This window comes from Pseudomonas lutea, from assembly GCF_000759445.1.
Classification (GTDB): domain Bacteria; phylum Pseudomonadota; class Gammaproteobacteria; order Pseudomonadales; family Pseudomonadaceae; genus Aquipseudomonas; species Aquipseudomonas lutea.
Genome location: NZ_JRMB01000001.1, coordinates 1208760 through 1266430, shown reverse-complemented (window position 1 = coordinate 1266430; position 57671 = coordinate 1208760). Strand labels below are relative to the sequence as shown.

44 protein-coding genes (2 of these 44 cut by a window edge) are annotated in these 57671 nt (G+C 61.4%); 19 read left to right on the top strand and 25 right to left on the bottom strand.

Annotated features, from left to right (window positions below; all coding sequences use genetic code 11):
• The 6 genes from LT42_RS05200 to LT42_RS05175 form a co-directional block, all read left to right on the top strand.
• Positions 1-622: the 3' portion of an ATP-binding protein gene (locus LT42_RS05200; protein WP_208855886.1), read on the top strand. Its footprint begins 392 nt before the window's first position; only the last 622 of its 1014 coding nucleotides appear in the window; the start codon falls outside the window, past its left edge; it ends in the stop codon at positions 620-622.
• Positions 615-1490, top strand: a complete 876-nt coding sequence (locus tag LT42_RS05195) for a sensor histidine kinase (RefSeq protein WP_052075094.1) — start codon at positions 615-617, stop codon at positions 1488-1490. The genes LT42_RS05200 and LT42_RS05195 overlap by 8 nt, the downstream gene beginning before the upstream one ends.
• Positions 1480-3420: a response regulator gene (locus LT42_RS05190; RefSeq protein ID WP_037010482.1), complete on the top strand. Its 1941-nt coding sequence runs from the start codon at positions 1480-1482 to the stop codon at positions 3418-3420. The genes LT42_RS05195 and LT42_RS05190 overlap by 11 nt, the downstream gene beginning before the upstream one ends.
• Before the next feature lie 154 nt (positions 3421-3574).
• Positions 3575-5830, top strand: a complete 2256-nt coding sequence (locus tag LT42_RS05185) for an ATP-binding protein (RefSeq protein ID WP_037010480.1) — start codon at positions 3575-3577, stop codon at positions 5828-5830.
• Between the two features lie 19 nt (positions 5831-5849).
• A complete protein-coding gene (locus LT42_RS05180) occupies positions 5850-6311 on the top strand; it encodes a response regulator (RefSeq protein WP_037010478.1) in 462 nt (153 codons plus the stop codon).
• A gap of 68 nt (positions 6312-6379) precedes the next feature.
• On the top strand, positions 6380-8776 hold the full coding sequence (locus LT42_RS05175; protein ID WP_037010476.1) for a hybrid sensor histidine kinase/response regulator: 2397 nt from the start codon (positions 6380-6382) through the stop codon (positions 8774-8776).
• A 1323-nt stretch (positions 8777-10099) separates the two neighbouring features.
• On the opposite strand, the gene LT42_RS05170 is transcribed toward LT42_RS05175, so the two are convergent.
• The 4 genes from LT42_RS05170 to pdxR all read right to left on the bottom strand — a co-directional run bounded on the left by LT42_RS05170 (position 10100) and on the right by pdxR (position 15656).
• Positions 10100-10441, bottom strand: coding sequence for an FKBP-type peptidyl-prolyl cis-trans isomerase (locus LT42_RS05170; protein ID WP_037010474.1), 342 nt, complete (start codon positions 10439-10441; stop codon positions 10100-10102).
• 146 nt (positions 10442-10587) lie between these two features.
• Positions 10588-12171 carry an aldehyde dehydrogenase (NADP(+)) gene (locus LT42_RS05165; RefSeq protein WP_037010473.1) on the bottom strand — a complete coding sequence of 528 codons (1584 nt, stop codon included), beginning with the start codon at positions 12169-12171 and terminating at the stop codon, positions 10588-10590.
• A gap of 282 nt (positions 12172-12453) precedes the next feature.
• Positions 12454-13560: a Gfo/Idh/MocA family protein gene (locus LT42_RS05160; protein ID WP_037010472.1), complete on the bottom strand. Its 1107-nt coding sequence runs from the start codon at positions 13558-13560 to the stop codon at positions 12454-12456.
• Between the two features lie 650 nt (positions 13561-14210).
• Entirely contained in the window at positions 14211-15656 is a 1446-nt protein-coding gene (pdxR, locus tag LT42_RS05155; RefSeq protein WP_037012983.1) for a MocR-like pyridoxine biosynthesis transcription factor PdxR, read from the bottom strand.
• 203 nt (positions 15657-15859) lie between these two features.
• Between pdxR and treS the strand changes: the two genes are divergently transcribed.
• From treS to LT42_RS25915, 5 genes are all read left to right on the top strand, one after another.
• A complete protein-coding gene (treS, locus tag LT42_RS05150) occupies positions 15860-17929 on the top strand; it encodes a maltose alpha-D-glucosyltransferase (protein WP_037010471.1) in 2070 nt (689 codons plus the stop codon).
• A gap of 290 nt (positions 17930-18219) precedes the next feature.
• Positions 18220-19368: an MFS transporter gene (locus LT42_RS05145; RefSeq protein WP_276209491.1), complete on the top strand. Its 1149-nt coding sequence runs from the start codon at positions 18220-18222 to the stop codon at positions 19366-19368.
• 413 nt (positions 19369-19781) lie between these two features.
• Positions 19782-20816: a selenide, water dikinase SelD gene (gene selD, locus LT42_RS05140; RefSeq protein WP_037010470.1), complete on the top strand. Its 1035-nt coding sequence runs from the start codon at positions 19782-19784 to the stop codon at positions 20814-20816.
• Complete coding sequence (mnmH, locus tag LT42_RS05135; protein WP_037010469.1) at positions 20816-21925, top strand: tRNA 2-selenouridine(34) synthase MnmH; 1110 nt, start codon at positions 20816-20818, stop codon at positions 21923-21925. The genes selD and mnmH overlap by 1 nt, the downstream gene beginning before the upstream one ends.
• Positions 21926-22179: 254 nt before the next feature.
• Positions 22180-22551 (top strand): hypothetical protein, encoded by a 372-nt coding sequence (locus LT42_RS25915; protein ID WP_160176713.1) that lies wholly within the window; start codon positions 22180-22182, stop codon positions 22549-22551.
• A gap of 791 nt (positions 22552-23342) precedes the next feature.
• Here LT42_RS25915 and LT42_RS05125 read toward each other — a convergent pair.
• The 5 genes from LT42_RS05125 to LT42_RS05105 form a co-directional block, all read right to left on the bottom strand.
• Complete coding sequence (locus LT42_RS05125; RefSeq protein WP_037010467.1) at positions 23343-24398, bottom strand: permease; 1056 nt, start codon at positions 24396-24398, stop codon at positions 23343-23345.
• A gap of 143 nt (positions 24399-24541) precedes the next feature.
• The gene (locus LT42_RS05120; protein ID WP_037010466.1) at positions 24542-27283 is read right to left on the bottom strand and encodes a TonB-dependent receptor; all 2742 of its coding nucleotides are present in this window, start codon (positions 27281-27283) and stop codon (positions 24542-24544) included.
• 191 nt (positions 27284-27474) lie between these two features.
• Complete coding sequence (locus tag LT42_RS05115) at positions 27475-27876, bottom strand: ExbD/TolR family protein (protein WP_037010465.1); 402 nt, start codon at positions 27874-27876, stop codon at positions 27475-27477.
• Positions 27876-28583, bottom strand: a complete 708-nt coding sequence (locus tag LT42_RS05110) for a MotA/TolQ/ExbB proton channel family protein (protein WP_152597590.1) — start codon at positions 28581-28583, stop codon at positions 27876-27878. The genes LT42_RS05115 and LT42_RS05110 overlap by 1 nt, the downstream gene beginning before the upstream one ends.
• Positions 28584-28634: 51 nt before the next feature.
• Complete coding sequence (locus LT42_RS05105) at positions 28635-29489, bottom strand: energy transducer TonB (RefSeq protein WP_152597589.1); 855 nt, start codon at positions 29487-29489, stop codon at positions 28635-28637.
• Positions 29490-30666: 1177 nt separating this feature from the next.
• Here LT42_RS05105 and LT42_RS05100 point away from each other — a divergent pair.
• A complete protein-coding gene (locus LT42_RS05100; RefSeq protein WP_037010463.1) occupies positions 30667-31782 on the top strand; it encodes a DUF2817 domain-containing protein in 1116 nt (371 codons plus the stop codon).
• Between the two features lie 302 nt (positions 31783-32084).
• Here LT42_RS05100 and LT42_RS05095 read toward each other — a convergent pair whose 3' ends face one another.
• Together LT42_RS05095 and LT42_RS05090 are read right to left on the bottom strand one after the other, a co-directional pair.
• Positions 32085-32927, bottom strand: coding sequence for an NAD-dependent protein deacetylase (locus tag LT42_RS05095; RefSeq protein ID WP_037010462.1), 843 nt, complete (start codon positions 32925-32927; stop codon positions 32085-32087).
• 223 nt (positions 32928-33150) lie between these two features.
• Entirely contained in the window at positions 33151-33975 is an 825-nt protein-coding gene (locus tag LT42_RS05090) for an HDOD domain-containing protein (protein ID WP_037010461.1), read from the bottom strand.
• A 279-nt stretch (positions 33976-34254) separates the two neighbouring features.
• On the opposite strand from LT42_RS05090, the gene LT42_RS05085 reads away from it, so the two are divergent.
• Both LT42_RS05085 and LT42_RS05080 read left to right on the top strand, forming a co-directional pair.
• Positions 34255-35274: a branched-chain amino acid aminotransferase gene (locus LT42_RS05085; protein WP_037012978.1), complete on the top strand. Its 1020-nt coding sequence runs from the start codon at positions 34255-34257 to the stop codon at positions 35272-35274.
• Between the two features lie 254 nt (positions 35275-35528).
• Entirely contained in the window at positions 35529-36773 is a 1245-nt protein-coding gene (locus LT42_RS05080) for a serine hydrolase domain-containing protein (protein ID WP_037010460.1), read from the top strand.
• Positions 36774-36789: 16 nt separating this feature from the next.
• Here the strand turns inward: LT42_RS05080 and LT42_RS25625 are convergent, their stop codons facing one another.
• From LT42_RS25625 to LT42_RS05055, 6 genes are all read right to left on the bottom strand, one after another.
• Positions 36790-36954 carry a hypothetical protein gene (locus tag LT42_RS25625; protein WP_152597588.1) on the bottom strand — a complete coding sequence of 55 codons (165 nt, stop codon included), beginning with the start codon at positions 36952-36954 and terminating at the stop codon, positions 36790-36792.
• 88 nt (positions 36955-37042) lie between these two features.
• Positions 37043-37999, bottom strand: a complete 957-nt coding sequence (locus tag LT42_RS05075; RefSeq protein WP_037010459.1) for an alpha/beta hydrolase — start codon at positions 37997-37999, stop codon at positions 37043-37045.
• 126 nt (positions 38000-38125) lie between these two features.
• Entirely contained in the window at positions 38126-39148 is a 1023-nt protein-coding gene (locus tag LT42_RS05070; RefSeq protein ID WP_037010458.1) for a transketolase family protein, read from the bottom strand.
• Positions 39145-39993: a transketolase gene (locus LT42_RS05065; RefSeq protein WP_037010457.1), complete on the bottom strand. Its 849-nt coding sequence runs from the start codon at positions 39991-39993 to the stop codon at positions 39145-39147. The genes LT42_RS05070 and LT42_RS05065 overlap by 4 nt, the downstream gene beginning before the upstream one ends.
• 18 nt (positions 39994-40011) lie before the next feature.
• Positions 40012-41313, bottom strand: coding sequence for an MFS transporter (locus tag LT42_RS05060; protein WP_037010455.1), 1302 nt, complete (start codon positions 41311-41313; stop codon positions 40012-40014).
• Positions 41314-41410: 97 nt separating this feature from the next.
• On the bottom strand, positions 41411-42160 hold the full coding sequence (locus LT42_RS05055; RefSeq protein ID WP_037010453.1) for an SDR family NAD(P)-dependent oxidoreductase: 750 nt from the start codon (positions 42158-42160) through the stop codon (positions 41411-41413).
• A gap of 186 nt (positions 42161-42346) precedes the next feature.
• Between LT42_RS05055 and LT42_RS05050 the strand changes: the two genes are divergently transcribed.
• Positions 42347-43264, top strand: coding sequence for a LysR substrate-binding domain-containing protein (locus LT42_RS05050; protein ID WP_037010451.1), 918 nt, complete (start codon positions 42347-42349; stop codon positions 43262-43264).
• Between the two features lie 175 nt (positions 43265-43439).
• Here the strand turns inward: LT42_RS05050 and LT42_RS05045 are convergent, their stop codons facing one another.
• From LT42_RS05045 to LT42_RS05030, 4 genes are all read right to left on the bottom strand, one after another.
• Positions 43440-44369, bottom strand: a complete 930-nt coding sequence (locus LT42_RS05045) for an AEC family transporter (protein WP_037010449.1) — start codon at positions 44367-44369, stop codon at positions 43440-43442.
• 151 nt (positions 44370-44520) lie between these two features.
• Positions 44521-44841: an RcnB family protein gene (locus LT42_RS05040; RefSeq protein WP_037010448.1), complete on the bottom strand. Its 321-nt coding sequence runs from the start codon at positions 44839-44841 to the stop codon at positions 44521-44523.
• A gap of 80 nt (positions 44842-44921) precedes the next feature.
• Positions 44922-45230: an RcnB family protein gene (locus LT42_RS05035; protein ID WP_037010446.1), complete on the bottom strand. Its 309-nt coding sequence runs from the start codon at positions 45228-45230 to the stop codon at positions 44922-44924.
• A gap of 220 nt (positions 45231-45450) precedes the next feature.
• The gene (locus LT42_RS05030; RefSeq protein WP_037010444.1) at positions 45451-46308 is read right to left on the bottom strand and encodes an SDR family oxidoreductase; all 858 of its coding nucleotides are present in this window, start codon (positions 46306-46308) and stop codon (positions 45451-45453) included.
• Between the two features lie 81 nt (positions 46309-46389).
• Between LT42_RS05030 and LT42_RS05025 the strand changes: the two genes are divergently transcribed.
• From LT42_RS05025 to LT42_RS05010, 4 genes are all read left to right on the top strand, one after another.
• Positions 46390-46803, top strand: a complete 414-nt coding sequence (locus LT42_RS05025) for a winged helix-turn-helix transcriptional regulator (protein ID WP_052075093.1) — start codon at positions 46390-46392, stop codon at positions 46801-46803.
• Positions 46804-47146: 343 nt separating this feature from the next.
• Positions 47147-51853, top strand: a complete 4707-nt coding sequence (locus LT42_RS05020) for an RHS repeat-associated core domain-containing protein (RefSeq protein ID WP_037010442.1) — start codon at positions 47147-47149, stop codon at positions 51851-51853.
• Positions 51850-52299, top strand: a complete 450-nt coding sequence (locus LT42_RS05015) for a hypothetical protein (protein ID WP_037010441.1) — start codon at positions 51850-51852, stop codon at positions 52297-52299. The genes LT42_RS05020 and LT42_RS05015 overlap by 4 nt, the downstream gene beginning before the upstream one ends.
• Positions 52300-52510: 211 nt before the next feature.
• Positions 52511-52867: a hypothetical protein gene (locus LT42_RS05010; protein WP_037010439.1), complete on the top strand. Its 357-nt coding sequence runs from the start codon at positions 52511-52513 to the stop codon at positions 52865-52867.
• A gap of 147 nt (positions 52868-53014) precedes the next feature.
• On the opposite strand, the gene LT42_RS05005 is transcribed toward LT42_RS05010, so the two are convergent.
• From LT42_RS05005 to LT42_RS04990, 4 genes are all read right to left on the bottom strand, one after another.
• Entirely contained in the window at positions 53015-54136 is a 1122-nt protein-coding gene (locus LT42_RS05005; RefSeq protein WP_037010436.1) for an SMP-30/gluconolactonase/LRE family protein, read from the bottom strand.
• Positions 54137-54499: 363 nt separating this feature from the next.
• The gene (locus LT42_RS05000; RefSeq protein ID WP_037010434.1) at positions 54500-55726 is read right to left on the bottom strand and encodes a c-type cytochrome; all 1227 of its coding nucleotides are present in this window, start codon (positions 55724-55726) and stop codon (positions 54500-54502) included.
• Positions 55723-57486: a GMC family oxidoreductase gene (locus LT42_RS04995; RefSeq protein WP_037010431.1), complete on the bottom strand. Its 1764-nt coding sequence runs from the start codon at positions 57484-57486 to the stop codon at positions 55723-55725. The genes LT42_RS05000 and LT42_RS04995 overlap by 4 nt, the downstream gene beginning before the upstream one ends.
• A gap of 6 nt (positions 57487-57492) precedes the next feature.
• Positions 57493-57671, bottom strand: the final stretch of a protein-coding gene (locus LT42_RS04990; RefSeq protein WP_037010429.1) for a gluconate 2-dehydrogenase subunit 3 family protein. The gene runs 568 nt beyond the window's last position; 179 of the gene's 747 nt are visible here — the last part of the coding sequence; its start codon lies beyond the right edge, outside the window — the gene reads right to left on this strand; its stop codon occupies positions 57493-57495.

Here is a 57671-nt window from a genome sequence, read left to right as displayed (position 1 = left end):
GCGGTTTTTTCCGCGCAACAGCCGCGTGAAAGACCTGCGCATGGGCATCACCCAGCATTCGTTGCACAACGACCCCGCCTGCGGGGACGTGTGGGAGGTGGCGGTCAAGGGTCGGCAGATGTCAATTTTAATGATCGACGGCCTGGGTCACGGTCCTGAAGCGCAGGAGGCGGGCATGGCGGGCGCTCGGGCGTTCATTCGTAACCCGTTCGCCGACCCTGGCGCATTGCTCGAGGACCTGCATTTCGACATGCGCGGCAGCCGTGGCGGCGCTGCTGCCCTGGCGCGCTTTGACGGTAATACCGGGACCTTGCGCTTCACCGGCATCGGCAACATCGGCGCCACGCTGATTGGTGACGACAAGCCACGGGGTATCCCGTCCCATCCGGGCATTGTCGGCCTTCAGTATCGCAAGATCGCGCCGATTGACTACGGCGACTGCACCGGGCAGCTGTTGATCATGTTCAGTGATGGCCTGCAATCGCGTTGGAATCTTCGCGATTACCCGGGTCTGATGTACCGACACCCGGCGATCATTGCAGCGGTCCTGCATCGCGATTTCTGCCGGGGCAGGGATGACGTAACGGTATTGGTGATGGCTCTGGAGACGCTTGATGACTGACAACAACGCCCATGCTGCGCAGGTGGACAGCGCCGAGCTGGAACGCTTGCGCGCTGAATCGGCCTCCTTGCGTGCCGAGCTCGACGAAACCAATCAGGGCGTGCTGGCCCTGTATGCCGAGCTTGACACCCAGGCGGACCAGTTGCGTCAGGCCTCCGACCTGAAAAGCCGCTTCCTGTCCTACATGAGCCACGAATTCCGCACGCCGCTGGGCTCCATTCTCAGCATCGCCAGCTTGTTGTCCGATGAACTGGACGGGCCGCTAAGCCCCGAGCAACACAAGCAGGTTGCGTTTGTCAGCACGGCTGCGCGCGAATTGAGCGACATGGTCGATGATCTGCTGGATCTGGCCAAGATCGAAGCCGGGCGGATCAACATCTCGCCGGCCTGGTTCGACATGTTCGACCTGTTCTCGGCGCTGCGCGGGATGTTCCGGCCTATCGTCGACGCGTCCGCCGTGGACTTGATATTCGAACAGCCGGCGGGCCTGCCCAGGCTGTACACCGACGATCAGAAACTCGGCCAGATCCTGCGCAATTTCATTTCCAATTCCTTGAAGTTCACCCAGCGCGGCGAAGTGCGGGTTTCTGCCCGGCTCGAAAACGAGCAGTCGGTGCGCTTTGCGGTGACCGACACCGGCATTGGTATCCCGCAGGAACTCCACGGGGCCTTGTTCGAAGACTTCATTCAGGTCGACTCGCCGCTGCAGAAGCGCCTGCGCGGGACCGGTCTGGGCCTGTCGCTGTGCAAGCGCTTCGCCGAGTTGCTGGGCGGTCATGTGGGTGTGGAAAGCGAGCCCGGAGTGGGCTCGACCTTCTACGTGGTGATTCCGCTGGCGCTTGCCCAGGAGCTTGCCGATGAAGCCTGAAACCCGGTTACTGATCGTCGATGACAACACCGCTACGCGCTACGCGTTGCGTCGGCGCATGGAGCGTCAGGGTTTCAGGGTGTCGGAAGCCGGGACGGGGACTGACGGGCTGGCCATGATCGAAGCGCAAATACCCGATGCGCTGATTCTGGACGTCAACCTGCCGGACATGAGCGGCTTCGACATCGTCCGTCAGTTACGCGCGGCTCCACGCACGGCGCTGTTGCCGGTGGTGCATGTATCGGCGGCGTCGATCCAGACCGGCGACATCGTCACCGGCCTGGAAGCGGGCGCGGACGCCTACCTGGTGCATCCGGTTGACCCGGACGTGCTGCTCGCCACCCTGCGCACCCTGCTCAGGGTGCGTGACACCGAATACGCGCTGCGCGAAAGCGAGGAGCGTTTTCGCGAGATTTTCGCCAACGTGTCGGCGCCGATTGCGGTGGTGGACGGCAGCCTGAAGGTGCACGAAGCCAATCATGCGTTCGCCCAGTTACTGGGAGAAGACGCCGACGAAGGCGCGGTGCTGCGCAGCTTCAGCGCCGATCAGGGTTTGGCGGTAGACGGCCTGCGAGAGGCGCTGGAAGCCGGTGAGCGCTGGATGGGCACGCTGAGCATGCGCGTCCATGGCGAACTGCGCGAGACCGAGTGGCAGGTGTCGCCCTATCGGGTGCCCGGCATGAGCCTGGTGTTCATCGAGGACGTCACCGAGCATCGACGCCGCGAACAGTCGCACCTGCAGCAGCTGGACTCCGTCACTAGCCGGCTGGCCCATGAAGTCGCCGAACGTGCGCGCACTGAAGAGCAGCTGCTGCAAGCGCAGAAGATGGACGCCATCGGCAAACTCACCGGCGGCATCGCCCATGACTTCAATAACCTGCTGACGGGCATTGTCACTGGCCTTGAGCTGGTCAAAAAACGCACCGAAGACGGCCGTACCGACAAGGTCATGGCCTACGCCGATGCAGCCCTGGCCTCGGCCCGCAGCGCGTCGGCGCTGACCCATCGTCTGTTGGCGTTCGCCCGCCAGCAACCGCTGGACAACCGCGCCACCGACGTGAACCAGCACGTGCGCTCACTGGAGGACCTGCTGGGGCGCACGATCGGCAAAGGCATAGGGCTCACTCTGGACCTTACCTCGCTGGGCGCCGTTGCGATGGTTGACGCCGGGCAGCTGGAAAGCGCGGTGCTGAATCTGGTCATCAATGCCCGCGATGCCTTGCCCAAAGGCGGGAACGTCTGGATCAGCACCTTTGAAACGTATTCCAAGGGCCATGCACGCATGGCTGACGGCCCGTACATCGCGTTGTCGGTGCGAGATGACGGTGTAGGGATCGAGCATCAACTGATCGACAAGGTTTTCGACCCGTTCTTCACCACCAAACCCATCGGCCAGGGCACCGGCCTGGGGCTGTCGACCATCTACGGCTTCGCGCGGCAGTCCGGCGGCGACGTGCACATCCGTAGCGTGGTCGGGCACGGTACGGAGGTCACGCTGATGTTGCCGGCCGCACAGGGACGCAGCGTCGAGCCGCAGCAACCTTCTGCCGTTGCTGCACAAGGGGCAGGGGAGCACGTACTGATTGTCGAAGACACCGACTCGGTGCGCATGTTCGTCAACGAGGTGCTGACCGATGCCGGTTACCGCTGCACCCAGGCGGCAGACGTTGCCACGGCGCTGGCGTACCTCGAAAACGACCCCACGATCGACCTGCTGCTGACGGACGTAGGCATGCCGGAAATGAACGGCCGCGAGGTGGCCCAGCGCGGCCGTGGGTGGCGACCGGAGCTGCCGGTGCTGTTCATGACCGGGTACGCCGAAAATGCACTCAATCGACAGGATTTTCTCGGCGAGCGAATGGACATGATCCTCAAGCCGTTCCAGTTGGTGGAGTTTTTGTTGAAAGTCAGGGCAATGGTCGATGCCTGATGCAAACGAATGGTTATTTCGTAGAAATCAGCTACATGACGGTATTTGAGCTGCGTTGTTTTTGTTACCGTGTACGTCATTCCAACCCGGGCGTTTGTCCGGAAGCCATGGCCTGCGCCGTTTGTCCAAACGTTGAAGGTTGAAGGAGACACGTTTGACCCTCAGCCACGACCTCCAGCAAAGCGCAATCGACAATTGCGCACGCGAACCCATCCAGATTCCCGGCAGCATCCAGCCCCAGGGTTTCCTGATGGTCATTGATGAGAGCACCTCGACCGTCGTGCAGGTCAGTGCCAATGTCAGCGACTGGCTCGGGCTTGACCCGCAGTCGCTGATTGGCGCTGTCCTGAGCGACGTCTTCGTGGAGCCTGACCGGCTGCTTCGCGGCTTGCGCAACCTGCCTGAAGAAGAACACAACCCCTTCCACCTGGGCGATGTGAGCTTCCTGCAGGGCACGCGTGCCGGGCAGCCGATGACGATGATGGTCCACCGACATGACCAGGTCCTGATCGCCGAGTTCGAGCAGGCCGGCGACATGGCCACGGCCTACAGCAACGTGTACCCGCTGATGCGTGGTTTCATCAGCCAGATGAACGAAAGCGAGAGCATCGCCGAGCTCTGCCAGCGCTCTGCTGCCGAGGTCAAGCGCATCACCGGCTTTGGCCGGGTCAAGGCTTACCACTTCGACGCTGAAGGCAATGGCCTGGTCAATGCCGAGATGGCGGACGACGACTACGAAAGCCTGCTCGGCCTGAGCTTCCCGGCGTCCGACATCCCGGCCCAGGCCCGTGCGCTGTATCTGGCCAACCGCATCCGCGTGATCGAAGACGCCAACTACCAGCCCGCAGCGTTGATCCCCGAGCACAATCCGTTGACCGGTGCGCCGCTCGACCTGACCTACGCGACCCTGCGCAGCGTCTCACCGGTGCATCTGCAGTACATGCGCAACATGGGCACGCTGGCATCGATGTCCATTTGCATTGTGGTCCGAGGCAAGCTCTGGGGCCTGATCTCCTGTCATCACGCCACGCCACGGCGGGTCAGCTTCCAGACCCGTACGGCATGTGAACTGCTGGGCAGCGTGTTGTCCCTGCAGATCGAAAGCAAAGAGGCCCAGGCCGACAACCAGCGGATGCTCAGCCTGCGCCGGCAGATCGTGCAGATGCTCGCCGCCATGGCGGATCTGGACAGCGTGACGGGCGGCCTGCGCTCGATGCCCGATGTGCTGCTGAATTTTGTCGGCGCCACCGGTGCGGCGGTGATTTCAGGCGCCAGTGTCGATGTGTACGGTGACACACCCAAGCGCGACGAAATTCTCAGGCTGACGGACTGGCTGAGCGATCACCAGCCTCACGAGGTCTTTCGCTCGGACAACGTCAGCCGTGACATTCCCGAATTACCGGCACTCGCTGCCAGCGTCAGCGGCGTGCTGTCGACGGCCATTTCCGAGCTGCACTCGAACTTCATCATCTGGTTCCGCCCCGAGCAGACCCGCGTGGTCAATTGGGCCGGCAAGCCGGAAAAGAGTGTTGGTCCGACCGGCTCGCTGAACCCGCGCAACAGCTTTGCGCTGTGGCAGGAGACGGTCAGCGGGTTCTCCTTGCCCTGGGACGATATGGACGTCGAGGCGGTGATCGAGCTGCGTGCTGCGGTGTTGGGCATCGTGCTGCGAAAGGCTGAAGAGATGGCTGCGCTGGCCGATGAACTGAAGAAGTCCAACAAGGAACTCGAAGCGTTTTCCTACAGCGTGTCCCACGACTTGCGCGCGCCTTTGCGCCACATCGCCGGTTACGCCGAGCTGCTGGGCGATACCGAAGGCACCAAGCTGTCGACCCGCGGCGTGCGCTTTCTGGAAAACATCAGCGAGTCGGCGCGCTTCGCCGGCACACTGGTCGACAACCTGCTGAGTTTTTCGCAGATGGGCCGCTCGGCCATGCGCTTTTCCGACGTGGACATGAATGCCATGGTGGAGTCGATCCGCCGTGAAATGTTGCCCGATTACGAAGGCCGCGCGCTGGAATGGAAAGTCCAGGAACACCTGCCGGTGGTCATCGCCGATGCCGCGTTTTTGCACCTGGCCATGCGCAACCTGCTGTCCAACGCGATCAAGTACAGCCGCACGCGTGACCCGGCGGTGATCGAAGTCGGCAGCTACGAAGAAGACGGCAAGGTCGTGGTGTTTGTTCGCGACAACGGCGTGGGCTTCGACATGGCGTACGCCAGCAAGCTGTTCGGCGTGTTCCAGCGCTTGCACCGCATGGAGGAGTTTGAAGGGACCGGCATTGGTCTGGCCAGTGTCCGCCGGATTATCGAACGCCATGACGGGACGGTGTGGGCCCATAGCCAGCTGCATCATGGCGCCACCTTTTATTTTGCCCTGCCCAAGCGCAGCGTAAACGCAACCCTTTGAGTGTCGAAGGAGACGCCCAATGCTAAAACCCATTCTTCTGGTGGAAGATAATCCCAACGATCTGGAGCTGACACTTGTCGCCCTCGAGCGTAGCCAGTTGGCCAACGAAGTGATTGTTCTGCGCGACGGCGCCGAAGCGCTCGACTACCTGTTGCGTCGCGGCCAGCATCACGATCGTGTGGCGGGGAACCCGGCAGTCATGCTGCTGGACCTGAAACTGCCCAAAATCGATGGTCTCGAAGTGCTTAAGGTGATTCGCGAAACCGAAGAACTGCGCAGCATCCCCGTGGTCATGCTCACTTCGTCGCGTGAAGAGCCTGATTTGCAGCGTGCGTACTCGTTGGGGGTGAACGCTTACGTGGTCAAACCGGTCGAATTCAAGGAATTTGTGTCGGCGATTTCTGACCTCGGGGTGTTCTGGGCTGTGCTCAACGAGCCACCGCCGGGCTCGCTGCGTCTGAATCGCCGCGCCAGCTCCTGACATCCGGGCAAAGCGCACCGCCGCGCCTCCCTGGCCGCGCGGCCTTTTGGAAAGAATGACGATTATTCATGGCGTTAACCCATCTCAAATTGCTTTTGGTCGAAGACAGTTCGCTTGATGCCGAGCTGATCCTGCTCACCCTCGAAAACAGCGGACTGAAAATCGACGCGACGTTGGTCTTCAATCACCAGGACGTCGAGCGCGAGCTGCTGGCCGCGCGTTTTGACCTCATTCTCAGCGACTATCTTCTGCCTGGTTCGTCCGGCGCGGATGTGCTTAACAGCGCATTGCGCCTGGCGCCGCAGACGCCGTTCATTTTTCTGTCGGGTATTTTCGGCGAGCAGCACGCGGTCGAGATGATGCGCATGGGTGCCATCGACTACGTCCTCAAGCAGAACATGAAGATGCTGCCCAAGGCGGTCATGCGCGCGGTCTCCGAAGTGCAGGAACGCGAAAAGCGCCTGTACGCGGAAAAGACCCTGCAGGTCGCCGAAGTGCGCGCGCACCTGGCGATCGAAGCCGCCGAAATGGGCGTATGGACATACGATCCACGCACCGACATGTTGCTGTGGGACGAGCGCTGCAAGGCGCTGTATGGCGTTGCGGCCGACGCGGCGGTGAGCATGGCGTTCATGTTTTCCCGCTGTCACCCCGCCGATCGCGACCTGTTGCAGAGCAAAGTCACTGCGGCGCTGACCGTCGATACGTCGTTCCAGATCGAGCATCGTCTGTTGACCGACGATGGCAGCGAACGCTGGGTGTTCTCCAATGGCCGCTCGCTGTTCGAAGACGGTAAGTGCGTACGCTTCACCGGGGTCATGCAGGACATCACCGAGCGCAAGAACGCCACGCAAGCGCTGCACCAGCTCAATGAGATCCTCGGTGAGCGGGTGATGCAGCGGACTCGCGAGCGCGACCGCACCTGGGAGTTGTCCAGGGAGCTGCTGGGCGTTCTGCACTTCGATATGACCCCCATTGCGCTCAACCCTGCTTGGGAGGCGACCCTGGGCTGGAGCCGGGAAGATTTCACCCGCCAACGCTTAAGCGAGCTGATTCACCAGGACGACCTTGAGGCTACTCTTCGTGAGACCGCCAGCGTGTCCGAGGGGCACGTCACCACGCGCTTCGTCAATCGCATGCGTCACGCAGACGGTGGCTTTCGCTGGCTGTCGTGGACCATCGTGCCGGACGACGGGCTGATGTATGCCGCCGTGCGTGACATCACCGGTGAGCGTGCCGTGGTAGACGAACTGGCGGCGACCAACAAGCGCCTGCGTGATCAGATCAAGGAGCGCGAGCGGGTCGAGGCTGCATTGCAGCAGATGCAGCGCCTGGAGGTGGTCGGGCAGTTGACGGCCGGTGTTGCCCACGACTTCAACAACCTGCTGACGGTGATCCTCACCAGCGCCAACTTTCTCACGCGGGACCTGGAAAAGGGCGTATTCACCAAATCGCCCCAGCGTCTGCAGAACATTCGTGAAGCGGGCGAGCGGGGCGCGAAGCTCACCAGTCAGCTGCTGTCATTCTCCCGTCGCCAGCGCCTGGAGCCTGTCGCGCTCAACCTCAATGACACCATCGCCGGCATGCGCGAACTGCTCGGCCGAGCGCTGGGTGGGAGCGTGTGGGTAGAGACCGATCTCGCCGAAGACTTGTGGAGTGCGCTGGTCGACCCGACGCAGACCGAGATGATCATCCTCAATCTGGCGATCAATGCGCGGGACGCCATGCCCCAGGGCGGGCAACTGCGCCTGGGCACCTGGAACGAAATTGTCTATCGCCTGCCGCAGCGTCCCGAAGACCCCGAACCGGGTGCCTACGTGGTGCTGTCGGTCAGTGACTCGGGCTGTGGCATGAGCGCGGAGGTGCTGGCCAAGGCCTTCGAACCGTTCTTTACCACCAAGGCCGTGGGCAAGGGCTCGGGCCTGGGACTTGCGCAGGTCTTTGGCTTCGCCAAGCAGTCGGGTGGCGGCGTGAGCATTGATACCGCGGAGAATGCGGGTACAACCTTGCGCGTCTACCTGCCGAGCGTTGCCCGCACGGCGGTGTCGGTGGTCAGCGTCTCCGACATGCCCGGTCGCGCGGATGCCGATGACAAGCACCGCACGATCCTTCTGGTCGATGATGACCCTGACGTGCGTTCCGTGACGGCCATGATGCTGGTCTCGCTGGGCTACTCGGTGGTAGAAGCAGACAGCGGCGAAGAAGCCCTGAAGAAGCTCGACGGCGGCATCGAATTGCTGCTCACCGACTTCGCCATGCCGAACATGACCGGGGGTGAGCTTGCCGAAATCGTCCGGCGCGAACACCCACATCTTCCGATCATGTTCATCACCGGTTTCGCCGACATCGACATTCTGGACGTCGATCCGCAGCTGATCGTGCAGAAGCCGTACAAGGAAGAAGAACTGGCGAAGAAACTGGCGCACGTATTGATGAAGGCGTCGTTGCAGAAGGCTGAAGGCTAAAGGCTAAAGGCCGCGATCTCCTGTAGGAGCGCGCTTGCCCGCGAAAGGGTAGGCCTTTCGGCGAAGATGTTGGATGTGTCGAATTCATTGTAGGCCGCCGACGAAGATGTCGAATGTGCCAACGTCATCGCGGGCAAGCGCGCTCCTACACCGTCCTACATGAATGCTGCGAGATCGCGTGCGCCGCAACTTCTGTAGGAGCCGGCTTGCTGGCGAAGGCGGTGGGTCAGCAAAAAAATATGGCCGGACGAAACGCCATCGCGGGCAAGCGCGCTCCTACACCGTCCTACATGAATGCTGCGAGATCGCGTGCGCCGCAACTTCTGTAGGAGCCGGCTTGCTGGCGAAGGCGGTGGGTCAGCAAAAAAATATGGCCGGACGAAACGCCATCGCGGGCAAGCGCGCTCCTACACCGTCCTACATGCATGCTGCGAGATACCGTGCGCCGCAAATCCGTAGGCGCCGGCTTGCTGGCGAAGGCGGTGGGTTCGGAAAAAAATGTCGACGGACGAAACGCCATCGCGGGCAAGCGCGCTCCTACACCGTCCTACATGCATGCTGCGAGATACCGTGCGCCGCAAATCCGTAGGCGCCGGCTTGCTGGCGAAGGCGGTGGGTTCGGAAAAAAATGTCGACGGACGAAACGCCATCGCGGGCAAGCGCGCTCCTACACCGTCCTACATTCATGCTGCGAGATACCGTGCGCCGCAAATCCGTAGGAGCCGGCTTGCTGGCGAAGGCGGTGGGTCCGCAAAAAAATATGGACGCACGAAACGCCATCGCGGGCAAGCTTCTACACCGTCATACATCCATGTTGCGAGATCGCGTGCGCCGCAAATCCGTAGGAGCCGGCTTGCTGGCGAAGGCGTTGGGTCCGCGAAAATTATATCGACTGCCGAAACGTTATCGCGGGCAAGCGCGCTCCTACACCGTCATATATTCATGCTGCGAGATCGCGTGCGCCGCAAATCCGTAGGAGCCGGCTTGCTGGGGAAGGCGTTGGGTCCGCGAAAATTATATCGACTGACGAAACGTCATCGCGGGCAAGCGCGCTCCTACACCGTCATACATTCATGCTGCGAGATAGCATGCGCCGCAAATCCGTAGGAGCCGGCTTGCTGGCGAAGGCGTTGGGTCCGCGAAAATTATATCGACTGCCGAAACGTTATCGCGGGCAAGCGCGCTCCTACACCGTCCTGCGTTGTGGCCATGTTGTCTCCTGTGCCGCAAGCCCACTGTAGGAGCGCGCTTGCCCGCGAATCGGTCGGCCTGGCGACGGGAGATGTTGAATGAACCAACGTCATCGCTGAGCGCAGCCCCGCTTCAATCATCCCGCGTCAGCACTTCCAGCAACTCGATTTCAAACACCAGATCCGAATGCGGTTTGATGTGTGCGCCCATGGATCTGTCGCCGTAGGCCAGCGCCGCAGGCACCGACAGCTTGCGCTTGCCGCCGACTTTCATGCCCATGAGCCCGATGTCCCAGCCTTTGATGACTCGCCCGGTGCCGATGACGCACTGGAAGGGTTTGCCTCGCTCCCAGGAAGAATCGAACACCGTGCCGTCTTCAAGCGTTCCGGTGTATTGGGTAGTGATCAGCGCGCCTTTGACCACGGTTTTGCCGGTGCCTTCCTCTACATCAATGATGCTCAGTTCTTCAATCATGGCCGGGTTTCCACTGCAAATGTGTGCGAGATGCTAGTGAGCCAGCCTTGCACTGGCAACACCGTAGGGTTTTCCGAAGGCAAAAAAAAGCGCGGCCCTTTTCAGGGTCGCGCCGTCTTTATCCGCCTGACACGTCAGGCATGCCATCAAGCAATGACGTCAGTGCTCCACTCGCCATTCACCAGGCGCTTGAGGCCCAGCGGGTTGGCGTTTTGCAGCGCCGCCGGCAGCAGGCTGTCCGGGTAGTTCTGGTAGCAGACCGGGCGCAGGAAACGATCGATCGCCAGCGTGCCCACTGAAGTGCCGCGCGCGTCCGAGGTCGCTGGATAAGGGCCGCCGTGGACCATCGCGTCAGACACTTCAACGCCGGTCGGGTAGCCGTTGACCAGGATGCGGCCGACTTTCTCTTCAAGCACCGGCACCAGCCACTGGTACTTCTGCAGGTCAGCGGTTTCGCCGATCAGCGTGGCGGTCAGTTGGCCGCGCAGGGCCAGCAGTGCGGCTTTCAGCTCGGCGTCGTCAGCGACTTCGATCAGCAGCGTCGTCGGCCCGAAGACTTCTTCCTGCAGCAGTTCGTCGCCGTTGAGCAACATGCTGACGTCAGCCTTGAACAGCTGGGCCTGCGCTTGCTTGCCTTCCTGCGGCTTACCGGCCAGGTGGGTGACGCTCGGGTGCGCCAGCAGCTTTTCAACGCCTTTGCTGTAGCTGCGCAGGCCGCCTTCGTTGAGCATGGTCTGAGGTGCCTGACCGCCCATGTGCTCGGTCAGTTGCTCGGTGAAGGCGGTCAGGGCAGGGGAGCGAATGCCGATGACCACACCCGGATTGGTGCAGAACTGGCCTGCGCCCATCACCACCGACGCCGCGAGCTCGCCAGCAATGGCGGTGCCGCGGGCAGTCAGTGCGCCGGGCAACAAGACAACCGGGTTAATGCTCGACATCTCGGCGAACACCGGGATCGGTTGCGGACGCTCGGAGGCCAGTTTGCACAGGGCGTTACCGCCGTGCAGCGAACCGGTGAAACCGACCGCTTGAATCGCCGGATGCTTGACCAGGCCCTCGCCCACGCCGCTGCCGAAGATCATGTTGAACACGCCTTTGGGCATGCCGGTCTTCTCGGCGGCACGAACGATTGCGTTGCCGACCAGATCCGCGGTCGCCATGTGGCCGCTGTGCGCTTTGACCACAACCGGGCAACCGGCAGCCAGTGCCGACGCGGTGTCGCCGCCGGCGGTGGAGAAGGCCAGTGGGAAGTTGCTGGCACCGAATACGGCGACCGGGCCTACGCCGATGCGCTGTTGGCGCAGGTCAACGCGCGGCAGTGGTTTGCGATCAGGCAGTGCCTGGTCGATGCGTGCACCCAGGAAGTCACCGCGACGCAGGACTTTGGCGAACAGGCGCATTTGGCCTGAGGTACGACCGCGCTCGCCCTGGATACGACCGGCAGGCAGCGCGGTTTCCTGGCAGACGAGGGCTACAAAATCATCGCCCAGGGCGTCCAGCTCGTCAGCGATAGCGTCGAGGAATTCAGCGCGCCGCGCCGGGCTCAGCTGGCGGAACTCAAGGAAAGCGTCTTTGGCAGCCGACGCAGCAGCGTCGATTTCTGCATCAGTGGCCTGGTGGAAAGTGTAGGGCAGTGCTTCGCCAGTGGTGGCGTCGAGGCTTTTATGGCGTGCTTCGCCGAGGCCGCTGCGGGCGCCGCCGATGAAGTTCTGACCGAGAACGGTAGGCATCTGCTTCTCCTGTTATTTTTGGGGTGCGATCAGGCATAGCGCCTGATAGGGGAATTCGAAAGCGTGTGAAGCATAGCGACGATGGACGCCGGGATCGATGAAAATTGCAGCCCATCGCGGAAGTCGACAGTCATCATACAACTGCATTTTTTTAGTCGCAAGGCGCGGATCGGGTGTCCCTCCGATCGATGAGGCATGTCCGAAGGTCCGGCCCCATGGGAGCCGAACGCTTCACGGCGATCTGGAAAAGTCCGGAGTGCCGGGGAAGAACAGCCCGTTCGATCAGGCATTTGGCTCATCGGTGTTGATGTATTCCGGCACCTTGGCCAGCGGCAGGCGCCGAGCCTGTTCGATGCTGATTCCGGGCCGCTGCGGCAGTGGCTCCAGCTTCTGTGGCTGCCCGGTGGTCAACGCGCGCTCGATTGCCTCGACGATGCGCACGTCGCGCCAGCCCTCGTCGCCGTCTGGTTCGGGCTCGCGGTTCTGCAGGATGCAGTCGGAGAAGTACTGGGTTTCACCGCCGAACTGGTCCACCACCGGGTGGGTATGTTCGGTGGTTTTGCCGTCGATGATGGCCCGATAGCCGATCGCTACGCCTTCGCCGAAACCGAAGCAGGGGGAGGCTTCAAATTCGCCCTTGGTGCCGATCAGCTGGAAACGCTCGGTGGACGGCAGGCTGTAGCTGACGGTGAACGTCGCCAGGCGCTCTTCGGCGAAGCGCAGTGTCACGTTTACCGTGTCGAACGTATTGATTTCACGCCCCGGGGTCTTGATCCCAACGGCGTGGACTTCCAGCGGTTCAGCGGCGAACAGGTTGCGCACGGCGTTGATGGGATATGGGCCCATGTCGGCCACCGGGCCTGCGCCAAAACCGCTCTGCATGCGGTGGTTGGCGGGATCGGTGGTCTGCGCGAAGGTGGCGGTGAACAAGCGTGGGTCGCCTATATCGCCGGCGCGCACGCGGTGGACCATTTCGACGGTGCCTGGCTCGAAGTGCAGGCGGTAAGCAATCATGAGCTTGGCCCCGGAGCGCTTGGCGGCCTGGGTGATGGCCAGGCAGTCTTCTTCGTTGGCGGCCATGGGTTTTTCGAGCAGCACGTGGATGCCTGCTTCGAGTGCCGGTACTGCGAATTCGCGATGGCGGAAGTTGGGCGTCGCCAAGTAGATGGCGTCGATTTCACCGGATTTCAGCAGGGTGTCAAATTCGTCGTAGTGGTAGCTTTTGAGGTCGTAAAGGGCCGCCAGTTGGTCGGCTTTGATAGGGTCGCCGGTGACGAGGGCGGTCATGACGGAGTTGTCGGTCTGTTCGAGCCCGGGCATGAAAGCGCCTTGTGAGATCCAGCCTCCAGCGACCACTGCGTAGCGGATTTTGCCGTTTGCGTCTGGCATGTAAGCCTCCATTTCTCAGCGGACGGTGTGTCCGGCAGCTCTGTAGTCGGCAGGTATGAGGTTTAGAAGTTCAATTAAATGGTGTCAGTTGGTTTTGCAGGGCGGCTTAGAGGCAAATGCGTCTGCCTGGGGGCAGACCGTTTCGCCTTCGGCGAGTTACTTGGAAACAGTCGAAAGTCGCACCATCCCCAAGTAACCAAGGGTGCTTGCTCCTGGTTTGGCCCCTCCTTCGTCGGGGTTCCCTCACTCCGACGACGCTCCGTGGGCCCGCGCCGAACGGACATCCATGTCCTGACGGCGCTCTCGCCGCATCCATGCGGCTCTACCCACTATGCGTCGTCTACGTTCAGCCTGCACCCAAGTCGCGATTGGCGGTGTTTGGGCTTTTTGCGTAGGAAGATCAAGAGCTAAAGCAGATCAACGGCAGATCAAGGGCTTCCCGGCTGAAGCCGGTCCCACGGTCGAGGTCAGCCTTACCTTTGATGGTGCCCACGCCCTCCGTTGATCGTGCCCACGCTCTGCGTGGGTATGCATCTCTGGACGCTCTGCGTCCCTTGGCGGCAGGCGTCGGGTCTGCTGGATGCGCGCGGGGGCTGTGGGACTGGCTTTAGCCGGGAAGGGGGCGCCAGGAGCGCCGTCCATCTGACTGATCAATCCAGTTCCAGCAGCAGGTCTCGCAAGCGGTCGAGCGCAGGGTCGATGTCGAGCAGGTCGATGGCGCCGAAGCCCAGCATCAGGCCGTCGCGCGCTGCGGCGTCATTGTAGAAGCCTTCCAGGGGGTATAGACCCAATTCAACGTCGCGGGCGCGTTCGACCAGACGATGGATGTCGAGCGGGGGCTTGAGTGGAGCTTTGAACATCACTGCCATGTGGAAGCCTGCCGTGCAGGGGATGGTTTCCAGCCAGGGCGACAGGTCGCCGGTAATGCGCGCGAGTATCCGTTCGCGGCGTCCGGCGTAAAGGCTGTGGCAGCGGCGGATGTGTTTGTTGAGCAGGCCTTCGCTGATGAATTTGCTCAGCGCCCATTGTGGCAGCGTCGAGGTGTGCCAGTCGGTCAGTTGCTTGGCTTTGATGACGGCTTCTAGGATCGCGGCAGGCAGCACAGCGTAGCCCAGGCGTAACTCTGGCAGGAGCGTCTTGGAAAAGGTGCCCACGTAAGCCACCACGCCATGCTCGTCCAGGCTTTGCAGTGAGTCCGCAGGGCGGCCTTCGTAACGAAATTCGCTGTCGTAATCGTCCTCGATGATGATCGCGCCGATTCGACGGGCCTTTTCCAGCAGCGCGTGGCGACGCGGCAGGCTCATGGGCATGCCCAGCGGCATCTGGTGGGACGGCGTGACATAAATGGCGCAAACGGTGTCCGGGATCTGCTCGACGATGATGCCTTCGCCATCGACCGGTACGCTGACAACTTGCGCCCCTTGCGCGGCAAACAGCAGACGAGCCGGCGTATAACCGGGGTCTTCCATGGCAACGCTGTAACCGAGCCCGGTGAGTACACGGGCGATGAGGTCCAGCGCCTGTTGCGCCCCATTGCACACCACCACGTCATCGGCCGTACAACGCACGCCCCGGGCGAAAGCAATGTGCCCCGCTATAGCGTTGCGCAGGGCGGGGAGGCCCTCGGGCTGGCCGTAAAACCCGCGTTCGCCGGACATCTGCCGCAGCGCGTGCTGCACGCAACGGCGCCAGTCGTCATGGGGGAACTGGGTTTTCGCGGTGGCGCCGCCGAGAAAGTCGTAACGCAGCGTGCCCGCGCGTGTCGGATGGCGCAGGGGCAGGGAAATGCGTTCCCACTTGACCACCACCTCTGCGCTGGCGAGGTGCGAAGCGGTGGCACGACGCGGGCTGTAAGCCGCTGAGCTGTTGACGAAAGTGCCGCTGCCGACCTTGCCGATCAGGTAGCTCTCGTAGGTGAGCTGGCTGTACGTGTCCGAAATGGTTTTGCGCGAGACGCCCAGCTGCTCCGCCAGCAATCGGCTGGGCGGCAGTTGCACCCCGGCGGCGAGGCGTCCGGAGACGATGCTGTCGCGCAGTTGCTGATAAACCTGGCGGGCGAGGTCTTTGCGGCCCTTGATGACGATGTGCAGTTCCACGCAAACCCCTTCAGCCACGCCGCCCGATGCGGGTGCAAGTCGTTGAATTTTAGCCAGCCTGCCGCCCATGGCATAGCAGCCGATGCAACGTTTGCGCGCCTGAGTGCTCATAGAGATAGGCAAATACCGCGGGCGGGCCAAACAGTGCTCCCTGAGCCGTTGGCCATCCGCACCCATCCACATGAAGATGGAACCCCGAACACATGACCACCCCGGACAAGCAATACGTTGAATGGCTGGTTGAGCAATCGATGCTCAACGCCGCAAAGCAGCGCGCAAAACTCTATGGCGGTCAGGGCCGGCTATGGCAGCGGCCTTACGCGCAGGCCCGTCCGCGGGACGCTTCGGCCATCGGCTCGGTCTGGTTCACGGCTTACCCGGCGTCGATCATCACCCGCGATGGCGGCTCGGTCCTTGAAGCGCTGGGCGACGAAAAGCTCTGGCACGCGCTCTCCGAAGTCGGCATTCAGGGCATTCACAACGGCCCGTTGAAAGCCTCCGGCGGCTTGAAAGGCCGCGAGCGCACCCCAAGCATCGATGGCAACTTCGACCGGATCAGTTTCGAGGTGGATTCGGACCTGGGCACCGATGCGCAGTTTCTCAACCTCAGCCGTATCGCCGCCGCGCACAACGCAGTAATCGTCGACGACGTCATTCCGTCCCACACCGGCAAAGGTGCGGACTTTCGCTTGGCGGAAATGGCCTACGAAGAATACCCGGGTCTCTACCACATGGTGGAGATCAAGGAAGAAGACTGGTCCTTGCTCCCGGACGTCCCGGCCGGGCGTGACGCCATCAACCTGCCGCCGGCTACGGTGGATGCGCTGCGCGACAAGCATTACATCGTCGGCCAGTTGCAGCGGGTGATCTTTTTCGAGCCCGGCGTCAAGGAAACCGACTGGAGCGCTACGCCAGTAGTAACAGGCGTTGACGGCAAAGACCGCCGCTGGGTGTACCTGCATTACTTCAAGGAAGGGCAGCCGTCGCTGAACTGGCTCGACCCAAGCTTCGCCGCGCAGCAGATGATCATCGGCGACGCCCTGCACGCGATTGACGTGATGGGCGCGCGGGTTTTGCGTCTGGACGCCAACGGCTTCCTCGGCGTTGAGCGCAAGGCCGACGGCACGGCGTGGTCGGAGAGCCATCCGCTGTCGATCACCGGCAACCAGTTGCTCGCCGGAGCCATCCGCAAGGCCGGCGGTTTCAGCTTCCAGGAACTGAACCTGACCATCGACGACATCGCTGCAATGTCCCACGGCGGTGCAGACCTTTCCTACGACTTCATTACCCGTCCGGCCTACCAGCACGCGCTGCTGACCGGCCGCACCGAGTTTCTGCGGCTTATGCTGCGCCAGGTGCATGAGTTCGGCATCGACCCTGCATCGCTGATTCATGCGCTGCAGAACCACGATGAACTGACCCTGGAGCTGGTGCATTTCTGGACGCTGCACGCCCACGACCAGTACCTCTATCAGGGCCAGACTTTCCCCGGCAACATTCTGCGCGAGCACATTCGCGAAGAGATGTACGAGCGTCTGGCTGGCGAACACGCGCCGTACAACCTCAAGTTCGTCACCAACGGCGTGTCGTGCACGACGGCGAGCATTATCACCGCCGCGCTGGGCATCCGTGAGCTGGACAGCATGACGGCTGCGGACATCGACAAGATCCAGCACATCCATTTGCTGCTGGTGATGTTCAACGCGATGCAGCCAGGCGTGTTTGCGCTGTCGGGCTGGGACTTGGTCGGTGCGTTGCCCTTGCCGGCCGAACAGGTCGAGCACTTGATGCGTGATGGCGACACCCGCTGGATCCATCGCGGTGGATACGACCTGGTCGACATGGACCCGGATTGCGAAGTATCGGCCGGTGGCATGCCACGCGCTCGCGCGCTTTACGGCAGCCTGGTGGAACAGCTGAAGCGTCCGGATTCCTTCGCCTCGCAGCTGAAAAAGCTGTTGGCGGTACGCCGTGCCTACGACATCGCTGCCAGTCGGCAAATTCTGATTCCGGACGTTGAGCACCCAGGGTTGCTGATCATGGTGCACGAACTGCCGGCCGGGAAGGGCACGCAGATCACCGCCTTGAATTTCAGCGCCGAAGCGATCGTCGAGACCCTTCACTTGCCAGGCATTGCGCCGGGCCCGGTGGTGGACATCATCAACGAGCGGGTTGAAGGCGACCTGACGGAAGAAGGTGAATTCACGATTACGCTGGACGCGTACGAAGGCCTGGCGTTACGCGTGGTAAGCATGGCGTCGCCAATGATGTAATCGGTCGCAACGACGCATTCCCGGCTGAAGCCGGTCCCACAAAAAGGGCCCCTGCCTTTAGTGGGACCGGCTTTAGCCGGGAATGCGTCGTTTGCAATCTGTGGGACCGGCTTTAGCCGGGAATGCGTCGTTTGCAATCTGTGGGACCGGCTTTAGCCGGGAATGCGTCGTTTGCCACGGCGCGATATCAGGGTGCTCTGCGCAGCGGAGCGTCCGGCAACACACGGTGCGCAGGATTGCGCCTTTCAATCACCGTCTGCCGGTCGGGCAGAGCTGTTCAGGATCGTTTTGTGTCAGTCGCTCAATCCGTTCACACCCCCGTTTTCATCCACCTGTGGAGTTACCGCCTGACGTTCCTGCTGTCCGGGATGTCGCTGGGCGCGTGGGCGCCGCTGGTGCCTTTTGCCCGGCAGCGCGCCGGGCTTGAAGAAGCTCAGCTTGGCCTGTTGCTGCTGTGCTTCGGCCTTGGCTCGATGCTGGCAATGCCCCTGGCGGGCATGCTCACCACGCGCAAGGGATGCCGATTTGTCTCAATGATGGGCGGCGCGCTGATTTGCTGCATGTTGCCGCTGCTTGCCTCGCTGTCTTCATTGGTGCCCCTGGCGTTGGCTCTCGCGGTCTTTGGCGCGGGGCTTGGCAGCATCGACGTGGCCATGAATGTTCAGGGTCTGATGGTCGAGCGCGATCATGGCAGGCCGATGATGTCGGGCTTTCATGGCCTGTTCAGCCTCGGCGGCATCAGCAGTGCGCTGTTGATGACCCTGCTGCTGTGGCTCGGCGCATCGCCCTTGGTGGCGGTCTGTGTGGTGGTGGCGTTGATTGCCGGCTTGCTGCTCTGGCATGCCCGGCGCCTGGTGCCCCATGGTGCCGACGATCCTTCGGCGCCGTTCGCCTGGCCGACCACCAAAGTGGTGATTGTCGGCATTCTCTGCTTCATCGCGCTGCTGGTGGAAGGCGCGATGCTTGACTGGAGCGCGGTGTTCCTCAACAAGACCCACCAGATCGACCTGACCATTGCCGGTGGGGCATATGCCGTGTTTTCGCTGACCATGGCCGGGGGGCGTTTTGCCGGTGACTGGTTGAGGAACCGCTTCGGCGCAGTCAACCTGCTGATTGGCGGTGGCTTGCTGGTGATGGTCGGGTTTGCCATGGCCATTCTCCTGCAACCGTGGCCGCTGTTTCTGCTGGGGTTTGCGCTGATCGGCTTAGGGCTTTCCAACACCTTCCCGGTGTATTGCTCAGTCGTCGGGGCGCAGAAAGCCATGCCGGCCGGCCTTGCGATTGCGGTCATTACCGGGATTGGCTATTGCGGCATCTTGCTGGGCCCCGCATTGATTGGCTTCGCCGCGCACCTGGTGGGACTGCGTGAGGCGCTGCTGTGCGTGGGGGCGTTGATGCTGGCTCAAGTGCTGACGGCACGGCGCATGGCGAAGGGGTAAAAGCGGCTCAGGCGTTCGACTTCCAGGTGCCGGTGGGTTGGCCACCTCTGCACTTTCAAAGGGCATTGCTCCTCAATGTGGTTGTTGAAAACGATATTGCGGACCACCGAAGTGGGTTACTGAAACCGGCATTGCCGGGCACCGAGGTGGGCTGTCGGAACCGACATCGCGGGTCAAGGCGGTGGGTGGCTGGACTCGACATTGCTGGCCAATGGGCAGCGTTGTAGGAGCCGGCTTGCTGGCGAACGCGGTGGGTCTGGGGCACAGAGGGCGGCTGAATAAATGCCTTCGCCAGCAAGCCGGCTCCTACGGAATCGGCCTGGGCCGCAGACTGTGCATCCAGCCATCCAGCAAATCTTCCGCGCGCTGGCGGCTCTGGTAGACTTCAGCGCCTTGAAACTCTGGGGCTTCTCATGACCGACCCGATTCGTCTTACTCAATACAGTCACGGCGCTGGCTGTGGCTGCAAAATCTCTCCCAAAACCCTCGAAACCATCCTCGCCGGCAGCGGCGCGCAGAACCTCGATCCGCGCCTGTGGGTCGGCAATGCCTCGCGCGATGACGCTGCGGTGTACGCCATCGACGATGACAAGGGCGTCGTCTCCACCACCGATTTCTTCATGCCCATCGTCGATGATCCGTTCGATTTCGGCCGCATTGCAGCGACCAACGCCATCAGCGACATCTACGCCATGGGCGGCGATCCGCTGATGGCCATCGCCATTCTCGGCTGGCCGGTCAATGTGCTGGCTCCGGAAATCGCCCGTGAAGTGATCCGTGGCGGCCGGGCGGTTTGCGATGCAGCAGGCATACCGCTGGCCGGGGGGCACTCCATTGATGCACCGGAGCCCATCTTCGGTCTGGCGGTCACCGGCCTGGTGGAAAAGCGCTTCATGAAACGCAACGACACCGCCACCGTCGGCTGCAAACTGTTCCTGACCAAGCCGCTGGGCATCGGCATTCTTACCACCGCCGAGAAAAAAGGCCTGCTGCGCGACGAAGACATCGGCCTGGCGCGCGACGTGATGTGCACCCTGAACAAACCCGGCAGTCGTTTTTCGAGGCTGGCCGGCGTCACCGCGATGACCGACGTGACGGGTTTCGGTTTGCTCGGCCACCTGGTCGAAATGGCTGACGGCAGCCAGGTCACCGCGCGGCTGCACGCTGCGGCTGTGCCTCGGTTGGGCAGCGTCGATTTCTACATCGAGCAGGCGTGCATCCCGGGCGGTACCCATCGCAACTACGACAGCTATGGCGAGCGCATTGGCGCCTTGACCGAAGTGCAAAAGCTGCTGCTCTGCGACCCGCAGACCAGTGGCGGTTTGCTGATTGCGGTCGAGCCCGCCGAAGAAGCGGCCTTTCTGGCCATGGCCGTCGAACTGGGACTGAACCTGTCGCCCATCGGCGAACTGGTCGAGCGACAGCGGCTTGCGGTCGAGGTGATCTGATGCGCGACAACTGCGCGGACCTTCGCGAGATCTTCCTGCACGACGTACCGATGATGGACGTGCGTGCGCCGGTCGAGTTCACCAAGGGCGCATTTCCCGGGGTGATCAACCTGCCGCTGATGAACGACACCGAGCGCCAGAAGGTCGGCACCAGCTACAAGCAGGCCGGGCAGCAGGCCGCCATCGAGCTGGGCCACAAATTGGTGTCTGGCGAGGTCAAGCAGGCGCGCATCGAAGCGTGGGCGGATTTTGCCCGCAAAAACCCGCAGGGCCTGCTGTACTGCTTCCGCGGCGGCCTGCGTTCGCAGATCACCCAGCAGTGGCTCAAGAGCGAGGCGGGCATCGAGTACCCGCGCGTGATCGGGGGCTACAAGGCGATGCGCAGCTCTCTGATCGAAACCATCGAGCAGGCCGTGACCGAGTGCGATTTCGTGCTGATCGGCGGGTTGACCGGCAGCGGCAAGACCGAAGTGCTGCATCAGCTCGACAACGCGCTGGACCTCGAAGGGCATGCCAACCATCGCGGCTCAAGCTTTGGCAAACATGCCACGCCGCAGCCGGGACAAATCGACTTCGAAAACCTGCTGGCCATCGACCTGCTCAAGAAGCGCGCGCGGCAGATTGACCAGTTTGTGATTGAGGACGAGGGACGCATCGTCGGCAGCCGGGCAGTCCCGCTTGAGTTGTACCGAATCATGCAGGACGCGCCGCTGGTGTGGCTGGAAGACAGTTTCGACAGTCGGGTCGAGCGGATTCTGAAGGATTACGTGACCGACCTGTGTGCCGAGTTCATCGCGGTGCAAGGGGTGGAGACAGGGTTTGCTGCTTACGCCGAGCGGCTGAAACAGAGCCTGTCGAGCATCGTGCGGCGCTTGGGCGGGGAGCGCTATCAGCGGCTGGCGGCGATCATGGATGGCGCGTTGGCCGAACAGTCCCGCAGCGGGGCGGTTGATCAGCATCGGGGCTGGATCAGCGGGATGCTGAGTGAGTATTACGATCCGATGTATGCGTTTCAGCGTGACAGCAAAGACGCGCGGATTGAGTTCGCGGGGGATCAGCGGGCGGTGGTTGAGTATCTGAAACAGCGGAAGGCTCGCTCCCGCGATTGAAGGTCAAACTCAAGAGCGTCGGCCTAACGGCCTCCCGTTTCGCCTTCGGCGAGTTACTTGATAGAGCCCCAAGTAACCAAGGGCTCGTGCTCCCGGTTTGGCCCCTCCTGCGTCGGGGTTCCCTCACTCCGACGACGCTCCGTGGGCCCGCGCCGAACGGACATCCATGTCCTGACGGCGCTCTTGCCGCATCCCTGCGGCTCGGCCCACTGCGCGTCGTCTGCGTTCGGCCTGCATCCAAGTCGCGACTGGCGGTGCCTCGACTTTTTGCGTTTCAAGATCAAGATCAAGATCAAGATCAAGATCAAGATCAAGATCAACTGCAACTGCAACTGCAACTGCAACTGCAACTGCAACTGAAACTGAAACTGAAACTGCAAGGGCACTGGCAACGGCTACGGCGCGGCATCTGTTATCGCGGACCACTGGCCTTTACGCGATCTGTAGGAGCCGGCTTGCTGGCGAACGCGGTGGTTCTGCTATGCAAATGGCGGCTGGATAAATGCATTCGCCAGCCAGTCGGCTCTCAGGCCTGCATCCGCGTCGTCCAAGTGACGCGAAGCGTCCAGCATGGCGGTACCACACGGAGGGTAGGAACGATCAACATCCAGCCGCCATCGCCATAACAGAACCACCGCGTTCGCCAGCAAGCCGGCTCCTACAGAGAGGTGCATGCACCCGGCGTTCTGCGTCATTTCCCAAGGCCTGCATCCGCGTCGTCCAAGTGACGCGGAGCGTCCAGCACGGCGGTACCACACGGAGGGTAGGAAGGATCGACATCCAGCAGACATGCCCATAACAGAATTACCGCGTTCGCCAGCAAGCCGGCTCCTACAGAGAGTGCATGCACCCGGCGCTCTGCGTCACTTCCCAAGCCTGCATCCCCGTTGTCCAAGTGACGTGGAGCATTCAGCGCGGCGTTACCACGTGGAGCGTGGGAACGATCGACATGTAGATGGCGGCTGGATAAATGCATTCGCCAGCAAGCCGGCTCCTACAGATCCAGTGTACAAATCGCAATCCACCGTTGCCCTTGCTGTTGCCGTTGACCTTTTTACGCAAAAGCCCAGACACCGCCAATCGCGACTTGGGTGCAGGCTGAACGCAGGTCTTGCGGAGTGGGCCGAGCGGCATGGATGCCGCGAGAGCCGCCCCCCGCCATGGATGGCGGATGGCGGCGGGCCCACGGAGCGAGACCGGAGTGAGGGGACCCCGAGGAACGAGGGGCCGAACCAGGAGCACAAGCCCTTGGTTACTTGGGGCTTTATCAAGTAACTCGCCGAAGGCGAAACCGAGGCCGTTAGGCCGACGCCCTTGATCTTGATCTTGATCTTGATCTTGATCTTGATCTTGATCTTGATCTTGATCTTGATCTTGATCTTGATCTTGACCTTGATCTCGATCCAGACCCCAAGAATTACAACAAAACAGCCCCGACCAACCCACTCGCCACCCCGACCAGCATGGTCAGCACCCCCACGATCACCAGCACTTTGGCATCGAAGGATTTGCGCAGCATCAACAGCGACGGCAGGCTGACGCTGGGCAACGTCATCAACAGCGCCACGGCCGGCGCAGTGCCCAGACCCAACGTCATCAGCGTCTGCACGATAGGGATTTCCGCAGCCGTCGGAATCACGAACAGCGTCCCGACCACGGCCAACGGCACCAGCCACAACAGACTGTTGCCCATCGCACCGTCGACGTGAGGGAACAGCCACACACGCGCCGCGCCCAACACCAGCACCGCAACGACGTAAATCGGGATCGTCGTCCAGAACAACTGCCAGAGCGTCTTGCCCCAACGCACCAACAGGCTGCCTTCCTCCGGCGCCTCGGCGTTGGCGACTGCTTCCAGCGCCTGTTCAGGCACGACCTCCGGGCGAGAGATACGTTGCGCCACCAGCGAGACGCCGATCACCAGCACGATGCCGGCCACCAGCCGCAGGGCGGTGAAGCCCCAGCCCAGCACAAAGCCCATGAACACCAGGGTGGCCGGGTTGAGAACCGGGTTGGCGATCCAGAAGGCCAGCGCCGCGCCCACCGAGACGTTCTGCTTGCGCAAACCTGCGGCGACCGGCGCCGCGCAGCAGCTGCACATCATGCCCGGCAGGGCGAACAGGCCGCCGCGCACGGTCGAACCCAGCCCGGCGCGGCCGAGCATTTTCAGCAGCCAGTCCCGCGGGATCAGCACCTGCAACAGCGAGCCCAGAATGACGGCCAGCACAGCGGCCTTCCAGATCGCCAGAAAATACACCTGCGCATAGGCCAGTGCTGCGGCCCATGGCGTGGCCGGGTTGTCATTGATGATCGAGCCGCCGATGGTGTGGGTACCGGCGGCGACGAAGGATTTCAGGTAATACGGCGACCACTTGACGTAGTACAAGCCGATGGCGGCCACCAGCAGAAACGCCAGGGGTTTCCACCAGAACGACCAGCCACGGCGGTCGGGTGTGAACGGAAGGGCAGTCATGACAGGCACCAAAGCAGCAAATCGAGGGGGCGCGATGATACGCCGACGTCCGCGATTATAGTAGGTGTTGCAGCGTGTGACGGCGCGTGTCCGTCCGCTGAATCGAGCCCGACGCGCCGGGGAAACGCTTCGGGCGGCAGGGCTTAGAAGTGATAGGTCGCGCGGGCGAACAGCGTGCGGCCCAGGGGATCGGCGTAACGCGGGTCGTAGCCGGACTGGAAGTTGTAAGCCTGGTTGGTGAACGGCGGGTCGCGGTCGAACAGGTTGCGTACGCCGGCATCGAGATCCAGAACCTTCTCGAAAGTGTGGCCCACCGACAGGTCCCACAACGAGTACGACGGTACAGTGCCGTTGCTGGCGCGGTCGTAATCGTTGTAACCGCTGGTGAAGCGGTTGGTCAGCGAAGCGCGGCTGTCGCCCAGGGTCCAGCTGCCGATCAGCACGTGTTTCCAGCGCGCAATCACGCCGTCCCCCTGAAAGTCGCCAACCTTGTCGGTGTATGGGCCGTCGATGATGTTCTGGAAGTCATAACGGTTGACGTACGTTCCGGTCAGGCCCAGGCCGAACTGGCCATACGGCGTGTTCGGGAAGCGGTAGTCCAACGTCACGTCGACGCCGTTGGTCTTGACGATGCCCAGGTTCGAGTTGCCGGTCACGATGTTGGCGATGGAACCGTCGGCGTTGCGAACGATGCGGTCGCCATAGAGATCGGCCTGGTCGAACACGGTGGACTCAGGGAACGACTGAATCTGGTTGGAGATATGAATCCACCAGAAGTCCAGGCCCATCGACAGGTTGTTCAGCGGTTGATAAACGAAGCCCAGAGTGACGTTGCGCGCTTTCTCCGGCGACAGGTCGGCATTGCCGCCACTGCGGTTGAGGAACTGCTGATTACAGTCACGGCCCGCCTGGCCGCCGGGCTGCACAGTGCCGCCTGCGCAAAGGGTCGGGTCATCGTAATAACCCTGGCTGTAGGCCAGGCTTTGCGGCGCATACAACTCGTACAGCGACGGCGCGCGGAAGCCTTCGCTGTACGCGCCGCGCATGACCAGCTCTTTGAAAGGCTGGAAGCGGAACGAGTATTTCGGGTTGGTGGTGCTGCCGAAGTCGCTGTACTTGTCGTGGCGCACGGCTGCAGTCAGTTCCAGGCTGTCCAGAACCGGCACGTTCAGCTCGGCGTATTCAGCCTTGACGCTGCGGTCGCCGGACACGCTGCCTGCCGAGTCCAGGCCCAGGCTGTCGATGTCGTCGACGAAGTCCTCGTAGTTCTGATGCAGCTTTTCCTTGCGATATTCGCCGCCCAGCGCCAGCCCGGACTCACCCGCGCCGAACCAGTTGCCGATCTCGCGGCTGATGCGTCCGTCCACGCCGTATACCCGGCCAACGGCGGTGGAGTACTCGCCGTGGTACGCCGCGTTGTCAATGAACTGCTGGCCGGCGGCCGACTGCGGTCCGAACGGGTTGAGCAGGCCGCTGGCCAGACCTGCGGTCAGTGCTCGGTCGCTGACGTAGCCGGAGGTCACGGAGGAAACCACTTTGCTCTGGTTGTAATTGGCGCCCAGGTTGTAATCCCAGCCGCCAACGGTGCCGTCGAAGGTCAGCAGCAGGCGCTGGTTGGTGTTCTGATCCTTGCTGCCACGCGGGCCTGCGGCGGTTTCGCGCCAGGCCGTGTCCACCGGCTGGGTAGGGTCCAAGGCAAAGTTGCCTGGCGCCGGGGTAATGCCGTTGCCCGGGTAGTACGGCGAAGACGGGTCGATGCTCAGGCCGGTCAGGGGCGCCGGGCCGATGCTGGTGGCGTTGTTGTTGCGCGCCCAGAAGTACTCGAGGCTGACGTTGTGGTCCTCGGCCAGCTTGCCGGTGGCCCGGCCGAAGAACGAGGTCTTCTCGGTCTGCGGCACCAGGTCAATGTATTCACGGGTGCTGAACCGGCACAAGCCGTTCACGCTCACCAGGCTTTTGCCGCTGCAGTTCGGCGCAAGCGGGTTGGCGCTGTTGTCGCCCTGGTAATAGTTGCCGGGATAAGCCGTGCCGGAGGTCTGGTTGAGGCCGCGGCCGGGTACGTAGTCCTTGGCAAAGGAGCGGTCGTTGGCGTCGAGATTTTGCTGTTTGTTGTAGTTGAACACGCCCATGACGTTGAAGCGGTCTTCGTCCAGGTCGCCAAAGCCCCAGCTGGCACTCGCGTCCTTGCTGGCGCCGCCACCGCTGGCGGTCGGGGTGTCGCCGCCAAGGCTCAGGGTGCCGTCGGTCAACGACTTTTTGGTGATGAAGTTGATGACACCGCCAATGGCGTCCGTGCCGTACAGAGCCGATGCGCCGTCGCGCAGCACTTCGATGCGGTCGATGGCGGCGAAGGGAATCATGTTCAGGTCGATGGCGCTGCCGTTGGGCGTGCCGACGCCGGACAAGGCGTTGTTGGCCAAACGGCGGCCGTTGAGCAGGATCAGCGTCTTGTTGGCACCGATGCCGCGCATGTCGGCGTAGGACGCACCGCCGGTCGCGGCGCCGACCGAACCCGCGCTGTTCATCATCGACTGGCTGCCGGTGATGCGCTGAACCATCTGTTCGGTGGTCGTGACGCCCTGCTTTCTAAGCTCTTCGGCGCGCAGAATGGTCACCGGCACTGCGGTTTCCGCATCCGCCCGACGCACCGCGGAGCCGGTGACTTCCACGCGCTTGAGCTGGGTGGTGGCCGGCATCGCGGCCACCGCGGCGGCGGCAGGTACGGCAGCGTCATTGCCCGTCGCGGTATCGGCAGCGCTATCCGTGCTGTCAGCACCATAGGCCGGGCTCATGCCGACCGCCAGCGCGCAAATCAGCGCGCGGGAGTGGCGTTGCACGGCGACGACAAGGGGCTTGAGGGTGAAACCAGGAAAGCTCATCAGCATGGTAATTTCCGATTGATTCCAGATGTTGGTGAAATGGCCTTGTGAGCCCTCGTTGCTCCGATGCGGTTGTGGCGCTCGGGTATTTCCTTATTTCAAGCAAGCCGCTCCCCTCCGGGCCGAAAACCGGACGGCAATGAATCGGGAGTAGGGTGTGCAGGGCCGCGCAACTGCGGCCCCGCTTCAACTGCGGGTCATTTGGAAGTCATCACGGAAATCCGCGTGATGCCCGAGCGCTCGATCGACGCCATGGCCTTGGCGACCTGGCCGTAATTGACGGCGGTGTCGGCCTGCAACTGCACGCGCACCTCCGGGTCCTTGGCCTTGACTTCCTTGAGGCTCACTTCAAGGGATTCCGGCGCAACCTCGGATTTGGCCAGGTAAAATTTGCCGTCCTGATCGACGCTGACCACCACCGGGTCTTTCTTGTCGGCGGGCGCAACCGCATCGGTTTTCGGCAGGTTGACCTTGATCGCGTTGGTCATCAGCGGCGCGGTGACGATGAACACCACCAGCAGCACCAGCATCACGTCCACCAGCGGCGTGACGTTCATTTCGCTGAGCACTTCATCGCTGTCTTGAGTGGAGAACGACATCAGCTCGCCTCCCGCACAGCCTGGCTGTGTGTGCTGGCGATGGCCTGGCGGTTGATGCTGAAGGCGCTGCGCTGGGCAAGGGCATCGAAGTCGTGGGCGAAATCGTCCATGTCGGCCACGGCCAGCTTGAGACGTCGCAGGAAGAAGTTGTAAATCAGCACGGCGGGCACTGCGACGGCGATGCCCACACCGGTGGCGATCAGTGCGTGGCCAATGGGGCCGGCCACCGTCTCCAGGCTGGCGGAGCCGCTGGCGCCGATGCTTTGCAGCGCTTCCATGATCCCCCAGACCGTGCCGAACAGGCCGATGAACGGCGCCGTGCTGCCAATGCTGGCGAGGATCGCCTGACCGGCCTCCAGCGCGCGGCGCTCCTTCTGGATTTGCTGGCGCAAGTTGCGCTCCAGCCGGTCGGAGCGGTTGATGGTGTGGGCCAGTTGCTGGGTGTTGCGCGGCGTCTCGTCCACCGCCATGGCTTCAAAACCGCTGTTGGCGATGCGCGCCAAACCGCCAGGGTATTGCGTCGCATGCTCGGCGGCAGTGAGCAGATCAGGCGCGCCCCAGAAAGCCTTGCTGAACTGCCGGTTCTGCTTCTTCAAACGCAGGTACTGGGCGGACTTGATCAGCAACAGACCCCAGCTCAACACCGAAAAAAGTACCAGCGCCCAGAGTACGCCGGGGACAATCATAGAAGAGATCGATTCGTTCATGGTTACACCTCACCCGCTATCAAAAGAGTTGTCAGTAATGGGCTGGCCGGTTCACTCGGGCAGCTTGAAATCAATGGTTTGCGTGGCGAAGCCTTCGATCGGGGTGTCGCCGCGCTTGGCCGGAACAAACTTCCAGTTGCGGACGGTTTCCACGGCGGCGTCGTCCAGGACCTGTTTGCCGCTGGATTTGGTCACCTCCACGCTGCCGGCCCGACCGTTGGGCAGCACCTTGATGCGCAGAATCACCCGACCTTCCATGCCCTTGCGCAACGCCGCACCGGGATATTCCGGAGGCGGATTGCCGAGGCTGGCCAGACCGGAAATCGCCGCTGACTCCTTGGCCGGTGCGGCGGGCGCTGCAGCCGGGGCTGGCGGTGCGGGCGAGGGCGTAGGCGCAGCCGGCGCTGGGTTGCTGGGCGCGGCAGGTGCAGCAGGCGCGGGCGGCATTGGCTTTTTCACCGGTTCCGGTTTCTTCACCGGCTTGGGTTTCTCCACCTTTGGCTTCTCGACCGGCTTGTCGACAGGCTTGGGCGGTGGCTTCAAGGCATCCGGGTCCTCGGTTGGCTGCTCCGGCGGTTCGGGTTCCGGGGGCGGTGGAGGCGGTGGCGGTGGCGGTGGCGGCTCAGGCGGTGGTGGCTCCGGTGTCGGCGGTGTCGGGCTGCTCAGCTCAACGGTCATCTCCGGCACTTGCGGTGCCACTTCCGGAACAGCGGCTTTTGCAGTCTGCACATACCACCAGACGGCGCCATGAATAAGAACCGAGGCGGCAATCAATAACACCACATGCGGGCGGCTTAGTTCGCCAGGTCGCGAGGCGTTTTCCTTGAAAGGGATGCGTGGCCAGGCCGCGGAAAGTTCGTCCGGTGCCCACTCAGGCAATGCTTTCATTTTTACCGCATCATTCATTAAAGCTCCCTCGCAAAGTTGAAGGGCAATAAGGGTTCGTCCCAAGCAGGAAGCTCCTGTTGGAAGTTGACGTCCATGCTGTCTAAAGCACGAGGCCTTCAGCTGCGGCTCATTAAAGAGCGCGCATTGTTATTGACGGCGTGCAGACTTAACTAAGGAGAAGCCATTGCAGATTCCTGATAACTGACCCTGTGAAGAACAGTGGAATGGGTTTCGCCGTAACGCAGGTTCAAGGTGTGAATTGCAACCGCTATGCCAGTGGCAGGCTCTGGCCCGCTGTTTTCGACCTAATCAGCCGTGATGTCGCATTCTTGTAAGTTTTTAGCGAATTCCAGTGGTTTGGCCTTTTAGAAGCTTTATATGCGCTAACTGATGAGGTAATCACGGGGCGAGAGCGTATTCACGGGTTGGCGGGGCTAAGCCGCATTCACCCACGTAGTGACTGAGCAGAATGTGTTGCACCAAAGTTGATTGAACGGTGCAAGTTGGTGCGATGTTTAATCAGCTGGTCATGTTGATGGTTTCCGAAGTTGTGACTTGCTAGTCAGATGATGGACTAAGGGCTGACATAAAAGAGCAGAGCGCACAAAGCCCAGGCATGATACGGCCGCCCTCATCCAGGACCGAAGATGAGTTGCTTGTATTGCGCGTAAGGAGGTAACTCGTTAATAAAAACGTGCCGCAGTAACGTTGCAGTCAACAGGCTTTAAATAAAAAACTCAGTGCTGGTAGTCAGCCTGAGCGTTGAAGCGAGATGCGAGAGCTGACAGGTCGGCTGACGGTGGCATTCAGCAGCGCCGCAAGGGCATGGGGCAAAGAAAGCGCAAATGAAGAATGCATGTCGTACACGTATCGAATTCCTTATCGACGGATGCCTGGCTTCTGGCCGGCGTCCTGCACTGTTTCGGACGGGGTAACGTCCGGTTCCTGCACGCGGGGGCGGGGTTCGCACCGTTTGGCAGCGCAAGCTCGCGGTGGCGAAGGCTCGCCGCGCAGCGTTTAGTGGTACTGACGTTCCACTGCAATGTTCTCTAGAAAGAAGTGTGCCAAAACGTGTCCGGATGTAACATTTCTGACGCAGTGCCGTGTGGCACAGCCCTTGGGCCGGATTGAACATCCATGCAATCTTCTGCGTATCTTCAAGGCATCCTCTAGGCATCCCTCAAGGAGCAACGTCATGAGCCATTTCTTTCCCGCGCATCCGGGTTATCGCCAGATTCGCGAGCGCTTCCTGGCTGCGGCCACCGCGGCCGGTGCGCAGCTCACTGAATACGTCCACCCGATGGCGGGACCTTTTGGCGAAACCCTGGCCACTGATGTCGCCTGGCTGGGCAACCCCGATGCGCGGCGTGTGCTGGTCGCGCTAAGCGGCACCCATGGCGTCGAAGGCTTTTACGGGTCCGATTGCCAGAGCCGCTGGCTGGAGGGGTTTGATGCTCGGACGCTGCCTGACGGCGTGGCGATCCTGATGATCCATCTGATCAACCCTTGGGGCACGGCCTGGATGCGCCGGGTCAATGAAGACAACCTCGACCAGAATCGCAATTACCTGGATTTCAGCCGACCGCTGCCTGATAACCGCGCGTACGGAGAGGTCCACGCCATTTATGCGTGCGATCAATTGCACGGCCCGAAGCGTGATCAGGCGGACGCGCTGTTCAACGCGGCAATTGAGCACCGTGGCTGGGCGGGCTTGATGTCAGTGGTGGAGGCGGGGCAGTACGCATTCCCGGATGGCCTGTTTTTCGGAGGTATCGCGCCGAGCTGGTCCAACCGCACGCTGCGCAGCATTATTGAGCGTCACCTGCGAGACGCCGAGGTGGTCAGTTGTTTCGATCTGCATACCGGCGCGGGCGGCTACGGCCATCCGATGCTGATGAGCATCGTCGAGCGGGCCTATCCTGCGCTGGACGATGCCAAGGCGCTGTTTGGGCCGTGGCTGTTCACGCTGATCACCGGCGCCAATCGCGTCAGCGACACCGGGGTGGCGGCGACGTCGACGGGTTACACCTCGCAGATGCTGCTGGATGCGCTGCCAGGCGTGCATCTGATGCCGTTTGTGATCGAATGCGGGACATACCCCGGCGCCGCCGTACACCAACATCTGCGCAATGACCATTGGCTGCATCTGCACGGTGATCCACTGGACAAGACCGGCCGAGGTATCAAGCAAGGGTTGCTGGAACAGTTCTACCCGGCGGACCCGGACTGGCAGGAAGTCGCGTGGATCAGGACGCGGCAGGCATGGGACAAGGCGCTGGCGGCGTTGCCTGGCATACACCGAGCCGAGTAATGAATCGATCAAGGGCGACCGATCGCCCGTCAGCAACAACGCATCCCCCTTGCCGAGCGCGCTTGCCCGCAAAGTGGCCGGTACCATCACAACATATCAAGCCATAATAATGCCGTTGTTCCGGGCAATCTCGGTATTGAACAGGAACGCAACCGCTGTGTAGGAGCGCGCTTGCCCGCGAAGATGCCGGTACATCCGCCGCACATGCGGCGCTAGAAATAACGTCTTCGCGGGCAAGCGCGTTCCTGCAGGTTTTTGCGGGGACAGGCTTCTGTGGTTGCCTCAGGATCGCTGGTGCCCCGTCATCCCTTGATGAGTCGCTCTGCCAGCGCTGGCAGCAGGGTTTCGCAGGACGCTTCTATCTTGATATCCAGCAGGTCATCCGCCCGGGTTTTGCCCAGGTTTATGGCGATAAGGGGTTTGCCCTGATCGTTGATCGCGCGGCACAGGCGAAAGGCCGAAAAGGCCATCAGCGACGAACCCACCACCAGCAACCCCGGCGCTTCCTCTACCCGTTGCATGGCTTTTGCTGCGGTGGCCGGTGCCACGTTTTCCCCGAAAAACACCACGTCCGGCTTTATCCGCTGACCGCCGCAGTGGGGGCAGTGGGGCACCTGGAAGCGCGCTTCGAAGACCGGGTCGAGCAGGGTGTCGCCGTCGGGCGCCTGCACCGCGTCCACTCCCGCCAGGTAAGGGTTTTGCTCGACCAATGCCCGCTGGATAATGTCGCGCTCAGTGCGTTGCCGACAGTCCAGACACAACACCCAATGCAGGCTGCCATGCAATTCCACGACATCATCGCTGCCCGCCTGATCGTGCAGGGCGTCGACGTTCTGGGTGATGACGCCGCTGATGAGGCCGTGCCGCTGCAACCGGGCAATTGCCTCGTGGGCCGCGTTGGGTTGCGCTGCACGCACACGCGGCCAGCCCAGCATGGCGCGTGCCCAATAACGGCGCCGAGCCTCGGGCGCATTGAGGAATTCCTGAAACATCATCGGCTGCCGACCGCGCCGCACACCCTCGCTGTCGCGGTAGTCGGGAATACCGGAAGACGTACTGATGCCGGCGCCGGTGAGCACGACGAATGCGCGGTCGTGCATCCAGTGCAGGAGGGTATCGACGGGGTGCTGAGGCGTATCAGACATGCACACATTCTCTCGAGAGGCTGTGTCCCGATACTAAGCGAGATAAGCGGGAAGGGGCAGCCACAGTTGCGACGTCATCGCGCCCGACGCCTTCCCGGCTAAAGCCGGTCCCACAACACCAACCGCGTGCTCTAAGTGGGACCGGCTTTAGCCGGAAAGGGCCGGTTTGAGCGCCATCGTCCTCGGAACGCACGCTTGATGCGCTACCGCTATCGGGCTGCCACTAACTCAACAACTCGGCAAATGCCTTGTCGTCTTCAAGCACTTTCGGCAGCGCGGCAAACACCGCGTCCAGCTTCACGCCTTCCATCAGTGGCCCGTCCACTTCCTGCTGCGCCTCTGGTGTTGCGCCGCCGTGATGCTCCAGTGCAGCGGAAATGGTCAGCGCCTGGGCGACGATGCGCGGTTGGGTCGCGTCGCCGGGTGCTTGCATCGGCCGCGCCTGATAGGCGATCGCATCCTGAATCACCGCCGGTAAGCCCCAGCGCCGGGCCAGTTCCGCGCCGACTTCCGGATAACCAAAGCCCAATTGCAGCGTTTCGATCGCCGCACGGCCCGTGGTGCCGGTTTTGGTCAGACTGTTGATACGCTCGGCCACCGCCGGCGCACCGGTCTGTATCAGCAACTCGCCGATGTCGTGCATGACCCCGCACGTAAAAGCGATTTCCGCATCTGCCCCGGACTGTTTTGCCAGCACCCGGCAGATGCCGGCCACCTGGAAACTCTTCAGCCAGAATCCCTTGAGGTCGAAACTCGGCCCGGCCTTGAAAGCCCCGGTCACCGCCGATGCCAGCACCAGTGTGCGCAAGGTGTTGAAACCCAGGCGCATGGCTGCGTCTTCGATGCTGGAGGACTCCCGCGCGCCACGAAAGCGTGCGGAGTTGGCCAAACGCAGGATCTTGGCGGCGATTACCGGGTCCTTTTCGATGTTGCGGGCGATGCTTTCAAGGTTCGACGACGGGCTGTCGAACTGTTTGATAAGGTCCTGCGCCACCTTGGGAATGCTGGGAAGACTGCTTAAATCGGCAAACAACTGATCGATACCCATGCACGCTGCTCCGTTTCAGATGATTTACACACCATAGGCAACATTGAGGAAACTGCACGCCTGCTTCGGTGCTTTTGCTACGAGCGGCGCAAACTCCCGGGCTCCAGCGCGTCAGCGGCCGATCTTTTTTGGCTCATGTGCTACCAAGGCGGTTTGCGGGGAGAAAAATCAGTAATATGGCGACACACCGGAGCAGGTCGCGTCCTGTACCGGGCCTTATCGATGAAACGCCAGACGCCGGAAGCTCCCGGCCGCGCTGGCCTGGACATAGAGGGTGTCATGGGTAACGACAGCATTAACTGGGACAAGCTCGGCTTTGACTACATCAAGACCGACAAACGCTACCTGGCTCACTGGCGCGATGGCGAGTGGGACCAAGGCACCCTGACCGAAGACAACGTGCTGCACATCAGCGAAGGCTCCACCGCGCTGCATTACGGCCAGCAATGCTTCGAAGGCCTCAAGGCCTATCGCGCCAAAGACGGTTCGATCAACCTGTTTCGCCCTGATCAGAACGCTGCGCGTATGCAGCGCAGCTGCAGCCGTCTGCTGATGCCCCATGTGCCGACTGAACAGTTTATCGAAGCGTGCAAGCAGGTCGTCAGCGCCAACGAGCGCTTCATCCCGCCTTACGGCAGTGGTGGCGCGCTGTACCTGCGTCCGTTCGTGATCGGCGTCGGTGACAACATCGGCGTGCGCACGGCACCCGAGTTCATCTTCTCGGTGTTCTGCATCCCGGTCGGCCCGTACTTCAAGGGCGGCATGAAGCCGCACAACTTCGTGATCTCCAGTTATGACCGCGCAGCCCCGCAGGGCACCGGTGCGGCCAAGGTCGGTGGCAACTATGCCGCAAGCATGATGCCGGGCAGCGAAGCCAAAAAAGCCAACTTCGCCGACGCCATCTACCTGGACCCGCTGACCCACACCAAGATCGAAGAGGTGGGTTCGGCCAACTTCTTCGGCATTACGCACGACGACGAATTCATCACGCCGAAGTCGCCGTCCGTACTGCCGGGCATCACCCGCCAGTCGCTGATCGAACTGGCGCAAAGCCGTCTGGGCCTGAAGGTCATTGAAGGCGAGGTGTACATCGACAAGCTCGACCTGTTCAAGGAAGCCGGCGCCTGTGGCACCGCTGCGGTGATCACCCCGATCGGCGGCATCAGCTACAAGGACAAGCTGCATGTGTTCCACAGCGAGACCGAAGTAGGCCCGGTGACCCAGCGCCTGTACAAAGAGCTGACCGGCATCCAGTCCGGCGAGATTGAAGGCCCGGCAGGCTGGATCGTCAAGGTCTGATACTGAGCGCTTAATGCCACCCAAAAAACCACCGCCATCGCGCGGTGGTTTTTTTTGCGCGTCTGGATACGTGAGCATTTCCAGACGTCAAGGTATGAAGTGGATGAACTGATCGCCCGGTGCAACGCCGGCCACTGGTCTAAGGTTCAATCGGGCACGTTCTCTCGGCGGAACCGGCTTTACCGGCGATGTAGCCGAAAGGCCTGCCGGCAAAGCGGCCAACGTCCATCAACGACGACAAAAAAGGATACGTCATGCACTTACCCGTACTTTCCCGTCCCGCCGCCGTTCACCGGTCGCTGGCGTTGTCTCTTGGGCTGCTGGCAGCAGGCCTTGCTCCCACCGTCTACGCAGACGATTACCCCCACGCCAAGGAACCCATCGGCACGGTCGAGCAGATCTACGACGGCGCGATGCTTCCGGACCTCGCGGTCAGCACCTACCGCAACATCGACCGGCTGTTCCCGACCCACACCATCAAGGCCGGTGATCATCCCTACGCGCTGCCGAAATCGGACCGCCAACTGCCCAACGTGCGCTTCACCGTCGAGGGCAAGAAATACGACCTGTATGACTTCGTGGCGCTGGACAGCATCACGGCGATGCTGGTGATCAAGGACGGCAAGATCGTCTTCGAGACCTACCAGCGCGGCAATACCGAAAAAACCCGCTGGATGTCGATGTCGATGGCCAAGTCCATCACCTCGACCCTCACCGCCGCTGCAATCAAGGACGGTTTGATCAAGGGGCTCGACGCGCAGGTGGTGGATTATGTCCCTGCGCTCAAGGGCAGCGCCTACGAAGGCGTCAGCGTGCGTGACGTGCTGATGATGTCCTCAGGCGTGAAGTGGAACGAGACCTACACCGATCCGGCGTCTGACCGTCGGGCGTTGCTCAAGGCGCAGATATCGCAGAAGCCGCACTCGGCGATGGCCCTGATGGCCAGCCTGCCGCGTGCTGCCGAGCCCGGCAGCGTGAACAATTACAGCACGGGCGAAACCCAGGTACTTGGCGAGATCGTCCGTGGCGCGGTGAAAATGCCGCTGGCTGAGTATTTGTCTCAGAAGATCTGGCAGCCGTTCGGCATGGAAAGCGACGCGACCTGGTGGCTGGATTCCCCGGACGGCACGGAGATCGGCGGCAGCGGCATCAGCGCGACGTTGCGCGACTACGGGCGGTTCGGCCTGTTTTTCATGAACGACGGCAAGATCAACGGGACCTCGATTCTGCCCGAGGGCTGGGTCAAAGAGGCAACGTTGCCCACCACCCTGAAGGGCGGCAAAAGTCTGGATTACGGGTACATGTGGTGGACCGCCTGGACGGCTCCTTCAGTGAAGGACGGCGCTTATTCGGCAGTGGGTATTCAGGGGCAGAATATTTACGTTAACCCGGCCAACAATGTGGTGATCGTGACCTTCGGCGCGCAACCCAAGCCTGTCGACAAAGAGCCCATCGATCCGATGGCGTTCTTCGATGCCGTGGTTGCGGCCTTGAAGTAGCTGAGGGGGCGGCAGGTTATGCCTGTTCGTCCTGCTTGTCCTGCTCGTCATCTTCGTGCTTGAGGGCCGGCTTCATGCCCGGCTGCGGTGCGTGTTCGGCATTCGGCGCGATTTCTTCGCCGTGGTTCTTCTTCTCTTGCTGGACTTTCTTGTCGTGGGCAACGTTACGTGGATCGGTCATAGGGATTTCCTTGATCTGGCAGATGATTCAAAACCCATCGACGCGATACGCACCGGGTAGACCCCGAGCGCCTGGGCAGGGTTTGGAGTCAGCCCGGGGGTGAGCGTTCAGTGCATTTTCGCAGCGCTGCGTTCACGTCCTGCGCGCACTGCTCGGTTTGTCGTCCGGGACAGAGGTCGGACATGTGCGGCACGCCGGGGTAGACGTGCAGCTCGGTGGGCACGCCTGCTCTTGCCAGCGTCAGCGCAAAGGCGACGTCTTCTTCCAGAAACAGGTCCAGCGCGCCCACGCAGATGAAGGTCGGTGGCAAACCCTTGAGGTTCGTGGCCAGGGCAGGCGATAGCAGATACGCCTGTTCATCGTCCATCGGGTGCTCCCCGGTCATGCAGTCCCAGCAGAACCGGTTGGCCTGGCGCGACCAGCTCAGCGTGCCGGTGGCTGGATTGTCCGCTGGTGCCGCCGGGGTGCCGGTTCGGTGATCGAGCATGGGGTAAATCATCACCAGGCCCGCCGGCTGAAATTGACCGCGGTCCCGCACCCATAACGCCAATGCGGCCGCCAGACCGCCGCCTGCGCTGTGGCCCATGATCACGATTCGCGCGGGGTCTATTCCCTGAGCGGATGCTACGAGGCAGAGCCACTCCAGCGCGGTGTGGCAGTCCTCAAGCGGGGCAGGGAAGGGATGCTCCGGCGCCAGTCGGTAGTCCACCGCGACCACCACGGCCTGATGCTCGTGCGCAAGGTTGTCCAGATAGTCGTCAGCCATCTCCGGCTGGCCCAACACGAACCCACCGCCATGCAGGTACAGGATTGCCGGAAGACCGTCTACCTGGGGAGCTGTTTGCGGGCGGTAGATGCATACGCGAACGGGTGGGCTGTCTGTTTTGGCTTCAACCCATGTTTGTTCACACCGGGTCGCCTGTGACGGTTTGAAGCCACTGTGAATGCGCGCTCTGATGGCCGGAAGCGTGTCCAGTGTCCACTCGCTTGCAGGCTCGTCGAGAAAGCATGCATAGGCGGGGTCAAGCAAGTCAGCGACGTTCACCGCGCAGCTCCTTTTCCATGAGGGCAATCACGCCCCTTCTGCATGAATTCCCGGCCCAAGCTTGCCCCACAGGCCTGCGCTGTCAGTGGGACTGGCTTCAGCCGGGAAGAGGCCGGTGTGCTCAACTTACAGCCAGCCCTTTACCTGCGCGCATACCGCTTGGGTTGAGATGCCGTAGCGATCATGCAGCGTCGGCAGCGCGCCGGCATCCAGAAAGGCATCGGGCAGGGCGATCTGCCTGAAGGTCGGCGTGACGCCGTTGCGCAAGAGCACTGTCGCCACGGCCTCGCCCAGTCCGCCAATCACGGAGTGGTTTTCCGCCGTAATGACCAGTCGCCCGGGCTTTCTCGCTTCCTGCAAAATAGTCTGCTCGTCCAGCGGCTTGATGGTCGGCACGTGCAGCACGGCGACGTCCACGCCATCGGCCTGCAGGGCTTTCGCGGCTTCCAGTGCGCGCATGGTCATCAGGCCGGTGGAAAGGATCAGCACGTCGTTGCCGGTGCGCAAGGTCTTGGCTTTGCCGATCTCGAAGGTGTAGCCGTATTCGTCGAGCACCAAGGGAACGTTGCCGCGCAGCAGGCGCATATACACCGGCCCCTGATGCGCCGCGATGGCCGGCACGGCCTGTTCGATTTCCAGCGCATCGCACGGGTCGACGATCATCAGGTTGGGCATGGCGCGGAAGATCGCCAGGTCGTCCGTGGCCTGATGGCTGGGGCCATACCCTGTGGTCAGCCCCGGCAAGCCGCAGACGATTTTGACGTTGAGGTTTTCTTCAGCGATGGCCATGCAAATGAAGTCATACGCCCGACGCGACGCAAACACCGCATACGTCGTTGCGAAAGGCGTGAAGCCCTCGCGGGCCATTCCGGCAGCCGCGCTCATCAGCAGCTGCTCGGCCATGCCCATCTGATAAAAACGATCCGGGTGGGCTTTGGCGAAGATGTGCAGGTCGGTGTATTTGGACAGGTCAGCCGATAACCCGACAATGTCGGCGCGCTGCTCTGCAAGCGCCGCCAGGGCATGGCCGAACGGCGCCGGGCGGGTCGCCTGGCCTTCAGAAGCAATCGAGGCAATCATCGCCGAGGTGGTGAGCTTTTTCTTCGCCACGACCGGGGCCTGCGCCGCGCTGTTAGTGGAAGTATTCATACGGTTTCACCTTGATCGAGATTGTTCAGCGCCAGGTCCCACTCATGTTCGTCCACACGAATGAAGTGAGCCTTCTCGCGGGTTTCCAGGAACGCCACGCCCTTGCCCATTTTGGTGTCGCAGATGATCACCCGCGGTTGCGCGGCGGGGTGGTTGCGCGCCGCGTCGAACGCCTTCACCAGCGCCTCCACGTCGTTGCCGTCCACTCGCTGGGTGAACCAGCCAAACGCCTGCCAGCGGTCGACGATGGGCTCGAACGCCAGGACCTCGCTGGAGCGGCCATCGGCTTGCTGGTTATTGACGTCGACGATGGCGATCAGGTTGTCGAGTTTCCAGTGCGACGCCGACATCACCGCCTCCCACGTCGACCCCTCATTGAGCTCGCCGTCTGACAGCAAGTTGTAAACGAAGGACGCGGACTGCTTGCGCTTTAGCCCCAGACACGCACCAACCGCAATGCCCAGGCCCTGGCCCAGCGAGCCTCCGGTGATCTCCATCCCGGGCGTGTAGGTCGCCATGCCGGACATCGGCAGGCGGCTGTCGTCCGAGCCGTAGGTGTCGAGCTCATCGAGCGGGATGATCTCGGCTTCGATCAAGGCGGCATACAGCGCAATGGCGTAGTGCCCAATCGACAGGTAGAAACGGTCGCGCTGCTCCCATTCCGGGTCATGGGGCTGGTAGTTCATCGCGTGAAAATACGACACCGCGAGCAGGTCGGCGGCGCCCAGTGCCTGGCCGACGTAGCCCTGGCCTTGAACCTGCCCCATGCGCAGGGCGTGGCGACGAATGTTGTGCGCGCGCTGCATCAAGGAAGGGTGCGCGACGGATGATGAAAGGGTAGTCATGTTGATTACTCCGTTGACTCAACGATTGACGGAAGCGGCAGGAATGCGCAGCACCAGGCAGGCGCCAATGCACAGCACTCCGGTGATCAGGTACATGCCGATGGCGCTTGAGCCGGTCGTGGTGGTGATCCAGCCGATCAGGTAGGGCGAGCAGAACCCGGCCAGGTTGGCGAAGCTGTTGATGCCGGCAATGCCCGCCGCTGCGGAGACACCGCCCAGCAACGTGGTCGGCAACATCCAGAACAGGGAAGACGCGGACAGCACGCCAGCGGCCGCAAGGCACAGGCTGAGCACGGAAAAGACCAGGCTGGAGCCGAACACGGCGGCTAGGGTCAGGCCCAGTGCCCCGGCAATCATCGGGCCGACCAGGTGCCAGCGACGTTCCCGGTGTTTGTCGCCGCTGCGACCCATCAGCAACATCGCGAAGATGGCGCACAGGTATGGCAGGCTGGTCAGCAGACCGATGTGCAGCGGTTCGGAGACCCCGGCATTGCGGATCAGCGTCGGCAACCAGAAGGTGATCGCGTACTGGCCCATCACCACGCAGAAATAAATGCACGCCAGCAGCCACAGGCGACGGTCCCTCAGAAACTCCTTCACCGAACCGTGCGTGACCTTGCGGCTGTTGTCCTCTGCAAGCTCCTTGTTGACCAGGGCCTTTTCGTCCTCGGTGAGCCACGTCGCCTGGTGCACGCCGTCCTTCAGGTACGTCAGCACGAACAGGCCCACTATCACCGTCGGGATGGCCTCGATGACGAACATCCACTGCCAGCCTGCCCAGCCATGGAAGCCGGCAAACTTCGCCATGATGAAGCCCGACAGCGGCCCGCCGATCATCCCCGACAGCGGAATGGCGATGAACCAGAGCACGGTCATCTTGGCGCGGCGATAGGAGGGGAACCAGTACGTGAGGTAGAGCAGCAGCCCCGGCGCCAGGCCCGCTTCGGCGATGCCGAGCAGAAAGCGCAGGGCATAGAACTGCCAGGCGGTTTCGACGAAGGCGAAAAGGGCGGAGATGATGCCCCACGAGATCATGATGCGGGCGATCCAGCGCCGCGCGCCGACTTTATGCAGGATCAGGTTGCTGGGGACTTCGCAAAGGAAATAACCGAGGAAGAACATCCCTGCGCCGAGGCCGTAGACCGTTTCACTCAGCGACAAGTCATTCATCATTTGCAGCTTGGCGAAACCGACATTGACCCGGTCCAGGTATGCGCACAGGTAGCACAGCATCAGGAACGGCATCAGCCGCCAGGCGGTTTTGCGGTAGGCGTGAGAACGCACGGTCGAGACCGCATCAAGCGTCATCGTGGTAATCATGAGTGTCTGATCTCTTGTTGTTATAGACCGCCCGACTCGGGCCGGGCGTATCGTCGATACAGAACAGAGCGGGCCGCTGCCGACCCGGCGCATGCTGTCAGTGGATCAGCATGCCGCCGTTGACATCCAGCGTAATACCGGTGAGGTAGGACGACAGGTCGCTGGCCAGAAACAGCGCGGCGTTGGCCACATCCTGAGCCGCGCCCAGGCGGCCGAGCGGGATACCCTCGATGATCGCGTGGCGGCGATCGTCCTCCATCAGGCCGCCGGTGATGTCGGTGTGTATGAGGCCGGGTGCGATGGAGTTGACGCGAATCTGCTCTGCGCCGAATTCCCGAGCCATGGCTTTGCCCAGGCCCAAAACTCCCGCCTTGGCTGCGCTGTAATGCGGCCCGCCGAAAATCCCGCCGCCGCGCTGGGCCGACACCGACGACATGCAGACGATGCTGCCCGAGGCTTGCGCGCGCATGGTCGGGATCACCGCCTGGGACATCAGCAGCGTGCCGCGCAGGCTGACGTCCAGGACCTTGTCGTAGTCAGAGGGGCGAATGTCGAGGGTTTTGATGGGTTGGGTGATGCCTGCGTTGTTGACCAGTACGTCGATACGGCCGAAGTGCTCCACGACCTGAGCCACCGCGCGTTTGACCTGCGCTTCGTCGGCCACGTTGGCAGCCAGACCGAGGTGGCCTTCGCCCAGCGCCGACGCTGCATCACGCGCAGCGGCTTCGTCCAGATCGAGAATGACCACGCGGGCGCCGTGCTTGGCGAATGTGATCGCGGTGGCGCGGCCGATACCGCGTTCGGATGCAGCACCGGTGATGATTGCAACTTTGCCTTGAAGCAGCATGAGAAAGACCTCTGATTGTTTTTATGGGGTCGATTCATCGATCGATGGGGTCAGATTGTTCCGCCCGAGGTGCGCGAGCAATAACGCAACCGTCACTGGTTGATGAAAATAATTCACCTCTCGTCATCAGCCCGGGCAGGTGGTTGAATGGCGTCGGCCCACAAAAACAATCCAGCGGAGCCTTCAATGCAACCTGACGACAGCCCCCTGACGAACCTGCCACCGTTGAGAGCCCTTCAGGCCTTCGAGCAAACCGCGCGGTTCGGCAATCTGGCCCGCGCCGCCGAAGTGCTGGACTTGACGCCCTCGGCCATCAGCCACCAACTGGCGAAACTGGAAGCAATGATCGGCCGTCAGCTGTTCGTGCGGGCGGCACGCGGCGTCACGCTCACGCCGGTGGGCAGGCAATACCTGGCAGACATTTCCGGGCTCTTGCATACCCTGGAAGTGGCAACGGAACGCGCCGCCAGCGACGTCAGCCTGGACTGCCTGAGGCTGCATTCATCCCCCAGTTTCGGATTGTTGTGGCTCATGCCCCGACTGGAAGCCTTTCGTCTGAGCCACCCCGACATCCAGATCAATTTGTCCTGCTCCTACGAGTCACTGCATTTCAGCCGCGACAAAATCGACGTCGATGTTCGCCATGGTCACGCCAACTGGCCGAGCTATGAAGTGCGCACGGTGCGCCATGAAACCTTCGCGGTGCTGGCATCGCCAACCCTCCTGGCACGTCACCCGGTGGCCCATGCGGAAGACCTGTTGACCCGCGAGTTGATCATGTCCGAAGCCACCCTGCTCAAATGGCCGGAGTGGTTCGCGCAGCAGGGGCTTGCCCGCCCCGAGAAACCTTATGCGCTCAGCTTCGACCGCTCCTACATGAGCCTTGAGGCCGCAGGCCACGGGTTGGGATTTGCGCTGGAAAGTACGCTGCTTGCTCACAAATACCTCGCATCCGGCGCTTTGGTGGAGGTTCAACCGCAAGCGTTCAGTGCACCGGTGGCAGCCCATCACCTGGTGTTCCCCAAAGCGCACTCCAGCTTCCCGCGCGTCAGGCGGTTTCTGGAATGGATGGAAGGCGAATTGGGCGACAGCTTCGTGTTCTGATGTGTCGATGATCGCGCTACCCAGCCCAGAAGCGTGAGTTTGCATCGGCTAAAACCAGTCCCGTGCGTTCAGTGGGACCGGCTTCAGCCGGGAAGAGGCCGGTGTGCGCGCCGGACCCCTCTCGCCGTAGCGTCCGTCGCTTGTCTCCCAGCCTCGTTTCGCATGAGTGCATCGCTCAGCTGTTGATGTAGTAGATGCACAGCGACAGCGTCACCAGCGAGCCGAGCGTGGAGACCAAAATCGTGCTCGACACCACGGACGCCTCACGCTTGTAGTATTCAGCCAGCATGAATGGGCCAGTGCCGGTGGGCAGAGCGCTGAGCAGCAGCGCGGAATTGGCCCAGAGCGGCGGTAGGTGGAATACCTTGAAAGCGAGAAACCACGTCAGCAGCGGGTGGGCGATCAGTTTGATCAGCACCAGTAACGTGGTGCCCTCACGGGGCCCTTGTTGTTTATGGGCGAGAAACAGCCCGAGAGAGATCAACGCGCACGGCGTCGTGGCAGCGCCTAGAAGGCTGAGGAATTTGTCCAGCGCCCCCGGCAGCGGCACGCCGGTTCCAGCCCAGCAGGCACCCAGAATCGGCGACACCACCAACGGGTTTTTTGCCAGGGCCAGCAGCACTTTGAGCACGATTCGGTGGACTCGCGCTTCGCTCTGCAGGCCGATTTCAATGCACACCAGGGCGATGCCAAACACCACGCAGACCACCAGCAGCGACGCAATCAGCGCAGGTTCCAGCCCTTCCGGGCCCAACACCATGATGCATAAAGGGATGCCGATGTAGCCGGTATTCGCGTAGGACGCACTGAGCGCATCAATGCTGGCGTCGGCAAAATGCCCGGCCTTTCGGCGCCGCAGCAGCAGGGTCACCACGAACATCGCCATCGTCGACAGGGTGAAGGTCAGTACAAACCCCGGGTGCCAGATTTGTTCCCAGGTGGCGTGGGCTGTGGCGGTGAACAGCAGTGCCGGCAGACACAACCACACGACCATTCGGTTGATCTCGGAGGCGGCGGTCGGACCGAGACGATGGGTGCGGCGACACACGTAACCCACGAGGATGAGCGCGAAGATCGGCAACAGCACATTCAAAACGGAAGACATCGAACCCCGGCCTTAGCACGATAGACGTGAGGCGCAGAGTAGAGGGCGGAATCGTTAGGGTGCAACCTTTCTCATCAGTGAGGGCTGAGCGGTTGTGGCTGATGAAAGGCTTGGGAGAACGGTGCCCGACGGGCGTCGGGCACCGCGTGCGTCACTTGCTGAGCGGCTTGAGTTTGACCGGGGCGATGTCGAGAACCTTGCCGTCCTCCATGTTGATCAGGGCGTATTTGTCGCTGATCTGCACCCACTGAGCACCTTCCTGCGGCGCTTTCAGACCCTTGTCCTGCCAGTCCTTGATGCCAACGCGTTCATCCTTGTACAGATCGTGCGTGGTGTCGCCGACCTTGTACTGTTGATTGGTGTGCTCGGCTTGCACGCTCTTGGTCGCCGGCGTTTGCGCCATTGCCGCCAGGCTGGTGCCGCTCAGGCAGGTGGCCAGGGCCGCGCAGGTCATCAATGTTTTTATGTTCATGGGAAGTCCTTTGGTGATTCTTGTGGATTTCTTTCACGTTGCGCGCCGCCTACACCCGGCGCGCTGGGCACTCGCCCGACCTATTTTTCGATCGGGACGATTTTGGTGATCTGGCCGTTGGTGGTTTGCACTTCGACGTATTTGTCGTTGATGCGCACCCATTGGCTCATTTTGGCCGGTTCTTCCAGACCTTTGGCCTTCCAGTCTTTAAGCGCTGCGGCTGGACGCTGAAACTCCTGTGGCGAACGACTGCCAACCTCAAGCTCACGCATGTTGTCTCTCGACGGCTGGATGGTGGGTTCCGCCGCGGTTGCAGCTTGCGCTGTAAAACTGGCAACGGACACACAACCCAGAATCGCCAGACCGGCAATAAGCGATTTGCTGTTCATTCGAAACTCCTAGGCCAGCGCGTGGTGCGCTGTCATTACTTCGGACCGTTGACAGGGCAAATCATTCAGTGCCGGTGATGGCGTGCTGCCTTGATCCTTGCAACGGGGCTCAAACACGAAGCCCCGCTTGTTGGAGAACTTGCAAGGCTCCGTGGCTAGCATTCGCCGTGACTGAGGCTTTTCTCTGATAGCGCTTTCAAAAGCTGTGAACTCGTCCGGCTTATTGGCCCAGTGCTTCGGCAATGGCGGAGGCGAGAGGGGTGGTGGGTCGACCAATCAGTTGACTCAGTCGCCGGCTGTCGTCAAACAAAGCGCCCTTGGCAGCGGCCGCGTCGGAATCGGCCAGCAGCTGCGCCACGAACTCCGGAAGTCCGGCCTGCAGCAATGCGGCCTTATAGTCCGCTTCCGGGAGATCGATGTAGACGACCGGTTTGCCGGACTGACAAGCGATCTCGGTGGCAAAATCACTCAGCGTGTAGGACTCGTCGCCTGCCAACTCGTACACCTTGCCGCCTTGATCTTCATTCGAGGTCAACACTGCTGCAGCCGCCGCCGCGTAGTCAGCGCGCGATGCGGAACTGATTCGACCCTCGCCAGCGCTGCCGAAATGCGCGCCGTTGGCCAGTGCGTGGGCGACACCGGCCGTGTAGTTTTCGTGGTACCAGCCGTTGCGCAGCACCACCGCTGGAACGCCGGACCGGCCCAGTGCCGCTTCGGTCTGCCGGTGCTCTTCGGCGAGACCCAACGCCGAGTCACTGGCGTGCAAGACGCTCGTATAACCGAGCAGCCTTACCCCTTGGCGTTTTGCTGCATCGATCACCGCCTGATGCTGAGCGAGGCGCTGTCCTACTTCGCTTGAGGAAATCAGCAGGACTTTCTCTGCATCCTTGAATGCACCGTCAAGTGTGGCCGGCTGCGAATAATCGGCCTGACGGACCTGCACGCCCTTGGCTGCGAGGTCGGCGACCTTCTTCGGGTCGCGCACGGCGGCGATGATCTGCGACGCAGGCACTTTCTCCAGCAAACGGGCGATAATCAGACGGCCCAGCTGACCTGATGCACCGGTGATAACGATCATGATGACTCCGAGGGGATGAATGAGCGGCCAGCATAGACGCCGTGCTAACCTTTCGTAAGTACGTACGAAAAGGTAAGTGTCATGAACGATATTTCTTCTCCCTCCGTGGGCAGCATCTCTTTGCTGGAGCGCATCCGCACAGGTGAGGTGTTGGCTCGGGACTGTCCGTCGCGAGACATACTCAACCACGTGTGCAGCCGTTGGGGCGTGCTGGTGCTGGTGGTGTTGCTTGGCGGCATGCACCGCTTCAGCGAGCTGCGACGCAAGATCGGTGGCGTCAGTGAAAAGATGCTGTCGCAGACGCTGCAAAGTCTTGAGCAGGATGGCTTCGTGGACCGCAAGGCGTTGCCGGTGGTGCCCCCGCACGTTGAGTACCGGTTGACGGCGATGGGTGAGGAAGTGGCCTTGCAGATGGACGGCCTGACGACGTGGATCGAGCAGAACCTGCCGCGCATTCTTGAAGCGCGGGAGGGAAGGGTATCGATCACGGAGTGATTGATCACTTTCGCTCAGGGCCGTCGCTGTCGTTTAGCCACGCTGCGCAATGTGTTGCGCGGCTGTTTGGGGCTTACCTGCTCGCCAGCAGGGCGGGGCCTCGGTCGGCGCGCTTCCGACGTGCCTCCCGGGCGGGTGTGCAACGCACTGCGCAGGGGTGCGCAGGCTGTTGCGCATAAGCACGTGTTGCTCCGGGCTGAAATCTGCATTTACGACTGTTCTCGGCTCATAAATCATTGATTTACCTTAGTTAAGTCCTTTCTGGCACACCCCTTGATATCTCCGTCGCCCCCCGGCAGGCATTCACGCCTGCCGGATCGGTTTTCGAGCACGGAGAGCATCCTTGGCAACCCCCGCACCCCAGCCTGCTACGGGCGAAACACGTCCCCCTCAAGTCGCCATCGTTCCCCTTGATCAGATCCAGCTGGAAGACGTCGGGCTGGGCGCGGCCAACGTCGATGCCTGGCTGCAGGAGATCAGCGGCGGCGTCGTGACGCTGGACAGGATCAAGACCGCTGCAGGCGCGCTGCCTGTCGTGGGCAACATCATGGCGCTGGTGGATGCGCTAAACGACATCGTCAGGCTGTCGAGCAGCGAACAGCGCGATCCGCTGGACTGGGTGAGCCTGGGCATCAATCTGATTGGTGTGCTGCCGTTCCCACCGACCATGGCGGCGGCACGCATGACCCTGCGGCCGATGCTGTTTCTGGTGCGTCAGGAGATGCGCCAGGCCGGAAAGTTGGTGTCGGGTGACGGGCTGGTCGAAGTGCTGATCGGGCATCTGAATGCCGACATCGTCGGCACGCTGGATGACTTCGTGACCCAGGCGCAGGCCCGGCTGGGCGGCATTCTGGATGACGCAGGGAAGCTCGGCGAAGAAATGCTGTGCCAGATCGCCCAGGGTCTGGAGACGCTGGTCAACGGCGATCTCGATGCCCAGGCTAATTTGCTGGAAGCGGAGCAGTTGGTCCAGGCGGCTGGCGATCAGTGGGCTTACGACCCCGCGGCGGCGATCGGCAACATCTTCGTGGCGGCGGCCGATGTGTACATCGCTGCTGGTAAGGGGGCGGTTAATAGCGTTGTGGACCATTTGGTGCCCACTACGCTGAAAGAAGAAGTGCTCAGGCAGGCGGCATCTTTGCGGGCCATGGGTGCAGAGCTTCGGGGCCAGATTGCTGGCTTGGCGGATCCTGCGGCTGAGCACTCCATTGGCGCGTTGCTGATGACTCTGGCTGGCGCGGTGGCCAGTTGGCGCTCGCGTAACGGTCATGGGCAGTCGGTCAGTATCAAACCGGGGTTGGTCAGTCAGGCCAAGCGTCGTGGGGGTGAAGGCAGACTGGGCGTTGTCCAGCATGAAGCCGCTGCCAAAGGCCGGCCCAACCCGAAGAAAAACTGCGTGTGCGACTCGACGATTCGCAGCATTAACTTTGCGATGGGGTCGGAATCGGTCGCGCACACCGATTTCAGTCTGCCGGGGCCGTTTCCTGTTGAGTGGACCCGAACGTACTGCTCAAGTCTGGGTGCCTACGACAAGGGGGCCATGGGCGCACGCTGGATCACACCATTTACCACACGGTTTGACTGCGTGGACGATGGCTTGCTGTTCCATGACGCCGACGGGCGCAGCCATGAGTTCACCCTGCCCAAGGTCAAGCTGGTTCACTACAACGCCATCGAAAATCTCACGCTGATCCGCGTCAGCAACGACACGCTGGTGCTGTGCCGAGGGTTTGAGCGCCGGGAAACCTACGTCCGTCGGGGTGAGCGTTTTGTCCTCATCAACATCGTTTTGCGAAGCGGCGCCGGGGCAATGCTGCATTACGAGCATCGGTATGGGGAGCAGGCGGTGTTCTCCGAGGTGGCTACTTATTCCGAAAACGATGTCAGCAAAGTCCATCTGCGCCTCGGCACTCAGATTGACGATTACGGACACCTGACCGGTTTTTGGGAAATCCGCGACGGTGAGGTGAAACGGCAGCTGTGTGCGTACGAATATGATGATTCTAGCGACCTGACGCTTGCTCAGGACGAGAACGGTTCCGCGTGGCGATATCAGTACGAAAATCACCTGATCACCCGTTATACCGACCGCACCCATCGCGGCATGAACCTGCAATGGCAAGGCACGGGCCCCGACGCCAAGGCTGTGCGCGAATGGGCCGACGACGGCAGCTTCGATACGCGGCTGTCTTGGGACAAAAACATCCGCCTGACTGTCGTCACCGATGCTCTCGGCCAAGAGACCCAGCACTTCTACGACAGCCTTGGCTACACCCATCGCATTCGCCATGCCGACGGGCGCTCGGAGTGGTTCTTTCGGGACGACGCCAAGAACATCATTCGCCACGTCCATACCGACGGCACGACCGACCGCTATCGCTACGACCGCCTCAGCAATCTGACCGAACACACCCGCGCTGATCACAGCGTGATGAACTACGCCTACGACGACAAAAGTCAGCTGATCAAAATCAGCGATGGCGAGGGTGGGCTGTGGCGGCGCGACTACGACGACAAGGGCAATCTGGTCGAAGCGGTTGATCCGCTGGAGAACACCACCGAGTACGCCTACAACCCGTTCGGGCTTCCTACGTCGATCAAGGACGCCAACGGCAACACAAAAGCGTTGACCTACAACGACGCCGGACAAATCGTCAGCTACACCGACTGCTCCGGGAAGGTAAGTGCGTGGGAATACGACGAACGCGGGCAGATGGTCTGCTTCACCGACGCTGCCGGACATAAAACCGGGTATTCCTACGCATCAGGCCAGTTGGTGCTGACCAAGCACCCGGATAAGACTGAGGAGCGTTTCAGCCGAGACGCCGAAGGTCGCCTGCTTGCGCACTCCGACGGCCTCGAACGCTGCACCACCTGGCGCTACACCACCGCCGGCTTCATCGCCGAGCGCACCGACGCCGCCGAACAGACCCTGCGCTACCGCTGGGACAAACTCGGTCGTTTGATCGCGCTGGAAAACGAAAACCAAAGCCGCGCGCATTTTCAGTACGACCCCGTCGGGCGACTGCTGGAAGAACGCGGTTTCGACGGCCGCAGCACACGCTATCGCTACGACCCCGAAACCGGCCGCTTGGCCGAGACCGTCAACGGCCAGCGCGCCATCGGGTTGAGCTTCGACCCCATGGGCCGCCTCACCGAGCGTCACGCCACCCTCGGTGATCAATCGCAAAGTGAAACCTTTTCCTACGACGGCAACGGCCAACTGATCAGAGCCACCAACTCGGCCAGTTGCCTGCAATGGTTTCATGACCCGGCTGGAAATCTCGTGCGCGAGCACCAGCACTACCTGAGCCTGGAAAAGCCACTGGTTGCGGTTTGGCAGCACGAATACGACGTGCTGAACAGCCGCGTCGCTACCGTCCGCCCAGACGGCCATCGCGTGAGTTCGTTGACCTACGGCAGCGGCCATCTGCTCGGCATGAAGCTCGATGACCATGAACTGCTCAGCTACGAGCGGGACGATCTGCACCGCGAAGTCGCTCGGCATCAGGGCAACCAGCTCAAGCAAACCCAGCAATGGGACCCTGCGGGACGCCTGCAGGAACAACTGCTCGGCAGCTCAGACGATAAAACCACGCTTATCAAACGTGCTTACACCTACGACGCCGCCGGCCAGCTCACCGACATCAATGACAGTCGCCGTGGGGCCCTCGCTTATAAATACGACCCGGTCAGCCGACTGCTCAGCGCAACAAACCGATTGGGCGGGGAAACCTTCGCCTTCGACCCGGCAAGCAATCTGCTCAACAACACCACGCCCATCCGCCGACCACTCGACCCGGAACCCGCGCGCAACAAACTCATGGACAACCTGCTGCGCGAATACGCCGGCACCCATTACAACTACGACGAACGCGGCAACCAGACCCAGCGCTGGAACGACGGCGCGCGCAGCGACCTGCAATGGGACCTCTTTGATCGGTTGGTGCATTTCCGGGATTCGCGCCTCACCGTCGACTTTGCCTACGATCCGCTCGGACGTCGCCTCTACAAACACTCCAAAGCCCATTACCGACCAAGGCCCGAGGCCGGCACCGGCTGGAACCAAAACGAACATGCCCGCACAGAACGGGAACTGGGCTGCGGCTTCACGCTCTACGGCTGGGACGGCGACACCCTGGCTTGGGAAAGCAGCCCCGCCCGACACCCCGGCGAAACCGGCCGCACCGTGCACTACCTCTTCGAGCCCGGCACCTTCGTCCCGGTGGTTCAAGCGATCCGCCACGCCGCCATCCGCCTGATCAGCCAACCCACCTACCAAGGGCGCTACAACCGGAAAGAAGACCCGCTGTGGACCTACAAACCCACAGCGCAACCCATTGACGTTCTCGCCTGGTACCAATGCGATCACCTCGGCACGCCACAGGAACTCACCGACCAAGACGGCAACACCGCGTGGAGCGCCGAATACAAGGCTTGGGGCCAGGCCCACGAGCAGCGTTCCGAATCCGCCCAAAAGGTCGGCCTGAAAAACCCGATCAGATTCCAGGGCCAATACCATGACCCCGAAACCGGCCTGCACTACAACCGGCATCGGTACTATGATCCGGGGGTTGGCCGGTTTATCAGTAAAGACCCTATCGGTTATCAGGGTGGGCTTAACCTTTACCAATACGTGCCGAATCCGACAGCGTGGTTTGACCCGCTGGGACTTGCCCGTCTAAAGGGGATCACACCGAATAATAAAGGCGCTCGTACAACCGGTGAGGATTGGCCCCTCCCCGAGCCTAAGGTCGGTTACAGCGGAGCGGCGGGTGGAGGCGGTGCGCATCATCCTGTCGTGGAACAACTCTACGCTTCCGTTCCCGAAGATAAGCGCACTGCTCTCTATCACAGTCAATGTGGGGAGGCAGACCTTCTCAGCCTTATTGCGAAGCAACATAACGTTCAGACCGTACCTCAACTGAAAAAACTTGTTAAAGGTGCCACCTTCACCACACTGAGGAATGACGGAAAAGCGTTGCCTTTCTGCCGTTCTTGCACACGAGTAATGAAGGCCCTTGGTATCAAGGATGGAGCATTAATATGATTCATGAGATAGAAGATCTAGAGATGGCAGCACTCGAACAACGGTTCGTTGAGGAGGGATTGTCATACGACACAGTTAGACGTCTTTTTGGAAAGTTCTTGCTAGGGCTGTTTGACAACGGAACATTTTCCAGCATTTTTGACGAGCGAACGCCAAATCTTGTTCCTTATTTAAAAAAAGCGGTCGCTTGCCGAAAAATAGATAGACGCGACCCCGCAATAATAAAGATGATGCATGAACTCTGGGTTTTGCACGACCAGCAATGTGGACCAAACGCCGACCTTTCAAATCTTGCCAGGTGTGTAATTGTCTGCTATGGAACTCAAGAGGAATGGGAAGAAGGAGACTCAACTGAGCCAACAGCGGTATATCTCTACTTGGTCTACTTAAAGAGGGTTATTCCCGGGATTCGCCCGCTTTTAATTGAGTTCTTTACCAAGGATTAGGCTTTGAATAGCGGCCTCTGTATTTTCTGTGATTGCCTAGAAGACCTGGCCTTGAGTTGTTGCTGATTCGATGTGATAGCCGCCTAGGTCTCAGGTCTCGGTTCTGTTTAATCAAGGTCTGAGTATAGTGAAGGGAGCGGACCCCTTTATTCTATATTAGGATTCGTAACCCAATCGACATGTCTACCGTTAGAACGAGGGAGCACGACTCATGGGTCATGAATATAAGCTTGAATTTACAAGTGAAACGATGACTTGGTACGTTCTTGGTGTTTTGAAGCAAAGCGATTCGTGTGTCGCTGCAGACGAAGAATTCATCTATTTAAAGGACCAAGTCGTAAAAACCGAGGCTATTTATGATGTGCGGATGAGCCATGAGGGCCAGCGCTCACTGTGGCTCGAAGTGAATTTGAAGTCGCTGGCGCTATGCGATGTGGTGCGCGCTGCAATCGGTGAATGCCAATTTAGCTGTTTGGAAGATGGCGATGTTGATAATGAGGTAACTTTGAGCGAGGCGTTCTTGATCAGAAACATTGCGCAGCCGGAGCGTAATCGTTGGAGTCAGTGATGCGCTCATTTCGAAATGGTCCAGTGGAAAGAGTTTTCGGGCAGTCGTGCTATTTCCGATAACACATCAGTTCGACGATTCCGCCCGGACCTGAGTGTAGCGCTTCATGTGCGACGGCCGTTCGGCCGTCGCCCCAACTAAAAACCTCTACAACGCAAACGATGTCCCACGCGTATTCACAAACAGCGAGTAAATCGAATGGCTGCTTGCCATGAACAGCCGGTTGCCTTCACGTCCACCAAAGCACAAATTAGGGCAGCGCTCGGGCAATGAGATATGGCCGATGGCTTTGCCTTGCGGGTTGAACACGCGCACGCCGTCGAGTTTTTCCAGGTCGGCTTTCGGATCGCCGTTGCCACCCCAGCCACACCAGAGGTTGCCGGATTCGTCGCATTTCATGCCGTCGATGGCGGCGTAATCCAGGCCCTCGATGTGCTTGCGTCGTTCGCCGAGGGTGCCGTCCTCCTTGACCGCGATGGCCCAGACCAGACGGTTGGGCTTGGCGCGGCCTTCGACGACGTACAGGGTCTTCTCATCCGGTGAAAAACACAGGCCGTTGGGCCCGGCGAGGTCGTCAATGACCCGCGTGACCTTCTTGCTGTCGCCGTCAATGCGGTAAACCGCGTGGGGCTGGGATGGGGTGATTTTGTGGCCTTCGTAGTTGTTGCTGGTCTGGAAGGGCGGGTCGGTGAACCAGATCGAGCCGTCGCTTTTGCAGACAATGTCGTTGGGCGAGTTGAAGGGTTTGCCGTCGAAACTGTCGGCCAGCACGGTGATGGTGCCGTTGTATTCGGTGCGGGTGATGCGCCGGCCTTCGCTGGTGGTGGTCGAGCCTTCGCAGGCGATCAAACGGCCCTGTCGGTCTCGGCACAGGCCGTTGGAGAAGTTGGAATGCTCGCGGTACACGGAGAACGTGTCGGTAATCTCGTCCCAGCGCATGATGCGGTTGTTGGGGATGTCGCTGACCAGCAGATAGCGACCATCGCCCACCCAGACCGGCCCTTCGGCCCAACGCATGCCGGTGGCGAGTTTCTCCACGCTGGCGTTGAACACGCGCAACTCCAGGAAGCTGTCATCGAGTATATGAATCAGCGGGTCGGGGTAGCGCTGGCTGAGAGGTTCGGCGGCGTCGGCGAGGCGGGGGAGTGCGGCGCTGCCAACGGTGGCGAGCGTGGCGGAAACGGCGAGGGATTTTTTCAGGAAGCTGCGGCGGGTATTACCCTGGTTACGATCAAGGCTTTCGGGCAAGGCGGACAGGGATGAGTCCATGTTGCGATCTCCGTTGTTTTATTTTTTTACGGGGACGCTAGTAATACCTCGTGATAAGACATCGTACAAGTGAATGGTGGGTCGGGTATGTAGATCATTCACGAGGATTGGCTGCCAGCACGGGCCTCTTCCCGGCTAAAGCCGGTCCCACTGACAGCGGCGCTTGAGCCTGCACCACAGACAACGGCGCGTGAGCCGGTCCCACAAAAAAGTGTCGCGCTCCCGTAGGACCGGCTCTAGCTGGGGAGGTCTGTGCTCTGTCGTTAGGCAGATGCTAGTGATGTTCAATTTCCCCAGGCCGAAAAAAATGCCTGGCCCCATTTCTGCGGCCAGGCATTTTCTCAAGCATCAGCGAACCAACATCTACTTTGGCCGCAAGCCCTCACGCACATCCTTGACGTCCGACGCCGAGACCGCCGGGGCGGCATTGCCCCAGGTGTTGCGCACATACGTCAGCACGTCCGCGACATTCTCGTCCGACAGGTTCCAGCCAAACGCCGGCATGGCCGGAGCCGTCGGCGCAGCGTCGGTGGCACCGGCACGGCTTCCGGCCAGCACTACGCGAATCAGCGATGAAGGATCGTTGCTGTTTACCAGCGGCGCCATCGCCAGTTTCGGGAACAGGTTGGTCGCACCTTCGCCGTTCGGGGTATGGCAGGCCGAGCAGCGGTCGCCATAGATGGCCTTGCCCGCGACCATGGCCGCGTCAGTCTCCGCCAGCGGTTTGGCGGCCTCGACCGGCTTGGCGCCGTCCTTCAGGTACACCGCAACGGCGAGCAGGTCCTCGTCCTTCCAGTGCTGCGAAGAGTGCTCCACTTCCTCGGCCATCGGCCCGGACGCAATGTCAAAACGGTTTGCGCCGGTTTTCAGATAGCTGACGATGTCGGCTTCGCTCCACTCGCCGATGCCGTCATGGCCGTTGGAGGTGATGTTCGGCGCCACCCAGTTCTGCAGGTTCGCACCGCTGAGGAACTGATCGTTCTTGTCCCCACCGATGAGGTTCTTCGGCGTGTGGCACGTGCCGCAGTGGCCCAGGCCTTCGACCAGGTAAGCGCCGCGGTTCCACTGCTCGGACTTGTTCGGATCGGCCTTGAATTCGCCCTCCTTGAAGTTGATCAGGTTCCATGCGATGAGGCTGGTGCGCACGTTGAACGGGAACGGCAGCTGATTGGTCTCGACCTTGTTGTCCACCCGGTCGACGGTTTTGAGGTACGCAAAGATCGCCAGATTGTCCTCACGCCGCACCTTGGTGTAAGCGGTGAAGGGCATGGCGCCGTACAGACGCTTGCCGTCCAGGCCATGGCCTTTGGACATGGCGTTCTGGAAGTCCTCGAAGCTCCAGCGACCGATACCGGTGGCCGGGTCGGGGGTGATGTTTGCGCCCGCCAGTTTGCCGAACGGCGTGTCGAGGATGACCCCCCCGGAAAACAGCGGTTTGCCAGGGATGGTGTGGCACGCCGTACAGTCGCCGAGGGTGGTCAGGTAGCGACCCTTCTCGACGATGTTGTAGGAATCGGCGCCGGTTGCCCCATGAGCCAAAGACACAGACAGGCCGATAACGCCTGCGCAAGCGGTCAGAAGAGTCTTCATACGCTGATCATCTCCCCTGGACGCTTAAGGTAGCGCGTACGAATGGCGTCCGCTGCTTTGAATGCCAATGCCGCCACCGTACCGGTCGGGTTGTAGCCCGGGTTCTGCGGGAAGGCGGATGAGCCGACCACGAACAGATTGGGCACACCCCACACCTGCAGGTATTTGTTCACCGAACTGTTCTTCGGGTCAGCGCCCATGATGAAGCCGCCAACGATGTGCGAAGACTGATACGGCGCGCTGTTCCAGTGCCCTTGCTGGGAATTGGGCACCATCTGCCGCGGGTTCATGCTCTTGGCAATCTCGCCGACCTTGCCGGTGACGTACGCCGCCATCTTGCGGTCGTTCTCCGGGAAGTCGAAGGTGATACGCAGCAGCGGACGGCCCAGCGGATCCTTGTAGGTCGGGTCGAGCGACAGGTAGTTGGTGCGCGTCGCGTAACTGCTCGCTTCACAGCCGATGGACATGGTGCTGGCGTAGTTTTTGACCGTGGCTTTTTTCCATTCCGACCCCCACGCTGGGGTGCCGGGCGGGAGAGGGCGCGAGTCGATGGGCGCAGCGCCGATCGGGGTTACCCGGGTGCTGCCGCCGCCGACGAAACCCAGACCGGAGTGGTCGAAGTTGTCGTTGTTGAACTCGTCGATGCCCATGCCGATGGCACCGCCACCGATAAACGGGTTGAAGTTCTTGTCATCGAAGAACATGCGCACGCTGTTGGCGGTCTGGTACGCATAGTTGCGGCCCGTGGTGCCCGTGTTAGTCACCGGGTCGTACGGCTGGCCGACGCCGGACAGCAGCATCAGGCGCACGTTTTCAAAGATGAAGGCGCTGATCACCACCAGCTCTGCCGGCTGTTCCCATTCCTCGCCGTTCGAATCCATGTAGACGATGCCGGTGGCGCGCTTGCCACTGCTGTCCATGGTCACACGCAGGACTTCGCAATTGGTCATGGCGGTAAAGTTCGGCTTGCGCACCAGCACCGGCAGCACGGTGGTGATGGCGCTGGCCTTGGAGTAGTTGGCGCAACCGTAGTTGGTGCAGAAACCACAGAACGTGCATTCGCCCATCGCTACGCCCAGCGAGTTGACGTAAGGGCGTGACAGCAGCGCAGAAGGCACCGGGAACGGCTTGTAGCCCAGGTTCTTTGCGGCTTCGGCGAACAGCGTCGGCGCGTAGGTCTGCGCGGTCGGCGGGTTCGGGTATTCCTCGGAGCGCGGGCCCTCGAAGGTGTTGCCGCCTTCCTGGATCACGCCCTTGATGTTGCCGGCTTTACCGGAGATGCCCGCCAGGCGGTCGAACTTGGCGTAGAAAGGCTCCATCTCGTCCCAGTCGGTGCCCCAGTCCTGCAGGGTCAGTTCGGGCGACAGCTCCTTGCCATAACGCTCGGTCAGGTGGCTGTGCAGCCGGAACTCGTGTGGCTGGAACCGAAAGGTGATGCCGGCCCAGTGATTGCCCGCACCGCCTGTGCCGTTGCCGGGGTGAAACGAGCCCCAACTGCGCATGGGCAGTGCGGTCTCGTTGACGTTGTTGCGAATGGTGGTGGTGTTTTGCCGGGTCCTGACCATCAGGTCCTGACGGCGCGCGAAGCGCAGTTCGTCCGTCGCCGAGGCCAGGTTGAAATCAACGGCGGTGTCGCGCCATGGGCCGCGTTCGAAGCCGATGATGTTCAGGCCTTCGTCGGCCAGTTCATTGGCAATGATGGACCCGGCCCAGCCGAGCCCGACAACCACGACGTCCGTGGAAGGTAGTTTTTTGGCCATGTCGAATTAACCCTTCTTGTTCCAGGCGGAGCTGCCGATGATGGAGAGCGGCACCAGATTCAGCTTCTGGTTGTGCAGACCGATGTAGGGGCGGTAGTCGTAGCGCGCACCGGGGAAACCGATCATCTTCCACGACACCATGTCGCGGTTGCCGCCATACACCGGGTCGGCGAAGAAGCCTTCCA

What these genes read in the sequence shown, in the direction of transcription:
- LT42_RS05195 (WP_052075094.1), top strand. Translation starts at nt 615, where the DNA reads ATGACTGACAACAACGCCCATGCTGCGCAGGTGGACAGCGCCGAGCTG.
- LT42_RS05190 (WP_037010482.1), top strand. Translation starts at nt 1,480, where the DNA reads ATGAAGCCTGAAACCCGGTTACTGATCGTCGATGACAACACCGCTACG.
- LT42_RS05180 (WP_037010478.1), top strand. Translation starts at nt 5,850, where the DNA reads ATGCTAAAACCCATTCTTCTGGTGGAAGATAATCCCAACGATCTGGAG.
- LT42_RS05175 (WP_037010476.1), top strand. Translation starts at nt 6,380, where the DNA reads ATGGCGTTAACCCATCTCAAATTGCTTTTGGTCGAAGACAGTTCGCTT.
- LT42_RS05170 (WP_037010474.1), bottom strand. Translation starts at nt 10,441, where the DNA reads ATGATTGAAGAACTGAGCATCATTGATGTAGAGGAAGGCACCGGCAAA.
- LT42_RS05165 (WP_037010473.1), bottom strand. Translation starts at nt 12,171, where the DNA reads ATGCCTACCGTTCTCGGTCAGAACTTCATCGGCGGCGCCCGCAGCGGC.
- LT42_RS05160 (WP_037010472.1), bottom strand. Translation starts at nt 13,560, where the DNA reads ATGCCAGACGCAAACGGCAAAATCCGCTACGCAGTGGTCGCTGGAGGC.
- treS (WP_037010471.1), top strand. Translation starts at nt 15,860, where the DNA reads ATGACCACCCCGGACAAGCAATACGTTGAATGGCTGGTTGAGCAATCG.
- selD (WP_037010470.1), top strand. Translation starts at nt 19,782, where the DNA reads ATGACCGACCCGATTCGTCTTACTCAATACAGTCACGGCGCTGGCTGT.
- mnmH (WP_037010469.1), top strand. Translation starts at nt 20,816, where the DNA reads ATGCGCGACAACTGCGCGGACCTTCGCGAGATCTTCCTGCACGACGTA.
- LT42_RS05125 (WP_037010467.1), bottom strand. Translation starts at nt 24,398, where the DNA reads ATGACTGCCCTTCCGTTCACACCCGACCGCCGTGGCTGGTCGTTCTGG.
- LT42_RS05120 (WP_037010466.1), bottom strand. Translation starts at nt 27,283, where the DNA reads ATGCTGATGAGCTTTCCTGGTTTCACCCTCAAGCCCCTTGTCGTCGCC.
- LT42_RS05115 (WP_037010465.1), bottom strand. Translation starts at nt 27,876, where the DNA reads ATGTCGTTCTCCACTCAAGACAGCGATGAAGTGCTCAGCGAAATGAAC.
- LT42_RS05110 (WP_152597590.1), bottom strand. Translation starts at nt 28,583, where the DNA reads ATGAACGAATCGATCTCTTCTATGATTGTCCCCGGCGTACTCTGGGCG.
- LT42_RS05105 (WP_152597589.1), bottom strand. Translation starts at nt 29,489, where the DNA reads ATGAATGATGCGGTAAAAATGAAAGCATTGCCTGAGTGGGCACCGGAC.
- LT42_RS05100 (WP_037010463.1), top strand. Translation starts at nt 30,667, where the DNA reads ATGAGCCATTTCTTTCCCGCGCATCCGGGTTATCGCCAGATTCGCGAG.
- LT42_RS05095 (WP_037010462.1), bottom strand. Translation starts at nt 32,927, where the DNA reads ATGTCTGATACGCCTCAGCACCCCGTCGATACCCTCCTGCACTGGATG.
- LT42_RS05090 (WP_037010461.1), bottom strand. Translation starts at nt 33,975, where the DNA reads ATGGGTATCGATCAGTTGTTTGCCGATTTAAGCAGTCTTCCCAGCATT.
- LT42_RS05085 (WP_037012978.1), top strand. Translation starts at nt 34,255, where the DNA reads ATGGGTAACGACAGCATTAACTGGGACAAGCTCGGCTTTGACTACATC.
- LT42_RS05080 (WP_037010460.1), top strand. Translation starts at nt 35,529, where the DNA reads ATGCACTTACCCGTACTTTCCCGTCCCGCCGCCGTTCACCGGTCGCTG.
- LT42_RS25625 (WP_152597588.1), bottom strand. Translation starts at nt 36,954, where the DNA reads ATGACCGATCCACGTAACGTTGCCCACGACAAGAAAGTCCAGCAAGAG.
- LT42_RS05070 (WP_037010458.1), bottom strand. Translation starts at nt 39,148, where the DNA reads ATGAATACTTCCACTAACAGCGCGGCGCAGGCCCCGGTCGTGGCGAAG.
- LT42_RS05065 (WP_037010457.1), bottom strand. Translation starts at nt 39,993, where the DNA reads ATGACTACCCTTTCATCATCCGTCGCGCACCCTTCCTTGATGCAGCGC.
- LT42_RS05060 (WP_037010455.1), bottom strand. Translation starts at nt 41,313, where the DNA reads ATGATTACCACGATGACGCTTGATGCGGTCTCGACCGTGCGTTCTCAC.
- LT42_RS05055 (WP_037010453.1), bottom strand. Translation starts at nt 42,160, where the DNA reads ATGCTGCTTCAAGGCAAAGTTGCAATCATCACCGGTGCTGCATCCGAA.
- LT42_RS05050 (WP_037010451.1), top strand. Translation starts at nt 42,347, where the DNA reads ATGCAACCTGACGACAGCCCCCTGACGAACCTGCCACCGTTGAGAGCC.
- LT42_RS05045 (WP_037010449.1), bottom strand. Translation starts at nt 44,369, where the DNA reads ATGTCTTCCGTTTTGAATGTGCTGTTGCCGATCTTCGCGCTCATCCTC.
- LT42_RS05040 (WP_037010448.1), bottom strand. Translation starts at nt 44,841, where the DNA reads ATGAACATAAAAACATTGATGACCTGCGCGGCCCTGGCCACCTGCCTG.
- LT42_RS05035 (WP_037010446.1), bottom strand. Translation starts at nt 45,230, where the DNA reads ATGAACAGCAAATCGCTTATTGCCGGTCTGGCGATTCTGGGTTGTGTG.
- LT42_RS05030 (WP_037010444.1), bottom strand. Translation starts at nt 46,308, where the DNA reads ATGATCGTTATCACCGGTGCATCAGGTCAGCTGGGCCGTCTGATTATC.
- LT42_RS05025 (WP_052075093.1), top strand. Translation starts at nt 46,390, where the DNA reads ATGAACGATATTTCTTCTCCCTCCGTGGGCAGCATCTCTTTGCTGGAG.
- LT42_RS05015 (WP_037010441.1), top strand. Translation starts at nt 51,850, where the DNA reads ATGATTCATGAGATAGAAGATCTAGAGATGGCAGCACTCGAACAACGG.
- LT42_RS05010 (WP_037010439.1), top strand. Translation starts at nt 52,511, where the DNA reads ATGGGTCATGAATATAAGCTTGAATTTACAAGTGAAACGATGACTTGG.
- LT42_RS05005 (WP_037010436.1), bottom strand. Translation starts at nt 54,136, where the DNA reads ATGGACTCATCCCTGTCCGCCTTGCCCGAAAGCCTTGATCGTAACCAG.
- LT42_RS05000 (WP_037010434.1), bottom strand. Translation starts at nt 55,726, where the DNA reads ATGAAGACTCTTCTGACCGCTTGCGCAGGCGTTATCGGCCTGTCTGTG.
- LT42_RS04995 (WP_037010431.1), bottom strand. Translation starts at nt 57,486, where the DNA reads ATGGCCAAAAAACTACCTTCCACGGACGTCGTGGTTGTCGGGCTCGGC.